This is a genomic window from Collinsella bouchesdurhonensis (assembly GCF_900155365.1).
In the GTDB taxonomy this organism is placed as follows: domain Bacteria; phylum Actinomycetota; class Coriobacteriia; order Coriobacteriales; family Coriobacteriaceae; genus Collinsella; species Collinsella bouchesdurhonensis.
The window spans coordinates 139,400-197,070 of record NZ_LT699742.1; the positions used below are offsets into that span (position 1 = coordinate 139,400).

The 57,671-nt window shown below is 57.0% G+C and carries 51 protein-coding genes, 1 tRNA gene and 1 other RNA gene (2 of these 53 running past the window's edge); 48 read left to right on the top strand and 5 right to left on the bottom strand.

Annotated features, from left to right (window positions below):
- The 5 genes from hpt to BQ9843_RS05600 all read left to right on the top strand — a co-directional run.
- Positions 1-73, top strand: partial view of a hypoxanthine phosphoribosyltransferase gene (gene hpt / locus BQ9843_RS05580; protein ID WP_022387203.1) — the final stretch only. It extends 476 nt beyond the left edge of the window; only the last 73 of its 549 coding nucleotides appear in the window; its start codon lies beyond the left edge, outside the window; it ends in the stop codon at positions 71-73.
- A 124-nt stretch (positions 74-197) separates the two neighbouring features.
- Positions 198-2,288 carry an ATP-dependent zinc metalloprotease FtsH gene (ftsH, locus tag BQ9843_RS05585; protein WP_075844333.1) on the top strand — a complete coding sequence of 697 codons (2,091 nt, stop codon included), beginning with the start codon at positions 198-200 and terminating at the stop codon, positions 2,286-2,288.
- Between the two features lie 153 nt (positions 2,289-2,441).
- Positions 2,442-3,635, top strand: coding sequence for a pyridoxal phosphate-dependent aminotransferase (locus tag BQ9843_RS05590; RefSeq protein WP_075844228.1), 1,194 nt, complete (start codon positions 2,442-2,444; stop codon positions 3,633-3,635).
- 93 nt (positions 3,636-3,728) lie between these two features.
- Positions 3,729-4,553 (top strand): phosphatase, encoded by an 825-nt coding sequence (locus BQ9843_RS05595; RefSeq protein ID WP_075844229.1) that lies wholly within the window; start codon positions 3,729-3,731, stop codon positions 4,551-4,553.
- Positions 4,554-4,793: 240 nt separating this feature from the next.
- Entirely contained in the window at positions 4,794-6,938 is a 2,145-nt protein-coding gene (locus tag BQ9843_RS05600) for a Spy0128 family protein (RefSeq protein ID WP_075844230.1), read from the top strand.
- Positions 6,939-7,031: 93 nt separating this feature from the next.
- Here the strand turns inward: BQ9843_RS05600 and rlmD are convergent, their stop codons facing one another.
- Positions 7,032-8,300 carry a 23S rRNA (uracil(1939)-C(5))-methyltransferase RlmD gene (gene rlmD, locus BQ9843_RS05605; RefSeq protein WP_083647943.1) on the bottom strand — a complete coding sequence of 423 codons (1,269 nt, stop codon included), beginning with the start codon at positions 8,298-8,300 and terminating at the stop codon, positions 7,032-7,034.
- Between the two features lie 267 nt (positions 8,301-8,567).
- Between rlmD and acpP the strand changes: the two genes are divergently transcribed.
- The 21 genes from acpP to BQ9843_RS05710 all read left to right on the top strand — a co-directional run bounded on the left by acpP (position 8,568) and on the right by BQ9843_RS05710 (position 27,302).
- Positions 8,568-8,798, top strand: a complete 231-nt coding sequence (gene acpP, locus BQ9843_RS05610) for an acyl carrier protein (RefSeq protein ID WP_022387208.1) — start codon at positions 8,568-8,570, stop codon at positions 8,796-8,798.
- Between the two features lie 34 nt (positions 8,799-8,832).
- On the top strand, positions 8,833-9,273 hold the full coding sequence (gene accB / locus BQ9843_RS05615; protein ID WP_075844335.1) for an acetyl-CoA carboxylase biotin carboxyl carrier protein: 441 nt from the start codon (positions 8,833-8,835) through the stop codon (positions 9,271-9,273).
- 12 nt (positions 9,274-9,285) lie between these two features.
- Positions 9,286-10,668 carry an acetyl-CoA carboxylase biotin carboxylase subunit gene (gene accC, locus BQ9843_RS05620; protein WP_075844231.1) on the top strand — a complete coding sequence of 461 codons (1,383 nt, stop codon included), beginning with the start codon at positions 9,286-9,288 and terminating at the stop codon, positions 10,666-10,668.
- Positions 10,665-11,540 (top strand): acetyl-CoA carboxylase, carboxyltransferase subunit beta, encoded by an 876-nt coding sequence (gene accD / locus BQ9843_RS05625; RefSeq protein WP_075844232.1) that lies wholly within the window; start codon positions 10,665-10,667, stop codon positions 11,538-11,540. Before accC ends, accD begins: the two co-directional genes overlap by 4 nt.
- Positions 11,524-12,354, top strand: a complete 831-nt coding sequence (locus BQ9843_RS05630) for an acetyl-CoA carboxylase carboxyltransferase subunit alpha (RefSeq protein WP_230205610.1) — start codon at positions 11,524-11,526, stop codon at positions 12,352-12,354. Before accD ends, BQ9843_RS05630 begins: the two co-directional genes overlap by 17 nt.
- Positions 12,351-13,310, top strand: coding sequence for a beta-ketoacyl-ACP synthase III (locus BQ9843_RS05635; RefSeq protein WP_230205611.1), 960 nt, complete (start codon positions 12,351-12,353; stop codon positions 13,308-13,310). Before BQ9843_RS05630 ends, BQ9843_RS05635 begins: the two co-directional genes overlap by 4 nt.
- A gap of 39 nt (positions 13,311-13,349) precedes the next feature.
- Positions 13,350-14,276: a nitronate monooxygenase gene (locus tag BQ9843_RS05640; RefSeq protein WP_075844234.1), complete on the top strand. Its 927-nt coding sequence runs from the start codon at positions 13,350-13,352 to the stop codon at positions 14,274-14,276.
- Positions 14,273-15,202, top strand: coding sequence for an ACP S-malonyltransferase (fabD, locus tag BQ9843_RS05645; protein WP_075844235.1), 930 nt, complete (start codon positions 14,273-14,275; stop codon positions 15,200-15,202). Before BQ9843_RS05640 ends, fabD begins: the two co-directional genes overlap by 4 nt.
- Entirely contained in the window at positions 15,202-15,957 is a 756-nt protein-coding gene (gene fabG, locus BQ9843_RS05650) for a 3-oxoacyl-[acyl-carrier-protein] reductase (protein WP_230205612.1), read from the top strand. The genes fabD and fabG overlap by 1 nt, the downstream gene beginning before the upstream one ends.
- A 9-nt stretch (positions 15,958-15,966) precedes the next feature.
- Positions 15,967-17,208, top strand: a complete 1,242-nt coding sequence (fabF, locus tag BQ9843_RS05655; RefSeq protein WP_075844236.1) for a beta-ketoacyl-ACP synthase II — start codon at positions 15,967-15,969, stop codon at positions 17,206-17,208.
- A 3-nt stretch (positions 17,209-17,211) separates the two neighbouring features.
- Positions 17,212-17,658, top strand: coding sequence for a 3-hydroxyacyl-ACP dehydratase FabZ (gene fabZ, locus BQ9843_RS05660; protein WP_022387218.1), 447 nt, complete (start codon positions 17,212-17,214; stop codon positions 17,656-17,658).
- Position 17,659: 1 nt separating this feature from the next.
- Positions 17,660-18,118 carry a MarR family winged helix-turn-helix transcriptional regulator gene (locus BQ9843_RS05665; protein ID WP_230205613.1) on the top strand — a complete coding sequence of 153 codons (459 nt, stop codon included), beginning with the start codon at positions 17,660-17,662 and terminating at the stop codon, positions 18,116-18,118.
- Between the two features lie 208 nt (positions 18,119-18,326).
- Positions 18,327-20,393, top strand: a complete 2,067-nt coding sequence (gene fusA, locus BQ9843_RS05670) for an elongation factor G (protein WP_075844237.1) — start codon at positions 18,327-18,329, stop codon at positions 20,391-20,393.
- A gap of 260 nt (positions 20,394-20,653) precedes the next feature.
- Entirely contained in the window at positions 20,654-21,037 is a 384-nt protein-coding gene (locus BQ9843_RS05675; RefSeq protein WP_022387221.1) for a helix-turn-helix domain-containing protein, read from the top strand.
- Between the two features lie 414 nt (positions 21,038-21,451).
- Positions 21,452-21,619 (top strand): 2-keto-3-deoxygluconate permease, encoded by a 168-nt coding sequence (locus BQ9843_RS05680; RefSeq protein WP_083647945.1) that lies wholly within the window; start codon positions 21,452-21,454, stop codon positions 21,617-21,619.
- 293 nt (positions 21,620-21,912) lie between these two features.
- Complete coding sequence (locus tag BQ9843_RS05685) at positions 21,913-22,317, top strand: PTS sugar transporter subunit IIA (protein WP_195906625.1); 405 nt, start codon at positions 21,913-21,915, stop codon at positions 22,315-22,317.
- A gap of 17 nt (positions 22,318-22,334) precedes the next feature.
- The gene (locus BQ9843_RS05690) at positions 22,335-22,826 is read left to right on the top strand and encodes a PTS sugar transporter subunit IIB (protein WP_075844239.1); all 492 of its coding nucleotides are present in this window, start codon (positions 22,335-22,337) and stop codon (positions 22,824-22,826) included.
- Between the two features lie 33 nt (positions 22,827-22,859).
- The gene (locus BQ9843_RS08870) at positions 22,860-24,458 is read left to right on the top strand and encodes a PTS system mannose/fructose/sorbose family transporter subunit IID (RefSeq protein ID WP_083647946.1); all 1,599 of its coding nucleotides are present in this window, start codon (positions 22,860-22,862) and stop codon (positions 24,456-24,458) included.
- 103 nt (positions 24,459-24,561) lie between these two features.
- Complete coding sequence (locus BQ9843_RS05700) at positions 24,562-25,671, top strand: DgaE family pyridoxal phosphate-dependent ammonia lyase (protein WP_075844240.1); 1,110 nt, start codon at positions 24,562-24,564, stop codon at positions 25,669-25,671.
- A 3-nt stretch (positions 25,672-25,674) separates the two neighbouring features.
- On the top strand, positions 25,675-26,409 hold the full coding sequence (dagF, locus tag BQ9843_RS05705) for a 2-dehydro-3-deoxy-phosphogluconate aldolase (RefSeq protein ID WP_075844241.1): 735 nt from the start codon (positions 25,675-25,677) through the stop codon (positions 26,407-26,409).
- Between the two features lie 170 nt (positions 26,410-26,579).
- Positions 26,580-27,302 carry a GntR family transcriptional regulator gene (locus tag BQ9843_RS05710; protein WP_075844242.1) on the top strand — a complete coding sequence of 241 codons (723 nt, stop codon included), beginning with the start codon at positions 26,580-26,582 and terminating at the stop codon, positions 27,300-27,302.
- Between the two features lie 92 nt (positions 27,303-27,394).
- Here the strand turns inward: BQ9843_RS05710 and BQ9843_RS05715 are convergent, their stop codons facing one another.
- Entirely contained in the window at positions 27,395-30,187 is a 2,793-nt protein-coding gene (locus BQ9843_RS05715) for an ABC transporter substrate-binding protein/permease (protein ID WP_230205615.1), read from the bottom strand.
- A 172-nt stretch (positions 30,188-30,359) separates the two neighbouring features.
- Here BQ9843_RS05715 and BQ9843_RS05720 point away from each other — a divergent pair, with 172 nt between their 5' ends.
- From BQ9843_RS05720 to BQ9843_RS05775, 12 genes are all read left to right on the top strand, one after another.
- On the top strand, positions 30,360-31,889 hold the full coding sequence (locus tag BQ9843_RS05720; protein WP_075844243.1) for a Mur ligase family protein: 1,530 nt from the start codon (positions 30,360-30,362) through the stop codon (positions 31,887-31,889).
- A 59-nt stretch (positions 31,890-31,948) separates the two neighbouring features.
- The gene (locus BQ9843_RS05725) at positions 31,949-33,142 is read left to right on the top strand and encodes a DUF362 domain-containing protein (protein ID WP_075844244.1); all 1,194 of its coding nucleotides are present in this window, start codon (positions 31,949-31,951) and stop codon (positions 33,140-33,142) included.
- 158 nt (positions 33,143-33,300) lie between these two features.
- Positions 33,301-33,984: a PAQR family membrane homeostasis protein TrhA gene (gene trhA, locus BQ9843_RS05730; protein ID WP_195906626.1), complete on the top strand. Its 684-nt coding sequence runs from the start codon at positions 33,301-33,303 to the stop codon at positions 33,982-33,984.
- A gap of 69 nt (positions 33,985-34,053) precedes the next feature.
- Positions 34,054-35,391 carry a hemolysin family protein gene (locus BQ9843_RS05735; protein WP_075844245.1) on the top strand — a complete coding sequence of 446 codons (1,338 nt, stop codon included), beginning with the start codon at positions 34,054-34,056 and terminating at the stop codon, positions 35,389-35,391.
- Positions 35,392-35,403: 12 nt separating this feature from the next.
- Positions 35,404-36,054: a cyanophycin synthetase family protein gene (locus BQ9843_RS05740; RefSeq protein WP_075844246.1), complete on the top strand. Its 651-nt coding sequence runs from the start codon at positions 35,404-35,406 to the stop codon at positions 36,052-36,054.
- A gap of 98 nt (positions 36,055-36,152) precedes the next feature.
- On the top strand, positions 36,153-36,542 hold the full coding sequence (locus BQ9843_RS05745; protein ID WP_075844247.1) for a YtxH domain-containing protein: 390 nt from the start codon (positions 36,153-36,155) through the stop codon (positions 36,540-36,542).
- Positions 36,543-37,304 carry a hypothetical protein gene (locus tag BQ9843_RS05750; protein ID WP_075844248.1) on the top strand — a complete coding sequence of 254 codons (762 nt, stop codon included), beginning with the start codon at positions 36,543-36,545 and terminating at the stop codon, positions 37,302-37,304.
- Positions 37,305-37,344: 40 nt separating this feature from the next.
- Positions 37,345-38,733, top strand: coding sequence for a polysaccharide deacetylase family protein (locus BQ9843_RS05755; protein WP_075844249.1), 1,389 nt, complete (start codon positions 37,345-37,347; stop codon positions 38,731-38,733).
- 363 nt (positions 38,734-39,096) lie between these two features.
- Positions 39,097-40,368 (top strand): polysaccharide deacetylase family protein, encoded by a 1,272-nt coding sequence (locus BQ9843_RS05760; RefSeq protein ID WP_230205616.1) that lies wholly within the window; start codon positions 39,097-39,099, stop codon positions 40,366-40,368.
- A gap of 392 nt (positions 40,369-40,760) precedes the next feature.
- On the top strand, positions 40,761-42,611 hold the full coding sequence (locus BQ9843_RS05765) for a magnesium transporter (RefSeq protein ID WP_075844251.1): 1,851 nt from the start codon (positions 40,761-40,763) through the stop codon (positions 42,609-42,611).
- Positions 42,611-43,852 (top strand): Nramp family divalent metal transporter, encoded by a 1,242-nt coding sequence (locus BQ9843_RS05770; RefSeq protein ID WP_022387235.1) that lies wholly within the window; start codon positions 42,611-42,613, stop codon positions 43,850-43,852. Before BQ9843_RS05765 ends, BQ9843_RS05770 begins: the two co-directional genes overlap by 1 nt.
- Positions 43,853-44,106: 254 nt before the next feature.
- Entirely contained in the window at positions 44,107-44,862 is a 756-nt protein-coding gene (locus BQ9843_RS05775) for a DeoR/GlpR family DNA-binding transcription regulator (protein WP_230205618.1), read from the top strand.
- A gap of 93 nt (positions 44,863-44,955) precedes the next feature.
- On the opposite strand, the gene BQ9843_RS05780 is transcribed toward BQ9843_RS05775, so the two are convergent.
- Positions 44,956-45,507, bottom strand: a complete 552-nt coding sequence (locus BQ9843_RS05780; protein ID WP_075844253.1) for a LemA family protein — start codon at positions 45,505-45,507, stop codon at positions 44,956-44,958.
- A 211-nt stretch (positions 45,508-45,718) separates the two neighbouring features.
- Here BQ9843_RS05780 and BQ9843_RS05785 point away from each other — a divergent pair, with 211 nt between their 5' ends.
- Complete coding sequence (locus tag BQ9843_RS05785) at positions 45,719-46,291, top strand: TetR/AcrR family transcriptional regulator (RefSeq protein ID WP_075844254.1); 573 nt, start codon at positions 45,719-45,721, stop codon at positions 46,289-46,291.
- Positions 46,292-46,615: 324 nt separating this feature from the next.
- Here BQ9843_RS05785 and BQ9843_RS05790 read toward each other — a convergent pair.
- Positions 46,616-46,706: transfer RNA gene (locus BQ9843_RS05790), tRNA-Ser, on the bottom strand.
- A 52-nt stretch (positions 46,707-46,758) separates the two neighbouring features.
- Here BQ9843_RS05790 and tadA point away from each other — a divergent pair.
- The 9 genes from tadA to BQ9843_RS05835 all read left to right on the top strand — a co-directional run bounded on the left by tadA (position 46,759) and on the right by BQ9843_RS05835 (position 56,439).
- On the top strand, positions 46,759-48,504 hold the full coding sequence (gene tadA / locus BQ9843_RS05795; protein ID WP_075844255.1) for a tRNA adenosine(34) deaminase TadA: 1,746 nt from the start codon (positions 46,759-46,761) through the stop codon (positions 48,502-48,504).
- An 86-nt stretch (positions 48,505-48,590) separates the two neighbouring features.
- The gene (locus BQ9843_RS05800) at positions 48,591-49,835 is read left to right on the top strand and encodes a MalY/PatB family protein (protein ID WP_075844256.1); all 1,245 of its coding nucleotides are present in this window, start codon (positions 48,591-48,593) and stop codon (positions 49,833-49,835) included.
- An 87-nt stretch (positions 49,836-49,922) separates the two neighbouring features.
- Positions 49,923-50,018, top strand: an RNA gene (ffs, locus tag BQ9843_RS05805) — signal recognition particle sRNA small type.
- A gap of 194 nt (positions 50,019-50,212) precedes the next feature.
- Positions 50,213-52,003: an ABC transporter ATP-binding protein gene (locus BQ9843_RS05810; RefSeq protein WP_075844257.1), complete on the top strand. Its 1,791-nt coding sequence runs from the start codon at positions 50,213-50,215 to the stop codon at positions 52,001-52,003.
- Positions 52,004-53,860: an ABC transporter ATP-binding protein gene (locus BQ9843_RS05815; protein WP_075844258.1), complete on the top strand. Its 1,857-nt coding sequence runs from the start codon at positions 52,004-52,006 to the stop codon at positions 53,858-53,860.
- Positions 53,861-53,932: 72 nt separating this feature from the next.
- On the top strand, positions 53,933-54,247 hold the full coding sequence (locus BQ9843_RS05820) for a hypothetical protein (RefSeq protein WP_075844259.1): 315 nt from the start codon (positions 53,933-53,935) through the stop codon (positions 54,245-54,247).
- Complete coding sequence (locus BQ9843_RS05825) at positions 54,231-54,731, top strand: type II toxin-antitoxin system VapC family toxin (RefSeq protein WP_075844260.1); 501 nt, start codon at positions 54,231-54,233, stop codon at positions 54,729-54,731. Before BQ9843_RS05820 ends, BQ9843_RS05825 begins: the two co-directional genes overlap by 17 nt.
- A gap of 98 nt (positions 54,732-54,829) precedes the next feature.
- On the top strand, positions 54,830-55,378 hold the full coding sequence (bilS, locus tag BQ9843_RS05830) for a flavodoxin family protein BilS (protein ID WP_075844261.1): 549 nt from the start codon (positions 54,830-54,832) through the stop codon (positions 55,376-55,378).
- A 191-nt stretch (positions 55,379-55,569) separates the two neighbouring features.
- Positions 55,570-56,439: a class II fructose-bisphosphate aldolase gene (locus BQ9843_RS05835; RefSeq protein ID WP_075844262.1), complete on the top strand. Its 870-nt coding sequence runs from the start codon at positions 55,570-55,572 to the stop codon at positions 56,437-56,439.
- Positions 56,440-56,745: 306 nt separating this feature from the next.
- Here BQ9843_RS05835 and BQ9843_RS05840 read toward each other — a convergent pair whose 3' ends face one another.
- Positions 56,746-57,671, bottom strand: the final stretch of a protein-coding gene (locus tag BQ9843_RS05840; protein ID WP_075844263.1) for an LTA synthase family protein. 1,312 nt of this gene lie beyond the right edge of the window; only the last 926 of its 2,238 coding nucleotides appear in the window; its start codon lies beyond the right edge, outside the window; it ends in the stop codon at positions 56,746-56,748.

Below are 57,671 nucleotides of genomic sequence, written 5' to 3' on the forward strand. Positions count from 1 at the left end.
CGGCCTGGACTATGCTCAGCGCTACCGCAACCTTCCTTATGTGGGTGTGCTCAAACCGGAGGTCTACTCGTAATATGAGCCTTTCTTATCCCGATACCGAGGCAGCTCCTACGCTGCTTCAAGACCAAGCACCTCAAGAGCCCAAGCGCCCGCAAGATGACGAGCGCCAGGCTCTGCGCGATGAATATAAGCGCTTGATGGGTCAGGGTGGCAACGGCGGCCCTGGCGGACGCAGGCCGTCCGGCCGTGTAAGCTGGCTGTACTTTCTGATCGTTTGTGCTTTGCTTGCCTATCTCTTTATGAATTTGGGCGGCGTTTTTGATGCTGGCAAGAAGTCTACCGAGCTTGCCACCAGCAGCTTTGTAACCGCAGTCAAGCAAGATCGCGTCAAGACGGTAACGTATACCGTGGCCGATGGTTCGGTTGAGGGACAGTACTGGAAAAAGAAGTCCGAGATTGGCAAAGCATCCAAACTCGTGACGTTTACCACGCATTATGTTGGTTCCGATTCGCTGGCCGAGCTCATGGCCAAGCATCCGAAAACCACGTATATCGTGAATACCAACAATCCCGACTTTTGGTCGGATATGTTGATCAACGCCCTGCCGAGCGTGATGCTCATCATCATCGTCATTTACTTTATGCGTCAGATGATGGGTGCCAACAACAAGAACATGCAGTTTGGCAAGACCAACGCAAAGACCAACGAGTCCACGCGTCCCAAGGTCAAGTTCTCCGATGTCGCCGGCATCGACGAGGCGGTTGAGGAGCTCGAGGAGATTCGCGACTTCCTGGTCGAGCCCGAGCGTTATCGCAAGCTTGGCGCAAAGATTCCGCGTGGTGTTTTGCTGGTTGGCCCTCCGGGCACCGGTAAGACGTTGCTCGCCAAGGCTGTTGCTGGCGAGGCTGGTGTGCCGTTCTTTAGCATTTCCGGCTCCGACTTTGTTGAGATGTTCGTCGGCGTGGGCGCATCGCGCGTGCGCGACCTCTTTAAAGAGGCCAAGGCGCAGGCTCCTTCCATCATTTTCATCGACGAGATTGACGCCGTGGGACGTCAGCGTGGCGCTGGTCTGGGCGGCGGCCATGACGAGCGTGAACAGACGCTCAATCAGCTGCTGGTCGAGATGGATGGCTTTGAAGAGAGCGAGAGCGTGATTCTTCTTGCTGCGACCAACCGCCCCGATATCTTGGACCCCGCCCTGTTGCGTCCCGGTCGTTTTGATCGCCAGATCACGGTTGACCGTCCGGATGTTAAGGGCCGCGAGCATATTCTGGGCGTTCATTCAAAGAACAAGCCTCTGGCTTCCGATGTGCGCCTTGATAAGCTTGCGCAGCTGACCGTTGGCTTTACCGGTGCAGACTTGGCAAACCTCCTTAACGAATCTGCCTTGCTTACTGCTCGCCGTCGCAAGACGCAGATTGGCATGGACGAAATCGAAGAGTCCATGGAGCGTGTCATTGCTGGTCCGCAGCGCAAGGGCCGTGTGATGACCGATGTTGAGCGCACCACGATTGCCTATCACGAGAGCGGACACGCGCTTGTCGGGCACATTTTGGAGCACTCTGACCCCGTGCACAAGATTTCAATCATCGCGCGAGGCCAGGCGCTTGGCTATACCATGCAGCTGCCCACCGAGGATCACTTCCTTAAGACCAAAAACGAGATGCTCGATGAGCTTGCCGTATTCTTGGGCGGCCGCGTTGCCGAGGAGCTCATGTGCGACGACATCACGTCGGGTGCATCGAACGACCTTGAGCGCGCAACGAAGATGGCCCGCGAGATGGTTACGCGTTTGGGCATGAGCAAGGAGCTGGGCACTCAGGTGTTTGGCGAGGCTCAGCATCAGGTGTTCTTGGGCCGTGACTATGCCGACCACCAGGATTATTCCGAGGAGACGGCTCGCCGCATTGACACCGAGGTTCAGCGCATCATGCGTGAGGCCCATGAGCGTGCAGAGCGCATCCTGGGTGAGCGCCGTGAGCAGCTTGATCTTATGGCCAAGGTGCTTCTTGAGTGCGAGACGGTCGAAGGTGATGCTGTCGATGCTCTGCTCGACAACAAGTGGGACGAGTACCTTGCCGGCAAAGAGCAAGAGGGGTCTTCTGCAGAGGCGACGTCTTCCCCGGCGACGCACCGTCGCGCTCCCCGCATGAGCGAGGAGGAGCTCGCTGCGGACGCTGCTGCATATGCTCGGGCAGCTGTGGAGGCAGAGGCGGCTGCCAACGATTCGCAAAACGATGGCGCGTCCGATGAAGAAGCGACACCAAAAGATTCGGCGGATTGCTAATAGCCCTATCCAGCATTTGATATGTGCCCACCGGCAGATTGGCGGTGGGCATTTTTATATCTTGATAAATAAGAGTGCTTTACCTTGTTAAAGCGCGTACAATTGCCGCATACAAAATGGCGATGCTTTGCGCATTGCTTGAAAGGGGATCATATGATTAACGAAACCATGTATGCGCGTGGAGCCGAGAGCTCAATTATCCGCGAGATTTTTTCCTATGGATTGGAACGCAAGGCGCAGATCGGTGCCGAGAACGTGTTTGATTTCTCGCTGGGTAATCCGAGCGTTCCTGCGCCCGCCGCAGTCAACGATTCGATTAAAAGGTCCCTTGAGCTGCCAAGTGAACAGGTCCATGGCTATACGCCCGCTCCTGGCTTGCCCGCCTGCCGCGCTGCGGTGGCAGAATCCTTGAATCGTCGCTTTGGCACGTCGTACGAGGGCAAGGACGTGTTCATGACGGTTGGTGCTGCAGCTTCGCTCACATGCACGCTCACTGCTATCACCAATCCCGGCGATGAGGTTATTGTCATCGCTCCGTATTTTCCCGAGTATCGCGTGTGGATCGAGAAGGCCGGTTGCACCTGTGTCGAAGCGCTTGCGGACGAGGAAACCTTCCAAATAAACGTCGACAACGTCCAGCGCGCCATTACCAATAAGACTGCCGCCATCATTATCGATTCTCCCAACAATCCCACCGGTGCGGTTTACACGCAAGATACGCTCGAACGCTTGGCGAATATCCTGCGCGAGGAGAACAAGAAGTGCGATCCCCAAAACCCGATCTATCTCATCTCGGACGAGCCGTATCGCGAGATTGTCTATGGTGCCGAGGTGCCCTGGGTGCCTGCGCTCTATGAGCACACGATCGTTTGCTATTCGTACTCCAAGTCGCTTTCGCTTCCTGGCGAGCGCGTGGGTTGGGTGCTTGTTCCCAACACTATGCCCCAGGCAGAGCGCGTGATGCCAGCCGTCGCGGGCGCGGCACGCACCCTTGGTTTTGTGTGTGCTCCCGCGCTTTTTCAGCGTGTCGTGATGGATTGCATCGACGAGCCGAGCGATGTGGACGCCTATGCGCGCAATCGCGAGGCTCTTGCCGGTGCTCTAGGCGAGTACGGCTACACCTATGTTGAGCCGGATGGCGCCTTTTACCTGTGGGTTAAGGCTCTCGAGCCGGATGCCGAGGCGTTTTGCGAGCGTGCAAAAAAGTATGAGCTTCTGGCCGTTCCCTCCAATAGCTTTGGCGTACCCGGCTGGTTCCGTTTGGGCTATTGCGTAAGCTACGAGACGATTCAAAACTCCCTGCCCGCTTGGCGCGCTCTTGCCGAGGAATACCTTGCGGTGAAGTGATCTCGCCGGCTCTATATTGTCTGATAAGAACGACGGAAGGGCGGGACGCGTCGTCTTACAATGGATGCGAAGTCGAGCGAATGGGAGCATTGCATGACATATTCCATCAAAGGAGATATCCACACCCACACGCTGTTTTCACGCCATGCGTATTCAACGATTACCGAGAACGTTGCGGCAGCGCGCGAGCGTGGCCTTGAGGCGCTGGGGTCTGCCGATCACTTTTCGAGCATGATTTCGCCCACGGTTCATATTCGCGACTACCAGTTCTTTATCAATCAGAGCGTCTGGCCGCGCATGTGGGACGGCGTGATGGTGTTGCGCGGTGCCGAGACCGATATCCTCACACTTGATGGCGGGCTTTTTGGCCAGGATATCGTCTGCCCGGAAAATATCGTAGGCCGCGCACTCAAGGACGATCAGACCCTTTTTGAGTTCACGACAAAAAACCTCGACTATTTGGTGGCGAGCATCCATTACGACGAGTTTGCGAAGGACGCAACGCTTGCGCAGGCTACTCAGATGTATCTGAACGTTTTGGATAACCCTAAGGTGTTCGTGCTGGGTCATACCGGCAGGTCTGGGGTTCCCTATGATATCGATGAAGTGGTTCTTGCTGCTAAGGAAAAGCATAAGCTTATCGAGATCAACGAGCATAGCTTTGCCGGAGGTCCTCACGGTTCGTGCGTCGACACGTGTCGCAAAATCGCCGAGCGTTGCGCGGAGCTGGGGTGCGGTATCACCGTTTCTACCGATGCCCATATTTCGCTCGATATCGGTGTGTTCCCTCGCACGATCTCGCTTCTTGAGGAAATCCATTTCCCCGAGGAACTCATCATGAATCGTGATCGTAAGACCCTCGTAGGCGAAATGGCCGCGGCTGGCGTCTGTGATTTGACAAGCTGTCTGAGCGAATAGATCGTGCACTACCTTTCCATACAAAGCAAAGGAGATAAGCCCGGCAGACATCGAGTCGTCGGGCTTACTTATGCAACAAACGTTTCAAAATAGTCCAGTACTGTGCGCAAAGAGCACATATGGGATTTTGGCGAGGGATAGTATAATGCTGGGTGGATTAATCTGCCTAGTTTTGGTTTCTCGCCCAGGTGATAGAACGGTTTGCATGCTTGATATGGGTGCATTGGAAAGAGGGAAGATATGAGATCGAACAATATGTGGCGCCGCTTTTTTGCCATGGCGGCTGCAGTTGTGTTTGCGGTAGCCGCTATGGTGCCGGCTGCGGCGATGGCCGACGTTGTTGACGATCTTGCCTCCACGTCGCCGGTGCATGAAAAAACGCTTGAAGACAATGGTGATGGCACGTATGATCTCACCTTATCGGTCTCGGGCGATGCTGAGCAGACCGATAAGGTCAAGCCTGTTGATATCGTGCTGGTTGTCGATGTCTCGACGAGCATGAATCAGAAGATTGACGGCATCGGCTCGAAGACCCGTATGCAGGCTGCACATGACGCCGCTGCCGCACTCGCCAAGGAGCTTCTCACCGCTGAGAATGCCAACCTGTCTCCAGACCAGCAGACCCGGATATCCGTAGTGACCTTTGGCAACAAGGCCTATCTGGAACAGGGATATTCGACGAATGCGGAGGATATCTCCAACGCTGTTCCTACGAAAGCGAAGTATTTTAAGGGGACGAACTGGGAGGCTGCCCTCATTCTCGCAAACGAGCAGCTTGGCCGTGCGAACGCCGAGAAGCATGTCATTTTCCTTTCCGATGGTGACCCGACTCTTCGCATGAGCGCGGAGGGATATGGCGCGGGCATCGAGTTGCACCCCGCCGACGGTAAAAATCCGGATGGTACGTACGGCACGTATGTCAATGATCCTAAAGGCCGCAACCTCTCTGCTGCTACGAAGGTGGCGACGAAACGTCCCGCTTCGAGCATGTATGTGGTGAATACCTCGAAGAGTGCTGAGAAGATGGGTATCTTCGCAGAGAAGACGGGGGGCTCGCTCCTCGATGGCACTACTGAAAATAACCTTGCTGCTGCTTTCTCTCAGATTGGTCAGGTTATTAGGAAGTCTGTTAGCTATCAGGACGTTGCGCTTACCGATCAGCTCTCCTCGTGGGTCGAGTTTGTTTCGGCCGACAATGGCTCTGTCGGAAACATCCGCTATACCAAAAACGGTAACGACTGGATCGGTGCTCCTCCCGCAAAGATCGACGAAGACACGCTCACGTGGAATCTTGGCACGCTCGATAAGGGCACAACCTATTCTGTGACCTTTACCATTCGTCCCAACGCTCAGGCTAAAGCCGATGTTGCCTCTAAGGGTGTCGACACCGGCTACGTGACGAATAATGCCGATACAAGTGGTGTTGCGTACAAGACCGTGGTGAAAACCCTCGAGGAGGGCGATAAAGTCTCCGGTCTTCAAAAAAGCCCCTTTGAGGAGAAGCCCATCATCACTTTGACCGCTCCTGCCGCTGCTACCGCTACGCTTTCCGGTACCAAAACGCTCGAGGGCCGCACCCTCGAGGACGGCGAGTTTAAGTTTAGGATTTCTGTCGCCGAAGGCTCAGATGAGAACACCCCGCTTCCTGATGAGACGTCTGTAACCAATGCCGCCGACGGCTCCATTACCTTTGGCACTATCACCTTTTCTAAAACGGGCACTTATCTCTATGACGTCGTTGAGGATACCTCGGTGCTTCCCGAGGGTGTTTCTGCGGTGACAAGGGATCCCCAGCGTGTTGAGGTCAAGGTGACGCTCGGAGATGACGGCGCCCTTGAGGCGGAGACCGTGGGCGAATTAAAATTCGTGAATACGTATAGTGCAAAGCCTGCCTCGGTGAGTCTCAAGGCCACAAAGGTGTTGAAGGGTGCTCAGCTCACTGACGATGCGTTTACTTTCGAGCTTCTGAACAACGATGAAGTTATGGACAGCGTTACCAATGACGCTGAGGGCAATATTGCATTTAAGGAGCTTACTCTGGACAAGGCCGGAACCTACACGTTCAAAATCGTGGAGGTCGCTGGTGACAAGAAGGGCATGACCTACGATGCGACCGAACATACGGTCACGGTGCGGGTTGACGACAATGGCCGGGGCCAGCTGGTCGTCGCTGCGATCGAGGGCGATAACCCGACCTTCACGAACACGTATGTGGAACCTACGGCTAAACCGGAGTCTACCGACAAGTCGGGCGCTTCCGGTGCCCCTTCCAATGCACAGATTCCCAAGATGGGCGATGCCAATATGGCTTTGCCGACGGTGCTTTGCCTTATCGCCGTTGCTTGCATTGGCGTTGGCGTGATAGTGCGCCGCAAGAATAAGTAGATGCGTCTTTTGCGTTTATCGTTTGACTAAAACACCCGGCAGCTCAATTTGAACTGCCGGGTGTTTTGCATGGTGCTGAGTTTTGTAGGCAAGCTATCGGGTAAGGACCGCTACCATTTCAACATGGCTGGTGTGGGGGAACATATCGACCGGCGTCATGCGGATCATGCGATAACCGCCTTGGGCAAAAAGGCGCAGGTCGCGCTCCTGCGTATAGGGGTTGCAGCTGATGTAGACGATACGGCGCGGCGCCATGGCGCAGGCTGCCTCGATAAAGGCGGGTGTGGATCCGGCGCGCGGCGGGTCAAGCGCGAGGACGTCAACGTGTTCACCGCGACGTGCCGCGTGCTGCAGGTATTCCGTGGCATCGGCTTCAATAAAGCGAGAGCGGTCGCATAGGTCGTTGACCTCTGCATTGCGCACAGCATCGCGCACGCCAAAATGGTTGCGCTCGATGCCGAGGAGCGTGATATCGACACCGGCCGCTTTGGCTTCTGCGGCAGCGCACATACCGATAGTGCCGCTTCCGCAATAGGCGTCGAGCAAGACGTCGCCGGGCTTGAGGTCCATGCCGTCGATAGCAAGCTGGTACAGCACTTCCGTTTGTTCCGGATTTGTTTGATAAAACGCCGTGGGCGAAATCTCAAACGTGCACGACAACAGGCGGTCGCGCATGCGGGCACGGCCGGCGAGGATGTGCGATTCTCCGCCCAAAATGGCGTTGGTCATCTTGGGATTGATGTTCTGAGCCACGGTGGTGATGCGTTCGTCGATATTTTGGAGCGCGGTGATGAACTGCCGATAATGCGGCATGCGGCGCTCGCGGGTGACGATGGTGAGCATCACCTCGTCGGTGTGGTATCCCATGCGGATGATGGCATAGCGTAAAAGGCCGCGACACTGGTCTTCCTCATAAGCGGGAATATGGCAAGCTTCTGCGGCGCGTGCAACGCTATTGAGGATGGCGCGAGCGCCGGGGGCTTCGACGCAGCAATCGGGAACGCCAACGATGCGATGGGTGCCGCGGGCAAAGAAGCCCGAAGCAATATGATTTTTACCGGCGGGCGCAAAGGGAGATGCCGCCTTGTGGCGAAAACCGCGTGGCGAAGCAATCTTTCCGGTGTCCCCTGCATTGGCTCCCATGCCGCGCACGGGTTCGACCGAACAATCTAGATCGAGTTCGGCGATAAGGGGACCAAAGAGCTCTTCCATAGCGTGCTGCTTGCGGGTGAGCTGCTTGCGGTAGGGGAGATTGAGCCATTCACAGCCTCCACAGGCTCGCATGACGGGGCAGGGGCCCTCACAAGAAATTTTGGAAATCGCGTGGTCATGCGTATCGGTGTGCGGCAGGCGTCGGTTCATGCGGGTCTTTCGTTAGGCGTTGCGGACACGCCTATTGTAAGGGTGTAGCTGGGATAAATACGTCTCATGCCCAGGTCTTACCCGTAAACCTATATTTGCTGAAATTGCTTGAACCGTAGGTGCTCAAAGCAAGATAAGAGACACATATTGGAGTTGTGTCGTTGATATGAATGAATGTTGACCTATTAACAACTCAAATTACTTAACTAAAATACTTGAACTACTTACCAACGCCAACGCGCCGTATGGCGCCGAAGGGACAAAACCATGCTGTTTGATGATGTGCGCGACGTGATTGTAGAGACCGTGGGCTGCGAGGCCGCTGCCGTTACCCCCGAGGCTCGTCTTAATGAGGACCTTGGTGCCGATTCCCTTGCTGCTATGGAGCTCATCATGGCGCTTGAGGAGAAGCTTGATATCGAGATTGACGACGCCGAGCTCGACCAGTTCAAGACCGTGAACGACCTTGTTTCCTACCTGGAGACCAAGGTGCAGTAACGCTGCCACTTTCAGGGAGATGATGCGCGTGGGAATGAAGAACCAAGACGTCTACGATCTGATGGATCGCTTTGAGAAAAGCGGAATCGCTCGCATGAAGTTCGAGAGCGGCGACACCTCGCTTGAGCTCGAAAAGACGATTGCGGTATCCGGTGCGCCTGCGGTGGCAGCTGCCCCTATGGCTCAGCCAGCGGTTTCTGGCGCGGAAGCCGCTTCTGCCCAAGAGCCCGAAGCGGGCCTTTTTATCAAGGCCCCGATGGTTGGGACCTTCTACGTTGCCTCTTCGCCAGATGCGCAGCCATATGTGAACCCTGGCGATGCTGTGCACGCCGGGGATACGGTGTGCATGCTCGAAGCCATGAAGATGATGAGCGAGGTGTCGGCGCCTTGCGATTGCATTATCGAAGAGCTGCTCGTTGCGGATGGCGAGCTTGTCTCGTTCGATCAGCCTTTGATTCGCTATCGAGAGAGCTAGGCTAGGCATCCTATGTTCAAACGATTGTTAATTGCCAACCGCGGCGAGATCGCCCTGCGCGTGGCTCGTGCCTGCCGCGAGCTCGATATCGATCCGGTGATGGTGTATTCCGAAGCCGATCGAGATGCGTTGCACGTGCAACTTGCCGCGCACGCCTACTGCATCGGTCCCGCGCCTGCCCAGCAGAGCTATCTTAACGGCGATGCGATTTTGACGGTCGCGAAGGCCGCGGGCTGCGATGCGATTCATCCGGGTTACGGCTTTTTATCAGAGAACGCAGCGTTTGCCCAGGAGTGCGTGGACGAGGGCTTTGCCTACGTGGGACCTGCGGCACATGTAATCGCGGCCATGGGAAACAAGGCGGCGGCGCGCGAGATGATGAAACGCGCGGGAGTGCCGGTGGTCCCCGGATCGGATGGCTCCGTTGCCAACGCATATGAGGGCGCTCGTATTGCGAAGGAGATTGGCTATCCGGTGCTCATCAAGGCGGCTGCGGGAGGCGGCGGACGCGGCATGCGTCGCGTATACGATCCCGATCGCTTTGAAGAGCTGTTCGAGGAGGCTCGTGCCGAATCGCGCGCATGCTTTAACGATGACGAGATGTATCTTGAGAAGCTCATCGTCAATCCGCACCATATCGAGTTTCAGATACTTGCAGATTCTCAGGGGACTATCGTCCATTTGGGGGATCGCGATTGTTCGATCCAGCGTCGCGGTCAGAAGATGATTGAGGAGACGCCCTCGCGCGTGCTCTCGGATGAGCTACGTGAGCGTATGGGTGCGGCCGCAGTTGCCGCCGCACGTGCCGCCGGCTATCAAAACGCTGGAACGGTGGAGTTTGTGCTCGACCATACAGGGGAGTTCTACTTCATCGAGATGAACACGCGCATTCAGGTTGAGCACCCCATTACCGAGATGGTGAGTGACGTGGATCTTGTGCGCGAACAGATTCGCGTGGCCGCCGGTCTTCCGCTCGGCTTTACCCAGGAGGATATCCATATCAAGGGGCATGCCATCGAGTGCCGCGTGAATGCCGAGGACCCCACGCGCGATTTTGCGCCGTCGCCCGCGCGCATCGATTTTTTGCATGTGCCAGGCGGTATGGGTGTGCGCGTTGATACGGGCATTTACCAGGGATATACCGTTCCTGCGCAGTATGACTCGCTCATTGCCAAGCTCGATGTGTGGGCGCCCACGCGCCTGGAGGCGTTGCGCCGCTGTCGTCGCGCGCTCGAAGAGCTCATCGTCGAGGGGCCAGCAACCAATATCGACCTGTTGCATCAGGTGATGTATCACCCTCAGTTCATCCACGGCACCTATACGACGTCCTTTATGGATGAGCACCTGCAGGAGATTCTTGGGTGGGACGCAGAGCAAAAGAAGGTGAGCGCATGATAGCTCCATTTGGGAAGCGACGTGAGCGTTTGCTCCAACTGCGTGAGCTTCGCCGAGCAGGCGAGGGGCCGGCGTCGTTGCCACAGCAGACGTGTCCCGCATGCGAGCACGAACTTGCGCAGGATGAGCTAGTTCACAACCTGCATGTTTGTCCTCATTGTGGCCATCATTTGCGTATCGGCGCCCATGATCGCCTGGCATCGGTGCTTGACGCTGGGAGCTTTAGGGAGTTTGAGGCAAAGATGGCTTCAAGCGACCCCCTGGGTTTTCCCGATTACGCAGAAAAGGTCCGTACGCTTCGCAAAAATACGGGCCTGTCCGATGCCTTGGTGTGCGGCTGGGGCTCCATCGACGGTACCCGCGTAGCGGTGGCCGTGCTCGATACCTCATTTTTAATGGGCAGCATGGGTGCGGTCGTGGGAGAAAAGCTCACGCGTCTTATCGAGCGCGCAGGAAAGAAGAAGTGCCCGCTTATCGTGTTTTCCGCAAGCGGCGGCGCGCGTATGCAAGAAGGCATTATCTCTTTGATGCAGATGGCAAAGACCTCCGCCGCAATCGAGCGTTTTTCGGGCGCGGGCGGGCTCTTTATTTCGGTGATGACAAATCCAGCCATGGGCGGGGTGACGGCAAGCTTTGCCTCGCTGGGCGACATCATGCTTGCCGAGCCGGGGGCGTTGATTGGCTTCGCGGGTCCGCGCGTTATCGAGCAGACCATCGGCGAGTCGCTGCCTAAGGGTTTTCAGCGAGCGGAATTCCAACTCAGCCATGGGTTCATCGATGCGGTGGTGCCGCGCGGCAGAATGCGCGCTCAACTGTCGCGCTTGCTTATGCTGCACGGTTTTGGAGGTGTTGCGCGTGGCTCTCAAAAATAACGCGCGACTCACCGCTGCGGAGCGCGTGGCCCTTGCTCGCATGCCGCATCGTCCGGGTGTCGAGGAGTACGTGGATGCGCTGTTCGAAAACGTATTCGAGCAGCGAGGCGACCGAACAGCCTCCGACGACCAGGCAATCATGTGCGCCATCGCCACGTTCCACGGATGCCCGGTGACGGTTGTGGGACATCGTAAAGGCTCGACGATCGAGCAGCGTATGGCCTTTAACTTTGGCATGCCATCGCCAGAGGGGTATCGAAAGGCGCAGCGATCCATGCGCGCGGCAGAGAAGTTTGGCCGTCCCATCATCACATTTGTTGACACACCCGGAGCCTATCCGGGCCTGGAAGCAGAGGAGCACGGCCAGGGCGAGGCAATCGCTCGCAGTATCGAGCTCATGAGCGCCTTGAAAGTCCCCGTGATTTGCGTGATCTGTGGCGAAGGAGGGTCGGGCGGCGCGCTGGCGCTTGCCGTGGGAAACCGGGTGCTCATGCTTGAGAACTCGGTTTATTCGGTGCTTTCGCCAGAAGGTTTCGCCTCGATTCTGTGGAAGGACGCGTCTCGTTCGGAAGAGGCTTGCGAGGTCATGAAACTCACGGCGCAGGACCTGCTTGACCTGCAGGTTATCGATGCGATTGTTCCCGAGCCCGCAGGTGGTGCCCATGAGGATCCGCAGACCGTATTTCAAACGGTCGATTCGTATCTAAGGCGCGCTCTCGATGAGATGCAGGGCATGACGGGCACAGCGCTTGCGCGCGAGCGCTACACGAAGTTCAGGTCCATGGGAATGCATGCACAAAGGAGGTGCAGATGATGGATGGCGTCAAGCTTGTTGGCACGGGTTCGGCTTTGCCCTCGCGCACGGTGACCAATGACGACCTGGCACAGATCGTGGACACCTCGGACGAGTGGATTCGAACAAGGACGGGTATCGGCGAGCGCCATTATTGCACCCCCGACGAGACTCATGGGCAGCTTGCGCTCTGCGCTGCCCAGCGTGCTTTAGGCGACGCCGGTATTCTGGCGCAGGATGTCGGAATTTGTCTGGTTGCCACGTTTACGTCGACAAACGCAACGCCTTCTACCGCATGCTTGCTGCAGCGCGACTTAGGCCTTAACGAAGACACGTTGTGCCTGGATTTAAATGCGGCCTGCGCGGGATTTGTCTACGCCCTGCATGTTGCCGAACAGCTTTTGCTCGACAGCCCTCGACCCTATGCATTGGTAGTTGGCGTCGATGCGGTGAGCCGCGTGCTCGACTTTACCGACCGTTCGACCTGCGTGTTGTTTGGCGATGGCGCGGGTGCAGCGGTCCTCAGGGCGCAAGCCGATGCCTCGCCGCTATACGCCGCGTGGGGGTCGCGTGGAGACGACATGTCGCTTTGCGCCCCGAATGAGGTGGATGGCACTGCGGTGATCCCGCGCCTGCGAATGGACGGGCGCGCGGTGTTTCGCTTTGCGACTGAAATTTTGCCTGCGTGTGCAAAAAAGGTGCTCGAGCGTGCGGGTATCGAAGCCTCGCAAATCGATCGCTTTGTGTTTCATCAGGCAAACCAGCGCATCGTCGACCTGGCGGTGAAAAAGCTCGGGGTGGATCCCGCGCGCTGTGCTGGCAACATTGCGCACACCGGCAATACCTCGGCGGCAAGCGTGGCGATTCTTCTGGATGAGCTTTGTCGCACGGGCGCGCTCGCTTCTGGCGAGAGGGCACTGTGCGTTGGATTTGGCGCGGGCCTTACCTGGGCCGGCGCGTTGTTGGAGCGTGCGTAGGGGGAACTTGGTCCCGCACGCGGTATGGAAAGGACAGACATGAAGCTCAACGAGCTTTTGGGAACCGAGTTTCCCCTTATACAGGGAGGTATGGCCAATATCGCTACGGGTGCGTTTGCTGCAGCATGCTCTAACGCCGGCGCATTGGGCATTGTGGCATCGGGCGGTATGGACGCTCCGGCGTTACGCGAGCAGATTCGCGCGGCACGCGCTTTGACGGACAAGCCGTTTGGCGTGAATCTCATGCTCATGAACCCGCATGTCGACGAGCTGGCGCAGGTCGTTGTCGAAGAGCATGTGAGCGTTCTTACCACCGGAGCAGGTAATCCCGGCAAGTATATGGATCAGTGGAAATCCGCTGGAATCAAGGTGTTCCCCGTGGTGGCGGCCCCCGTTTTGGCCCGCCGCCTGGCGCGTTATGACATTGACGGCGTGATTGCCGAGGGTACGGAGAGCGGTGGCCATGTGGGCGAGACCACGACCATGGCGCTCGTCCCGCAGGTGGTCGATGCGGTTGACGTTCCCGTTATCGCGGCGGGAGGCATTGCAGACGGGCGTCAGCTTGCCGCTGCGCTTGCTCTGGGCGCGGTGGGCGCTCAGGTGGGAACGTGCCTGCTGGCGAGCGAGGAGTGCCCCATCCACGAGAACTATAAGCAAGCCGTGATCAAGGCGGGCTCCAACGATACGGTGGTGACCGGCCGCTCAAAGGGCGCGCCTGTGCGCGTGCTCAAAAATAAGATGGCGCGCGAGTATCTCAAGCTCGAACAGGGCAATCCCTCGCGAGATGAGCTGGAGGCATTGACGCTTGGCTCTCTGCGTCGCGCGGTTGTCGATGGCGATCTTGACAGGGGCAGCTTCATGTCCGGCCAGGTTGCCGCCATGGTGAGGGAAATTCGCCCCGCTCGCGCGATCTTCGAGGACCTTATGGCGAGCGCAGAGCGTGCTATCGCGGAGGTGCGCTTGTGAGCAAGACGGCTTTCCTGTTTGCTGGCCAGGGGTCGCAGCACGTGGGGATGGGGCGTGACCTCTATGAGACCTATCCCGTTTTTCGCGAGGTTATCGATGGCACGCATCTCGATTTCGACCTGCGCTCTCTTATGTTCGAGGGACCGGACGAGCAGCTTTCCCAGACGCGCTATACCCAACCGTGTATGGTTGCGTTTGCGGCGGGCATGACGGCGGTTCTCGATGAGCTGGAAATCAAACCCGATTACGTTGCGGGCTTGAGCCTGGGCGAGTATTCCGCCTTGGCTGCTGCCGGCGTATTTGAGCCGCAGCAGGCGATACAGCTTGCGGCGTTTCGTGGGAGTGCTATGGCGCGCGCTTCCGAGGGCCGAGCCTGTGCGATGGTCTCGATTTTGGGCTTAGCGCGTGAGGCGGTTGAATCGGCAGTTGAGCTTGCCGCGGCTGCAGGCCAGGGGACGGTTGAGGTCTCCAACTACAACTGCCCTGGGCAGACCGTTATCGCCGGAGACGCCTCCGCGGTGGAGCTTGCCGCGGCTGCTGCGCGTGACGCCGGCGCTCGTAGGTGCATTCCGCTGCATGTGAGCGGGCCGTTCCATACCTCGTTGCTGCACTCTGCGGGCGACGCCCTGCATGAGCGCTTTAAAGAAGAACCCTTTGGCGAGATGCGCGTTCCGGTGCTGTTTAACTGCTTGGGCCACGAGATGGGTGCGGGCGATAGCATTTCTGCGCTTCTTGAGCGACAGGTTCAGTCTGCCGTGCGCATGGAAGACACCATCATGCGCCTGGTGGAATTGGGCGTGGACCGTGTAATCGAGGTTGGCCCCGGCAGGGTTCTCTCTGGTTTGGTTCGCCGTTGCACCAAAGCTATTCACTGCGTATCGATAGAAACACGCGAGGACGTGGAATCGCTTAAGGAGGAGCTGTAATGATGGAGGGCCTTTCTTTGGCGGACATGTGCGCCGTCGTGACGGGCGGTTCGCGCGGCATCGGTCGCGCTGTTTGTTTGGAGCTTGCGCGCCTGGGAGCGCGGGTGGTGTTCACCTATGCCGGAAACGCCGAGGCTGCTCAAAAGACGCTCGAGATGATTGAGGAACAGGGCGGGGTGGCACGTGCAATATGTGCCGACGTGCGCAGTGCAGAAGACGCGACGCGCGTGATCGATGAGGCGCGTACCGCTTTTGGCAGCGTGGATATCCTTGTCAACAACGCCGGTATCACATGCGACAAGCTTGCTGCGCGTATGAAGCCCGAGGATTTCGATGCCGTGGTGGATACGAACCTTAAGGGAGCCTTCCTCTACACCAAGGCGGTGCTACGCCCCATGATGCGCGCTCGCTCGGGCGCGATCGTCAACATGGCTTCGGTGGTGGGGCTGCGCGGTAACGCGGGCCAGGCCAATTACGCGGCAAGCAAAGCGGGTCTCATCGGTATGACCAAGTCCATTGCTCGCGAGGTTGCCGCTTTGGGCATTCGTGTGAACGCCGTGGCCCCCGGTTTCATTGCGACGGATATGACCGACGCGATGCCCGAGGCCGCTCGTGCAGCAACGCTTGCTTCGATTCCGGCCGGCCGATTGGGCGAGGCATTTGAGGTCGCTCGCGTTGTGGCCTTTTTGGCGAGCGACGCCGCTTCATACGTAACGGGACAAGTTCTTGCCGTCGACGGCGGCATGGCGATGTAGGGGGTCATCATGGCAAAACGCAGGGTTGTCATAACGGGGATGGGCGCTGTTACCCCACTGGGGCACAGCGTTTCGAAGAGCTGGGAGGCCGTCCGCGCCGGCGAGTGCGGCATCGCCCCCATCTCTCTGTTCGATGCTTCGGATATGAAGGTTTCGCTGGCTGCCGAGGTCAAGGAGTGGGACCCGGCAGCTACCCTTGGGGCGCGCGAGTCCAAACATCTGGCACGCTTCACGCAGTTTGCCCTGGCGGCCGCTCGCGAGGCGATGGATGATTCCGGGCTGGCGCTCGATGCCGATAAAGCCGATCGCGCGGGGGTCATTATCGGAAGCGGTATCGGCGGCGTTGCCGAGACGGAGTCGCAGCAAATGCGCTGCAGTGCCCGTGGATATGATCGCTGCTCCCCCTACTACATCCCCTCGGGAATTTCCAACATGGCGGCGGGTCAGGTTGCCATTGCCTTTGGCTTCAAAGGCATGTGCACGTGTCCGGTTACCGCTTGTGCAAGCGGTACGAACGCCGTGGGCGATGCCTTTCGTCAGATTCGCGATGGCTATGCCGATGTCATGCTTGCGGGCGGAACCGAGGCGGCGATAACGCCTCTTTCCATCGGTGGCTTTACAACCATGCGTGCGCTTCATACAGGGGACGATCCCACGTGCGCATCCATCCCCTTCGATGCGCGTCGCAGCGGTTTTGTGATGGGCGAGGGCGCAGGCGTGTGTTTGCTCGAGGAGCTGGAGCACGCGCAGGCACGCGGTGCGCATGTCTATGCCGAGCTTGTGGGCTATGGCGTTACCTGCGATGCGTTCCACATCACGGCTCCCTCAGAAAACGGCGAGGGTGCTGCGCGCGCTATGCAGCTCACACTCGAGGATGCCGGGGTCGATCCCTCTCGGGTTGGTTACATCAATGCCCACGGTACCTCGACCAAGCTCAACGACGAGCGTGAGACGCAGGCTATTAAAACCGTGTTCGGCGAGCACGCGCAAGAGCTTGCGGTGAGCTCGACAAAGTCGATGACCGGTCATATGCTGGGCGCCGCAGGCGCCGTCGAGGCCATTTTTACGACGCTCGCCCTGCGGGATTCCTATCTTCCGGCGACTATCGGCTGCGAAGAGCCCGATTCCGCTTGTGACCTCGACTACGTAACGGGCGAGGGACGCTCGGCATCGCTTTCCTACGCCATGTCCAATTCGCTTGGCTTTGGCGGCCATAACGCCTGTATTCTCATGAAAGCCTGGGAGGGTTAGACCATGCAGCTCGATTCCAATCAGATTTCGCAGATTTTGCCCCATCGTTATCCGTTTGCGCTTGTCGATCGCATTACCGATGGCGAGGAGGGTTCGTGGGCGCGCGGCATTAAGTGCGTGAGCGTGCAGGAGCCGGTATTCCAAGGACATTTTCCCACGTATCACGTGCTGCCTGGTGTGATGATTATAGAGGCCCTGGCTCAAGTTGCCGCCGTGGCGATGCTTGCCAATCCGGAGCAGCGCGGCAAGATCGGGTTTTTGGGCGCGGTGAAAAACGCACGCTTTAAGCGTCAGGTACGTCCCGGCGACGTGATGGAGATGGAGAGTCGCATCGTACGTACGCGCGGCAACTTTGCTTTTGTCGAGGGTCGCGCTTCGGTTGACGGCCAGCTTGCCGCAACGGTTGAACTCACGCTGGCGTTCGGTTCTAATGAAACGAGCGACAAGTAGGGTGACGTTCGGGGGTTTTGGCGTGCTCGAGAAAAAGTTCATTCGGGTATATACCAAATTCAAACTGCATTTTTATCGGGAGACCTTTGCGCGCTTCCAAAATCGCGAGGCGAGCCTTACTACGGTGGAGAGCTTTGCGATGGAGGCGATCTATGCGCTGGGAAACCCCACGGTGCGACAGTTTGCCGAGTTCATGGGCATTTCCTCGTCGAATGCGGCGTACAAGACGGCAAGTTTGGTGCGCAAAGGATATCTAATCAAGGAGCGTTCAAAGACCGACGCTCGCGAGTACCATCTGGTCCCCACCCAAAAGTACCTGGACTACTACAATGTGAGCGCCGACTACGTACATATCGTTATGGAGCGCATCAAGAAGCGTTTTTCTGCAGAGGACGTGACAAAGATCGAAGAGGTTCTGAGTGTGATGAGCGAGGAGCTTATGTCCGAGGTTCCGCTGTAGCAGTTTGGTTTCATTGAGTATTCCGTTAAGCGGCGAGCGCGTTTGTTGTTCTGCTCGCCGCTTTTCCCTCTAGGGGAGAAAAACCCGCGTATGCCGAAATGGGCGCATGATTACGTATAGGCACGGGTAGGCTTGAGCCAACGGTTAATTAACCTCGGCGCGCATCCCGCCGGGATGCCTCGCCGGGTTTTGGCTCAGGGAGGTTACCATGGGTGCGCCTAAAACCGATAATGTGAGGAATGTGGTTCTCGTAGGCCAAGGCGGGGTGGGCAAGACCTCGCTCGCGGAGGCCATGCTCCACCTATCTGGGAAAACAGCCCGTCTGGGCGGCCACGACGGCACCAAGCCAACGCTTGATTACGATGCCGAAGAGGTTAAACGCGAGTTTTCCATCTCCACGTCTATCGCCCCCATCGACTGGAAGGGCTCACGCATCAACGTATTGGATGCACCCTGCTATCCCGATTTTATTGGCGATGCCTACGCCGCGATGAGCGTATGCGAATCTGCGCTGTTTGTTGTCGATGCTGCGGCGGGCCCGCAACCTACGACCGTCAAGCTGTGGTATGCGGCAGAGGATCTGCGCCTGGCGCGCGCCGTTTTTGTCAATCGAATCGATAAGGAAAATGCCAATTTCGAGACCTGCTTGGGCCTGTTGCGTGAGCGCTTTGGTACGCGCTTGGGCGCTGTGACCCTTCCCTGGGGCCAGGGTGAGGACTTTGGCGGCGTGATCGACCTGGTGCGCATGAAGGCACGCCATTGCAACGGAACCGAGCAGACGGAGTGCGAGATTCCCGAGGAGTATCGTGCTCAGGCCGAGGCCGCGCACGAGACGTTGTGCGAGCTCGTTGCCGAGGCCGACGATGACCTGATGGAAAAGTATCTCGAGGGCGAGACCCTTACGCAGGAAGAGATCGAGGGCCTGCTTTCGCGTGCCATCGCAAAGCGTCTTTTCGTCCCCGTTTTTGTGGGAAGCTGTATCAAAGAGCAGGGCGTCAATTCCCTGATGGACGATATCGCCACGTACTTCCCTGCGCCTACCGATTACGGCGAGATGCCGCTTATCGATGGCGACTCCCTTAAGATTTCTTCCGAGGACGATCGCCCCGTGGTTTTTGTCTTCAAGACCTTGAACGATCCTTCCCAGGGTCGCATCTCGTTTATCAAGGTGCTCACGGGCACAATCGAGCCGGGCATGGAGCTGGTCAACGCGCGCACGCGTAAGAGCGAGCGCATGGCGCATCTCTATGTGATGTGCGGCCGCGAGATGACCGAGGTCGGTCATGCCTATGCCGGCGATATCGTGGTGGTTCCCAAACTCGCGGCAGAGACGGGCGATACGCTTTCGGTATCCGGCAAGATCGAGGCTGCGGCGTTCAAATTCCCCAACTCCCAGTATCGCATTGCCATCGAGGCTGAGAATCGCGGCGACGAGGAGAAACTCTTTACCTTTATCGACCGCGCCTGTGAGGCAGACCCCACCATGCGCATCGAGCGTGACGAGGAGACGGGTCAGACCATCATCTCCGCTGTGGGCGAGGCCCAAGTATCCGTGCTCCTCAATCGTCTGGAGGAACGCACGAAGGTCGAGGCTCGCACGGTGCCCATTCGCATCCCGTATCGCGAGACCATTCGTCGCGTCGCAAGCGCTCAAGGTCGTCATAAGAAGCAGACCGGCGGTGCTGGCCAGTTTGGCGATTGCTATCTGCGCGTGGAGCCTTTGCTTGATGGTACCGATTACGAGTTTGTTGACGAGGTTGTAGGCGGTCACATTCCGCGTGCGCTGATTCCTGCGGTCGATAAGGGCGTTCAGGAGACCATGAAGGACGGCGTTATTGCTGGTTATCCGCTGACCGGTATACGTGTTGCCTGCTACGACGGTTCGTATCATCCCGTCGATTCCAACGAGATGGCATTCCGTACCGCCGCTCGCATTGCTCTTAAGAAGGCTTGCGAGGATGCCGACCCGGTGGTGCTCGAGCCGATGGAGAACATTACCGTCACGATCCCGGAGAGCTACGCCGGCGCCGTGATGGGCGATGTATCCGGTTCGCGCGGCCGCGTGACTGGCATGGATACAAACAATCGCGGCGAGACCGTAGTTACGGCAACCGTCCCGTATGCGGAGCTTGTCGACTACGCAACGCGTCTGCGCTCTCTTACGCGTGGAACCGGTGACTTTACCATGGAGCCTGCGGGCTATGAACAGGTGCCTTACGATGTCCAGAAGCATCTGGTTGAGTTCTACGAGGAGTCTCGCGCTCAGGGTAGATAGCAAATGCCTTGCTGATAATCAAAACGATTTGCCCGCTTTGGAACGACCCCGTTATTGCAACGGGGTCGTTTTTCTTCTCTTTTAACTGTCGGTTCTAGAAGATGTCCGAGCCGAAGATGTTCGTGGCGTGGGGATTATTAAATAGAGAGAGGGGTCGTTAATTATATGCTACCCAGATATACCCAATACGGTGGTATTATTTGAACCCACAAAGTGACGCGTGGCATCAATCCGCATCAAAGGAGACCTGATCGATTTACATGACAGACTTTATGCATGGAGCTAAGTACGATACAAAAACTCGTCACCGTGCCGCAAAGATATTGGCGACCGGCGTGGGGCACCGTGCACTTGCGACTCAGCTAGGAATTCCCGAAGCGACGGCTCGTCAATGGTCTCGTGCCTATGCAGTGGGGGGTCAATCTGCCGTGATGAACGCTGGTGCAAAACACCGCATTTATCCGTTTGAGCTTAAGCTTTCCGTGGTCAAAGACCGTTTGGAAAAGGGTCTATCTGTGCGCGATGTCATGGTTAAACACGGTGTGCCCAGCGAATCTTCAGTCAAGACGTGGTGCCGTCAATTTCGTGAGGGTGGCGAAGCCGCCCTGGTTGATAAGCCACGCGGACGCAAACCTAAACAATAGACTCTATTAAATTGGCGCTGGCATAGGGTTTGATTTTCTATGCAAAGAGGCATGGGCACGAACTCGCTGGGGCGACTATGTGGTTTCGCATCCCTCTCGCTGTCGGAGACGTTTGTCTAACAAACGCCCTGATTGGGGTGATTGTTCCCGTTTGTGCCAAATAGCCGCGTTGGGGAGTTTGAGCGCGCATGCTGGCATTAAACGAGAATTAGCAGTGCTGGGACCGAGATAGGGGCCTTGCAAGAATAGGGCCCAAAGGGAATCTGCCTAGGATTGGCTGTAGATCGAGGCTCGGCGTTGTTTTAGCACGACGGCACCGCAGCTGCGGTTTAGCGCGTCGCCCAGAGCGGTGCCGCCACTGCAGAGTGTCCCATCGAAAAAGGACTGCCTGCGGGCCCCCTTATTCTCAAGTATATGCAGAAGGTACTGGGCGGCTTGATGATCATGCCGGCGGTTATCGCTGCCAGCGTCAATACTATCTGGCCGGAAGCTCTTCGGATTGGCGGTCCCACTACGGGCTCGTTCTCCACCGGCGCTATGACCACCATCGGCATCGAGCGCTTCGATTTAATGGCTCCTTAGAAGAGATGAACTGTATCGATAAGGCGGAATGCATACCGGTACAATATCCGCTCACGGATAAAAATACACCGTTCATGCGCTTTAGTTTGCTACGAAATAGCACCTCTATTTCAAATCAATTACGAAGAAAAATAGCAATCTACCAGCAGGAGTAATGCTGAAGAAACAGTTTGGTAAGCATTTAGAATTAAACCGGAACAATTTGACAATAAGTACCGCTGAGAATAGATTCTCACTTGTAATCAGCCTGGGCAAACAGGTTCGGGCACGGCGATTGTCGAAGGAGAATCAGCGTGGACAAAGAGACCAAAATCGTGCTTCTCACGCATGGCGGATGGGGTTCGAATCTTGTTTCGAGCATCGAGATGATTGCGGGCAAGATCGAGTGCGTGCATGAAATCGCCCTCAAGCCGGCCTACACGCTTCCGGAGTACATGACGATGGTTCGCGAGTACACCGATACCATCTCTTCGGATTCGATTATCATGGTCGATCTGTTTGGCGGTACGCCCTCCAACGTGGCGGCGGCGATTGGCAATCAGACCGGCATGCACGTGTTTGCCGGACTCAATGCTCCCATGTTGCTCGAGGCATGCCTGGAGCTGCAAAACACGGGTTCGCTTGATTACGACGCGATCCTTAACGCAGGTAGCGCTGCCTGCATGGATGTTGTGGCAACCGTAAAGAAAAACATGTAAGGAAAGGGGGAAAGAGCATGGGTAATCTCGTTCTTACGCGTATCGACTCGCGCCTTATTCACGGTCAGGTCATGACTAAATGGGTTAATCAGGTGCAGGCGAACAAGATCATCGTTGTGAGCGACGAGCTCGCGAACGATGAGTTCATGAGGAGCATCTACCTCATGTCGGCGCCGGCGGGCATCGAGGTCGTCTGTCTCACCGAGGCACAGGCTGTCGAGGAGTACCAGAAGGACGTTTTTGGCAACGGCAACGTATTGTTGCTGCTTCCGAGCCTTGCTGCACTGAAGAACATCTACGACGCTGGCGTCAAGGTAACGTCTGCGCAGGTGGGCGGCCTTGGCGGCGGTCCTGAGCGCAAGGTCGTGTTCCAAAACATCACGCTTGATGATGCTGATGCCGAGATTTTGGAGCACCTGGCTGGCGATGGCATGGACATCATCTTCCAGACCATCCCCGAGGACGCACCGCAGAAGGTCGACTCGATTCTTAAGAAATATCGCGCTTAGCAACGTTATGAATCACTGTTTTAGGAGGTCAGCATGAGTACTCTCGGTATTGCCATTTGCATGGGCATCTATTACTGGATTGCCCGCCTGCGTTTTGGCTACACCATTTCTAGTGCCCTGCTCCAGCCCGCGACGATCGGCGTGTTCGTCGGTCTGATTACCGGCCAGATGGTCACCGCTATGGAGATCGGCGCTGCTTTGCAGCTCGTCTACCTGGGTGTTACGTCCACCCCTGGCGGCAATGTTCCTAACGATCCCGCTCTTGCCGGCTGCATCGCCATCCCCCTGGGCGTCATGTCCGGCATGTCCCCCGAGCTCGCCGTTGCCCTGGCTGTGCCCTTCGGCATCATTGGCGTGTTCGTTGACCAGCTGCGTCGTACCACCAACGCCTTCTGGGTTCACCTGGCAGACAAGTATGCCGAGGACGCCAACACCGCTGGCATCTATCGCTGCGCTTACCTGTATCCGGCGCTCATGGGCTTCGTGATCCGCTTCCCGTTCGTCTTCGCTATCGACTTTTTGGGTGCCGATTGGGCACAGGGCCTCATCAACGCCCTTCCCGCTGTCCTCACCCATTCCTTCGAGGTCATGGGCGGCATCCTTCCCGCCCTCGGCTTTGCCCTGACCATCATGGTTATCGGCAAGAAGGAGCTCATCCCCTTCTTCTTCCTGGGCTACTTTGCCGTTGCTTACCTGGGCATCCCTGTCATGGGTATGGCTATCTTCGGCCTGATCATCGCTCTCGTGCTCCGCATGATCATGTTCCCCGAGGCTGCTAACGCAAAGGTGACCGCTACCTCCGAGGAAGACGTGAAGGAAAAGAGCGGCCTTCTCAACAAGCAGGATGTTACCAAGTCGTTCTGGCTGTACTACTTTGGCTGCGAGGAGTCCAACTCCTACGAGCGTCTGCAGAGCCTTGTGTACTGCGCTTCCATGATTCCCTGCCTGAAGAAGCTCTATCCCAAGAAGGAGGACCTGTCCGAGGCTCTCAAGCGTCACCTGGCCTTCTTTAACACCGAGGGTACGCTTGGCGGCGTGATCCAGGGCATCTCCATCGCCATGGAGGAAGAGGCTGCAACCGAGGGCACCGTTCCTGGCTCCGCCATCACCTCCATCAAGACCGGCCTCATGGGCCCCATTGCAGGCATGGGCGACGGTATCGTTTGGGCTGTTGTTATGCCCATCATCTACGGCGTCTTCATCCCGTATGCTTCCCAGGGCAGCGCTCTTGGCGGCATCATGCCCCTGATTCTGTGGCCTGGCATTACGATCTTCATCCAGTACTTCATGACGCATCGTGGCTACAAGCTTGGCCGCCAGTCCATCACCGGCATCCTTCAGTCCGGCATGATGCAGTCCATCATCTTTGCTGCTAACGTGCTTGGTCTGATCATGATGGGCGCCCTTTCCAGCTCCTACATCGCGATCAGCACTCCGTTCCAGATCACCATGGGCGCTGGCAACACCCTCGTGTTCCAGGAAATCCTGGACGCTGTCGTCCCCGGTATCCTGCCGCTCGTGGCTGTGTTCGGCATCTACTTCTACATGCAGAAGAAGGGCCCGCGCTACAACGTCATCCTGCTGTCGATTATCGTCATCAGTGTTGTGTGCGCTCTCCTTGGCATCCTCTAATAGCCAATCTGGCGCCAACGCCGCTGGCAGCGCAAGGCTCCTCTTGGCGCTGCCAGCGGCTTTACTGTATCTATGGATTCATTGATATATGAGAGGATTGACCTTGAGCATCTATCAAAACATCGGTTTGAAGCGTGTAGTCAACGCATCTGGTCGCGTGACCAAGCTTGGCGTTTCGACCATTAGCGACAAGGTTGCTGCAGCTGCGGTTGAGGGTGCAAGCTCCTATGTTGTGATCGACGACCTTATTGATCGCGCGGGCGAGCTGATCGCGGAGCATACCGGAGCCGAGGGCGCTTGCGTGACGTCTTGCGCTTCGGCGGCGCTGGCTCTGTCCATCGCCGGCTTGGTGACGCGCGGTCAGTGGACCGCAGTCTACAAGCTTCCCGATCCCTGCGGGGCGCCAAACGAGGTGGTTCTTCAGAAGGGCCATTCGATCGACTTTGGCGCGCCCATCCAGACCATGATTCGTCTTGGCGGCGGTTGCCCTGTCGAGTGTGGCCAGGCAAACGAGGTACACCCCGAGGATATCGAGGAGGCCATCACCGATAAAACCGTATGCCTGCTCTACGTGAAGAGCCACCATTGCGTGCAAAAGGGCATGGTTGATATCGAGACGATGCGTGACATCGCTCACGTCCATAACCTCCCCTTTGTGATGGACTGCGCCGCCGAGGAGGATTTCCGCAAGTACATCGCCCTGGGCGCCGATATCGTTTGCTACTCGGGCGCAAAGGCGCTTGAGGCTACGACCTCGGGATTTATGTGCGGCAAGCGCGAGTATGCCGAATGGGCAAAGCGCCAATATCACGGTGTGGGACGCGCCATGAAAGTGGGCAAGGAGCAGATCATGGGTCTTCTTGCCGCGCTCGATCAGTACGAGGCGCGCGATCATGCCGCCGAAGTTGAGGTCAACGTGGCGAAGATCGATTGGCTTGTCAACGAGATTAATCAGATTCGCGGTTTGCATGCTGAGAAGATTCAGGACGAGGCGGGACGTGCGATTTTCCGCTGTCGCATCACGTTCGATTCCGAGGCCCCTGCGGGGCTCACCATGGAGCAGGTCAACGAGAAACTTGTTTCGGGCGATCCGATTGTGTGGGCTCGTACGGAGTTTTTGAACCTTGGGAAGATCGATTTCGACCCGCGTCCGATGCTCGAGGGCGATAAGGAACTTATTGTCGAAGTGCTCAAACAGATTATGGAGGGCTAAATTATGCCGATTAACTACTACAACGACCGTGTTTGCCTGAATGTTCTGGGCGGATCGCTGCAGAATGCCGCCGATATCTACAAGGCTGCCGAGAGCCATGTTGAAGTTGGCGTTCTTACCGCCGATTACGAGACTGTCGAGGCTGCTATCGAGGACATGAGCAAGTACATGGATGTCCTTGAGGGCAATCTTTCGGTTGGTCTGGGTGGCGGCAATCCCAATCAGTGGCGCGCCGTGGCCGAGGTCGCAAAGGAGATCAAGGCCAATCACTTCAACCAGGCCTTCTGCGCTGTCTCTGCCACCCGTGCAAACGTGGGTAACGATGAGTGCCACATTAACGCCATGGTTGGCCCTTCCGGAACTCCCGGTCTGGTTAAGATCTCGACGGGTCCGCTTTCCCGCGAGTGTGCCGAGCCCGCGCTGGTTCCCGCCGATACTCTGATCGCCATCGTGAAGGAGATGGGCGGCAACTCGCTCAAGTTCTTCCCCATGGGCGGCCTCAAGGTCAAAGAGGAGCTCAAGGCGGTTTCCGAGGCTTGTGCACGCCAGGACTTCATCTTGGAGCCGACGGGCGGCATCGACCTGGAGAACTTCGAGGAGATTATGCATATCATCCTGGACGCCGGTGTGCCTAAGGTGATCCCGCATGTCTATAGCTCGATTATCGATAAGGCTACGGGCAATACGCGCATCGAGGATGTTGAGCGTCTCCTTGCTATGGTCAAGGCTATGGTGTAGGCATCGTTAGTGCAGTAATACGGTGTAGATGTTCCCATGGCGGGGTCTTATCGTAAAAATTGGCCCTTGCCTGTGGGAATATAATTCTAGAATGCATTGAGTCGGGTTCCGATACGCTTGGGATCCGATTCGACTTACTTGACATGTCTAGCATGGTGGTTTGAGGGTTAGTGGCAAAATACAAGGACATCGTTAAAGATATCGAGGGCTGTATTCGAAGAGGTGATCTGCAGCCTTACGATCAGCTGCCTACGGTTGTAGAGATGACCAAGGCGTATCACGTGAGCCGCACGACAATCGAGCAGGTTATGGATGAACTCGAGAAGCGCGGTCTCGTTTCGCGCAAGCGCGGATCGGGCGTATACGTGAAGAAAGTTGCGACGCAGTCCTTCGACAAGCCGCTCAACACCATTTCCCTCACCGACGATATCGATGTCAATCTTGCCAAGCACCCGAGCTGCACGGTCCACGAGTTCACCGTGGTCAAACCCGATGAGCACGTGCGCCACGAGCTTGGCTTGCATGAGTTTAGCTTTACGTTCTATATCGAACGCTCGCATCTGCATAACGGGCAGGCAATTGATGTGCAGTACCTCTATTATCCGGTCGAGATTTTTAGGGATATTCGCCTGACGTCTGCCGAGACATCTATTCGTCAATGGATTGATGAGAATTACGATGTCACGCCCGATAGCTTCCATAAGACGCTACGAGCGGTGACGGCGTCGGAGCACGAGTGCGAGATCTTGGATATTCCCGAGGGTTCGCCCCTGCTTGAGGTCGAGCAGATCGGCTATCTGGATGATGGCCGTCCTTTCGAGAGCCTGGTAGCCCGATTCCCCGGAGACCGCTCTGAGTATCAGACCATCGACTCCGATTCATTGCCCGTTTAATTTGCTCGTTTTCAACGTGCCCAGCACAACGAAGGCCTCCCTGTTCATGCGAACGGGGAGGCCTTCAAGCGTTACTGCGTTTTCGATGCAGGTTATCGCGCGTCGCTGCCGCCTGCGGCGAGTTTCTTTTCGATCTTGCCCACAAAGTGGATCAGCGGGATGGTGACGACCAAGTAATAAAGCGCGGCGCAGATGTAGGGTGTGATGTTGCCCGTGGTTGCCGTGAGGTTCTTGGAGAACATCATCAGCTCCATGACGCCCACGCTCGAAAGGAGCGAGGTGTCCTTATAGAGCATGACAAACTCGCTGGTCATGGTGGGTATCACGCGGCGGATGGACTGCGGGATGATAATGAGTCCCATGGTTTGGAACCAGTTCATGCCCAGCGCGGTTGCAGCCTCGTGCTGGCCCTTGCTGATAGATTCGATGCCCGCGCGGAAGATTTCGGCAAGATAGGCCGAGCAGTTGATGGCGAGCACGGCCACGCCGAGCGGCAGGTTGGGCAAGTTGAGGCCAATCATCGGCAGGCCAAAGAAAGCGATGTAAATCTGTAAGAAGAGCGGCGTTCCGCGCAGGAAGTTGATGTAGCAGATGGCAATGCCACGCAGGTAGCGACGGCGGCTCATCTTCATAAAGGCAAAGAGCAAACCGACGGGGATGGCAAGCGGGAAGCCGATGGCGGTGACGAGCAGTGCGATGCCCCAGCCTTGGAAAAGCGAAGCAATCGACGTCACCACATACTGCGGCTTGAAGAACATGCCCAGGAAGGGGTTGGCATTCCATGCGTCGACCCAGGCTTGGTCATCGAGCCAGCGGACGATATTTTGCACAACCGTGCTCTCGGTTACGGCGATGGTGGGGCTGGTGGGAAGATCTCGCTTGCCTCCATCGGCAAGCTCATAGGTGCCGTCAACGGCATAGGCGCCAGCAGAGCTGGGGAACACGACGCCCTCGACTTCGATGCGCACGTTGCTGCCGGCGGCTAGGGGCGCGGCGAAAGAAATTACCAGGTTCGATTTCTCAACTTTGGCCGTCGCCTCGACATCGGTGCGGTCAAGACCGTTGAGCACGGTTACCGTAGCGCTGGAGTCTTCGAATGAGCCTCCTTCGGGCAAGGCGAGCGTGACCTTGCTGACGCTCTCCTCGGTGCCGGTTGTCGCTTCCCAGGTCAGGCGCGTGGCAATGCCGCCAAGCACATTGGTGCCACCATCTTCGTTGGAGCGTGCGGTGGCTTTTGTAACCTGCAACGTGGATGAGGAACCCCCGCTCGCACCGGCATTGCCGTCGGCGTCGGTAGCGGAAGTCCCATCGCTGCTGCTGGGCGTAGAGCCAAAGAACTTTTCGTACAGCTCATCGTATTCGCCGGATTCCTTGAGCTCGGCCAACGCCTGGTTGATGGCAGCGGTGAGCTTGGGGTTGTCCTTAGACACCGCGATGCCAAACTGCTCTCCGGTGGGAATCTCTTTGATGATGGTCATGTTGGTAAAGGAGCTCTTGACCATCCATTGCTCGACGGGAAGGTCGCAGATGACCGCCTGGCACTGGTCACTCATCACGGCGGTGAACGCGGCGGTCCAGTCGTCGAAGGTCACGACTGTTGCACGGGGCAGATTTTCGGTCGCCCATTCCTCGGATGTGGTGCCGGACTGCGCGGCGATTTTCACACCCTCGACATTGAGGCTGTCGAGCGAGTCGTACTGGGAACCCGTGACCGTGGCGATGCCCTGGTTCGAATCCATATAGGGATCGGTGAAGTCGATTTCTTTTTTACGCGCGTCGTTGATCGTGATGTTGCAGGCGCCTACATCGGTCTTCACGCCCTGTTTGACCATCGGGATGATGTTGTCGAACTTCTGGGCGGGAAGGTAGTTGAGCTCGAGGCCCAGCTTGTTGGCGATCTTACCCATCAGCTCGAAGGTGAATCCCTGGTCGTTGCCCGAGTCGTCCACGTACTCGAACGGCGGGGTGGCGAGGTCGCTCGCGACGGTGAGCTTGCCGTCCTCGACAAGGCTATAGCCTTCCGTGTCCGTGGCCGAACTGGAGCTGCTGCTCGGCTTGGTGCCAAAGTATTTCTCGTAGAGTTCGTCGTAGCGGCCGTCGGCGCGAATCTGCTTAAGGGCAGCGTTGATAGCGGCGGTGAGCTCGGGGTTGTCCTTGGAAACCGCGATGCCAAACTGCTCGCCGGTGGGAACTTCCTCGATGATTTCCATATCTGTGAACGAACTGTTGACCATCCACTGCTCGACGGGAAGGTCGCACACAACCGCCTGGCACTGGCCGCTCATCACGGCGGTGAAGGCGGCGGTCCAGTCATCGAAGTTGACGGTGGTTGCGCGGGGCAGATTTTCTTGCGCCCATTCCTCGGAGGTGGTGCCCGACTGGACAGCGATTTTTACGCCAGCGGCATTGAGCGAATCGGTATCGGCGTAGCCCGAGTTCTTAGCGACGGCGACGCCCTGGTTGGAATCCATGTAGGGGTCGGTGAAGTCGACCTCTTTCTTGCGCGCGTCGTTGATGGTGATGTTGCATGCCGAGACGTCGGTCTTCACGGCTTGCTTGGCCATCGGGATGATGTTGTCGAACTTCTGGGCGGGCAGGTAGTTGAGCTCGAGCCCCATCTCCTGGGCAATCATATCCATGAGCTCCACAGTAAAGCCCTGGTCGTTGCCCGAGTCGTCCACGTACTCGAACGGCGGGGTGGCGAGGTCGCTCGCGACGGTGAGCTTGCCGTTCTCGACAAGTTTGTAGCTGCCTCCTTGCGCAGATCCGCTTGATGACGCGGCACCGCAGCCGGTAAGAGCGAGCGCTACGGCGATAAGCGATGCCAAGCATAAAGCAAGAGACGTGCGGCGGGCAGATTGGGCAAAACGGTAAAGTGTGCGCATATGGTTCTTTCTGCCGATTGAGTGGATGAGGTGCGTTTGTGCAGGCAAAAAGCATAACACTTGGATGTCTTGACCCCGATTCCTCCATGCGTCTTTATATAACAATTTATAATGCAGGTGCGTTTGATTTATACGGGGCGCTTTTGCCCGCCGGGATAAGGAGAGCCAATCTATGCAAGAAACCACGCAGACCGCGCATGCCCTGGGTGCGCTTGTCGAAGCGCTCAGAGTTGCCAATGTCTTTGTTCGCGCCGACGATTATGATGCCGATGCACGTATCGAATTCGCTACCGACAACTCCCAGCTGAGCCGCGCGGCTACGCTTTTTGTTTGCAAGGGCGCAAGCTTTAAGCGCGAGTATCTACTGCAGGCGATTGAGACGGGAGCCGTTGCCTACGTTTCCGAAATCGATTACGGGGTCGATATTCCCTGCATCATCGTCAGCGATATCCGCCGTACGCTGGGCTGCCTGGCAGACATGGCCTACGGCCACCCCAGCGGAAAGGTTGGGGTGTGTGCCTTCACGGGTACCAAGGGCAAGACCACAAGCGCTTACTATCTCAAGGGCGTGCTCGACGCGCATGCGCGCCTTGCGGGTTGCCATACATCGGCTCTGTTTTCGAGCGTCGAGTTTGACGATGGCGTCGAATCGGGCATTTCCAAGCTCACGACGCCCGAGTCCTTTGAGCTCGAGCGTCGGCTTTCGAATGCGGTTGTAAGTGGCTGCGAGCACGTGATCATGGAGGCCTCGAGCCAGGCACTCAAGTATGAGCGCACCTATGGCGTCGACTTTGCAGTGGGGGCGTTTACCAATATCGGCGAGGACCATATTTCGCCCATCGAGCATCCAACATTTGAGGACTACTTTGCCTCTAAGCTCAAGATCTTCAAGCAGAGCCGTGCGGCTGTGGTCAATTTGGATATGGACCACGTGGACAAGGTGCTCGAGGCGGCTCACGTTTGCGAGCGCGTAGTGACGTACTCGCTTTCCAATACCGATGCCGACGTCTATACCACGAACCTCGTCCATGGCCCTCGCGGTATCGTTGCTTCGGTGGTGACCCCGCGCTTTTCGCGCGACGTGCTGGTGCCTACGCCCGTTAAGTTCAATATCTCCAATGTGCTTGGTGCTATCGCCTGCGCCGAGGCCTTGGGCATTGAGGAAGAGGCTATCGTTCGCGGTTTCGAGCAGGTTCGCGTTCCCGGCCGTATGGAGATGTATCCCACCGAGTCTGGAACCATTGTGGGCGTAGTCGACTTTGCGCACAACGGTATGAGTCTCGAAACCATGCTTCGCGACCTGCGCGAGAACTACCCCGATCGCGAGCTTGCCGTGGCGTTTGGCGCTACGGGCGGCAAAGGTGTCGACCGTCGCGAGACCATGGGCATAGCTGCGGGTAAGTACGCCGATCGCATCGTGATTACCGAGGACGATCCGGGTCCCGAGGACGCGCAGGATATCTGCCAGGCCATCGCTCATTTTGTGGAAGAGCAGGGCAACCATAATTGGCAGATCGTAGTCGATCGCGAGCAGGCTATTCGCACGCTGGTGCGCGAGACCACGCGCCCGGCAGTGGTAATCGTGACGGGCAAGGGTTGCGAGACGCGCATGCTGCGCAAGAATGGCCCGGAACCCTGCCGCGCCGATGGCCCCACGTTGCAGGAGGCGCTCGAAGCATTTGAGGCGGGTAATCCTTTGTAAGAGCTTGAGTGCCGGGGGATTTACTCAACCATACGTACACCAAGAAAAGAGGGGCAGCCATGACAACCGATTCTGCCAAGGTCTATTTCACCAACTTGCGCACCTATGGCCGCGAAAGCCAGCTCGATAAACTCAAGCGCCTGATGTATCGCGCGGGAATCGACCAGATTGATTTTGAGAATAAGTTTGTTGCCATCAAGATTCACTTTGGCGAGCTGGGAAACCTCAGCTTCTTGCGTCCCAACTACGCGCGCGCCGTTGCCGACGTCGTCAAGGAGTTGGGTGGCAAGCCCTTCCTCACCGACTGCAATACGCTGTACGTGGGCAGTCGCAAAAACGCCCTTGAGCATATCGACACCGCATATCAAAACGGCTTCACGCCGTATGCAACCGGCTGCCAGGTGATCATTGCAGATGGTATCAAAGGTACCGACGAGACGCTTGTGCCGGTCAAGAACGGTGAATACGTAAAAGAGGCCAAGATCGGCCATGCGCTCATGGATGCCGATATCGTGATTAGCCTTACGCATTTTAAGGGTCATGAGCAGGCTGGCTTCGGTGGGGCTATGAAGAACATCGGCATGGGAGGGGGCTCTCGTGCGGGCAAGATGGAGCAGCACGCTGCCGGCAAGCCCAGTGTCAATGTCGAGCGCTGCATCGGCTGCCACGCGTGTGAAAAGATCTGCGCGCACGGCGCCTTTAGTTTCGACGAAGTGCGCGAACATACCACGGCAAGCGGAAAGACCCGCGAGGTTCACGTGGCAACCATCGACCATGATCGCTGCGTGGGCTGCGGCCGCTGCATCGGCGTGTGCAATCAGGATGCGATTTGTCCCGATTGCAGTGCAGCCGCCGATGTGCTCAACTGCAAGATTGCCGAGTATACGCAGGCCATTGTGCAGGACCGTCCGAGCTTCCATATTTCGCTTGCAATGGATATTAGCCCCAACTGCGACTGCCATCCTGAAAACGATACGCCGATCATTAACGACATCGGCATGTTTGCGAGCTTCGACCCCGTGGCCATAGACCAGGCTTGTGCCGACGCGGCAATGGCTCAGACCCCGCTTCCTAACACCGTGCTTACTGAGAGCGCGGAGAAGATGGGGCATAAACACGAGCACCTGCACGGTGATCAAGCTTGTGATCCCTTCTGCATCGCGCACCCCGATACCGATTGGCGTACCTGCATCGCTCACGCCGAAAAGATCGGTCTCGGTACCAGCAAATATGAGCTCATCGAGGTCAAATAGTAAAACTGGCCCGGCATCAGATGGGGGATGGGCGCAAATGCGTCTATCCCCCATCTTGCGCTATGTGGCAAAACAGCAGGATATGCGTGTAGAACTCGCGCGTTTACCTGCCGTTTGCTATAGTATTGAGAACTATTTCCTTGGAGGACGCATCTACTATGTCTGATACAAGCGGCAGTCCTAAGCCGCGGCCCGATACCGCGGCGATTCCGCACTACACCCTGGGCGAGGAGATCATGAACTCCGTCACCCATGGTGTTGGATGCCTGCTGGGCATTGCCGGCTTGGTGCTTTTGATCGTCAAGGCCGCTTTGGGCGGTGCGCACCCGGCCTCGTTGGTTGCTGCCATCGTTTACGGCGTCTCCATCATCCTCGAGTATCTTGCATCGACGCTGTACCACGCTATTCAGCCGCGAGCTGCCAAGCGCGTGTTCCGCATTATCGATCACAGCTGCATCTACCTGCTCATCGCGGGCAGCTATACGCCGTTTTGCCTCATTACACTCGAGAACGATGGCGGTATCGTGCTCTTCGTTATCGTGTGGGTCTTGGCATTTGCGGGAATTGCGTTTGAGGCCATCATGCGCGAGCGTCAGCCTCGCTGGCTCACGGGCGTGATCTACCTGGTCATGGGATGGCTCGTGGCGTTTCGTCTGCCGCAGTTGGTTGGCTTGCTCGAGCCGCTCGCGCTGGCTCTGCTCGCCATTGGCGGCGTTTGCTACACCATCGGCGTTCCGTTTTACATTGCCAAGAAGATTCGTTATATGCACAGCGTATTTCACCTGTGGGTCCTTGCCGGCAGCATTTTCCAGTTTATGGCGGTGATCCTCTTCGTGATCTGATAGCGCCTGCGGCTCACTGCCGTTTGCTGTTTACCGTTCCCACCCCCTTGGAGGTTTGAAACCGTCCCTATGGACATAACCATCAGCATTATCACCACGCTGCTTCTTACAATCGTGAACGGCTTCTTCTCGATGTCCGAGATGGCGCTGACCACGGCAAAACGTACGGTGCTCGAGCACGAGGCGGAGCAGGGCGACCGTCGTGCTGCCAAGGCCGCAGAGCTCGCCGCTGATTCCGATGAATTCTTGGCGACCATTCAGGTTGCTATCACGCTCGTGGGTTTTGCGTCTTCGGCTGTTGCCTCGACGAGTCTTTCCGACCCTTTGGCACACTGGCTCAGCGGGTTTGGCATCGCTCCGCTCACCGCTATCGCGCGGGGTCTTGCGCCGGTGCTCATCACTATCGTTGTATCTTTTATCTCGGTTGTTGTCGGCGAGCTTGTGCCCAAGCGCATTGGCCTTGCTAACGCCGAGGGCGTGTCCAAGCAGGTTGTGGGACCGCTCTCTGTTTTCCAAAAGATCGCCCGTCCTGCCGTGTGGCTCACCGGAGCCTGCGCCGACGGCCTCGCACGCCTGCTGCGCATCAAGAGCGCCGACGATCGCCAAAACGTCTCCGAAGAGGAAATCAAATACATGATCAACGAGCAGGACACGCTGCTCGATGAGGAAAAGCGCATCATCCACGAGGTTTTTGACCTGGGCGACTCGGTTGCCCGCGAGGTTATGGTCCCGCGTGTCGATATCACCATGTGCGAGGATACCGACAAGGTGGAAGAGGTCATGGCGGTTATGCGCCGTACGGGATTCTCCCGCCTTCCGATTTTCCACGAGGATCAGGATAACGTGGTGGGTATCGCCCATATTAAGGACCTTCTTGCGCCCATGACGTCAGGCGATGAGGACGATCGCGTTAAAAAATACATGCGCGATGCGACATTTGTTCCCGATACCAAAGATATCTTGCCGCTGCTTTCCGAGATGCAAAACGCGCACGAGCAGATTGTTGTGGTGGTGGACGAATACGGCGGTACCGCCGGCATCATCACTATCGAGGATATCGTCGAGGAGATTGTGGGCGAGATCGAGGACGAGTTCGATCCGGACAATAAGTACCTCACGCGCCTTTCGCGTCGCGAGTGGCTGGTGGATGGCCGTTTTCCGTGCGATGACGCGGTTGACCTGGGCTGGCCTATCGAGGAGAGCGACGACTACGAGACGGTTGCCGGATGGATTTTGGATCTGTGCGATTCTGTTCCGGATATCGGCGAGGTCTTTGAAGTTAGCGGGTACAAGTTTAAAGTTCAATCAATGCGCGGTCAGCGCATCTCGCTGATTCGCGTGACAGCACCTGCGCCTGACGAGCCTGCTCCTCAAAATGAGGAAGCACAAGTTACCGAGCACGAGTAGGAGGAGCGGCATATGTCTGAGCTGTTCAATATAGAGAAGATCATGGTGGGCGCCGAGAAGCTTACGGCGCGCATTGCCGTGAACGAGGGCTTGCCGACCATGACTTCGGAAGATATCGAGGCGACTGCGCGCGTCTACTATCTTGCTCCCGAGATTGCCCATCACTTGTGCCTGGGTGATGCAGGCCGTGAGTTTCAGGATTGCATGCATGAGACCGAGGTTGCCCACCTGCTGGAGCACCTGAGTGTCGAGATCATGCGCGAGACCGGTCTTGCCGGTGACATCTCCTGCGGCCGTACGCGTCGCGTTTCGGGTGAGGACCGCACGTTTGAGGTTGAGCTTTCCTGCCCCGACGACACTTTGACGATCGGCGCTCTTTCGTCTGCCACATTCATGATGGACTGGGCGTTTTTGCATGGCAATGCCCCCGCCCCCGATTTCCCGGGCACCGTTGCGGCGCTTCGCAATTTGGTTCTTACTGTGCGTGGCGAGCAGCCGGATGCATCTGAGGCGAAGGACGAAAGCGAGGTCCCTGCGGTTATCGACACCGAGGGAGTTGCGCCGGACGCCTCCTCTGCACATGTGGACGCCGTGTTTGGTGGGGCTGCTGCCGAGGGATCTTGCGCCTCGCATGAGGACGTGGACCCAACGCCTCTCGGCTAGGCGTCGCTAATAGCCGATCGGTCACATTGTCGCGCCCAAGCGACAGGTGGGTATAATGGAACAACATTCGATGGAGTCTCTCCTTGGGAGGAAACGACATGGGTAAAGCATTTAACTTCGCAGCGGGCGCTTTCTTCGGTGCTGCCGCAGGCACGATTGCCGGCATCATGCTCGCTCCGCGCTCTGGCGCCGAGACGCGCGCGATGGCAGCCGATATTGCCAACGACGCGTGGGATAACGCCCGCGACGCCTACGAGCAGGGCGTTGACCAGGCTCGTACTGCCGCAACCGATTTCGGCCCCATGGTTGACGCCAAGACCGATGAGCTTCGCGCCAAGGTCGATCTTGCTCGTGAGCGCATGGACCAGCTGCGCGAGCAGCTCAACGATGCTATTGCCGGCGGTACGGTGACCCCTGCTGCCGACGTGGTTGTCGAGACGGTTGAGGATGAACCCGCCGTCGATACCGAGGCAGCTTCCGAGGCATAAATGCTGGTAGCTGATATCCAGGGAAAGCGTATCTATCGCATTCCCGCACCTGATAAACGGCTGGATAAAAACGGTGCACCCAAAGAGCCCAAAAAGCTCGGAAGGGTGCACTTTCCCGTGTTTACGCCCAATGGGACACGCGTTGTTGGCTTTATGATCAAGTTGCCCGATATCGTGGGCATGGTCAAACAACCCGATAAGTTTGTTCCCCTCGATGCCCTCGAGATGTATGAAGGCGTGCCGTGCGTGGTCGACACAAAAGAGAATTTCGATGCGCCGGCTGCAAAGCGACTGGGTATCGACCTCGATCGTTGCCTTATTTGGACAGGCATGGACGTGCGTACCAAATCGGGCAAGTCCGTTGGGTATTGCGCAGAGGCCGCCTTTGATTCAAAGACCGGTGAGGTTGACCATTTCCAGCTTACGGGCGGTATGGCTTCGAGTGCGCTTCTGGGTGATATCCAGATGCCGGCGTCTTACCTCAAGGGGTATCGTGACGGCGCGATGATTGTGGCCGACGAGGTTCTCGACCTTAGCTTCTCCGGCGGCGCTGCGGCGCATGCCGCCGAGGCGAGCGTGGCTGTGTCTACCAAGGTCAAGGCGGGGGCAAAGGTTCTGGACGACAAGGGCTCGGTTGCCCTCGATCGGGGCTCGAAGGCATTGGGCAAACAGTTGGGCCGCACCAAGGGCATGTTTAAATCGTTCGCAGCCGAATATAAGAAGGCAGCGGGCACACCGGCAAAAAAGAAGCGCGCAAAGTAACGTCGATCGCGGATCGCGAAAGAAGGGGAGGGGATACGCATTGCCTCAATACACCACGTCCTACTCCACGCATAAAAAACGACCCACCTATCGGCATGCGCCCGTAGGTCAGCAGCTTCCGTCTTCGGCACGTCGCCGTGCTAAGAAGCCGGGGGCTACGTATCTGCACCATACACAGGGATTTGGACGCAGCAATCGACGCCGCAACATGCGTCCCAACAAGCGCAACCCATACGCATTTATTGCAGTGGGCTGTGCGTTCCTGCTGTTTGTTGCCGCTGTTATCGGCTACACCAATCGCACGGTCGACGTGGAGCTCAATGGTTCGACGGTTCAAGTGCGTATCAATTCGACGATCGAGCAGCTCATCGATAGCCAGAACATCGAGGTTCGCGCTGGCAATTTGCTGGCGGTGGACGATTCTGTGCTCACCAAGCGCGGCGGCGAGAAGATTTCGGTCAAACTGGGCAAGAAACAGATCGAGAACAGCAAGCTTTCTTCGATTAAGCTTACTGGCGGCGAGAAACTTACCATCGCAAATGGTCGCGACACGTACGAGGAGCACGATATCAAGGCGACCACCATCCAACCGACCATTTCCTTTGAGGGGTCGGGAGCCATCCAGTACGTGAAAACTTGGGGCGAGGCTGGTCGTAGTGAGGTTTGGACCGGTAAGACTTCTGGCAAGACGCAAGACCGTGGCGCGGTGAAAAAGCCGGTAAATGCCGTGGTGGCTTGCGCATCGGTTAAACCAAAGTCCGGAAAGTACGTGGCCCTTACCTTTAACAGTGCGCCGAGCAAATATACCGATCAGATTCTCGAGGTTCTTAAAGAGAAAGGCGTTACCGCAACCTTTTTCTTGAGTTCGGATAACGCTTCTACCTATGCGGGCAAGGCGCGCGCTATCGCGGATGCTGGTTGTGAAGTGGGCCTGTATGCCTCATTGGGCGACAAGACGGGCGATTCGCTTCGCAATGCCTTGGCAAAGGGGCTCGACGCAGTGAGTTCTGCAACGGGTACCAAGACGGCTCTTGTTCGTTCGGCCGATGGCCGCATGAGCGAAGAGCAGTGGGCGACGACTATGGATCTGATGGGCGCTGCCGTGTCTTGGAGCTTTGACTCGGGCGATTGGCTGCGTCCGGGTGTCGACAGCGTTGTCGAGACCGTTACCGGCTCGGTTTCGAATGGCAACATCGTGTCCATGACGGATAACGATGAGACGTCGGCCCAGACTGTCGAGGCGCTGCCGCAGATTATCGATAAGCTTTTGGCAGATGGTTATACGTTCGTGACGCTTGACGACCTGATTGCCACCGACAAAGACCTCAAGGGTGCAATCGACCTGTCGCAGGCATCGATGCCCGAGGGCGCCACCCTTCCCGCGCTGCCTGCGCAGTCCGATGATGATGCGGATGCGACGACCGAATAGACCATCCGCATCGTGTGGTGCCTTTCCGTACTGTTAGATGACGAATTTGTAACTGTCGTGCCAACCTATGCGCTGCTACACTCATGCCAAAAAAGCATGATGGGGCGTTTGACATGGTAAGGGCGAGGCAACATGACCCAGGATATTCGGGGACAAAAGCATACCGATAAGAGCGGGGCGCCTCAGGCGAAGCCGCAGATGCATCATGGACCCGCGGCTCCGTCTTGGCCGCATGCGTCGGGCCATGAACCCCGGCGCTATAAAGCGGCGGGCACCGCTCGCGTATACGGCGTTCCCGGCAAATCTACGCAAACGCATCGGAAAGATGCGGGCGCCTCTAGGCCGGCGAAGCTTCATGTGCCCTTGCCCGTTGGTAGCTCGAAAGCAAGCGCCGTTGCCTCTCTCAAGAAATCGAAGTTTACGGTTTCCTCGGGCGGTCACACCGACCGCAGCCGTATTCCCCTCGTCGTGCTTTGCGTCCTTGTGGTCTTGATTGGCGCCGGAGTGGGCTGGATGTGGTTTCTTCGTCCCGTGCACATTACAGTAAATGACCAGGCAAAACAGGTCCGCATCGGAACGTCGCTCGACAAGTACCTAGCCGACAACAACTACTTTGATGCGCAGCCGGGCAAACTGCTTTCGGTGGGTGGAAACGTGATTGACGAGCGCGGGGGCGATCGCTGCGCGGTGAGCTTGAACGGCCGGGAGGTCAAACTCTCCGATGCCTCTTCGCTCAAACTTGAGGATGGAAATACCGTCACGGTGGGCAATGGCGCGGATGCGACAGAAGAGCACTCCGAGGAGACGGTGACGATGGCTCCCGGCATCCAGATGGAGAAGGGCGGGGCTATTCAGTTTGTCTCCCAATGGGGAAAAGCCGGGAAAAAGAAGGTGTGGCACGGTAAGACTTCCGGCGAGACGGTGGATAAGGAAGTGGTGCAGGAGGCAACCGATATGAAGATCGCTTCGCTCACGCCCAAGCCTTCTGATGGCGGTAAATACATCGCCTTGACTTTTGACGATGGTCCTTCGTCCTATACTCAGCAAATTCTCGACATCCTGGCGCAAAAGGGTGTGCATGCCACTTTCTACAACCTTGGTAATCAGGCGGGCAAAAGCCCTTCTCTCACAAAAGCCGTGCTTGACGGGGGTCATGAGCTGGCAAGCCATACTAATCAACATCAAAATCTTCCAACGCTGGGCAAAGATGATCTTCGTTCCGAGATCACGAGCGCATTTGATGTTCTCGAGAAGGCTTCGGGCAAACGCCAGCAGATGATTCGCGCACCTTATGGAGCATTCACGGATACGGAATGGGCGCGCTCGGCAGATCTGATTAGCTGCAACGTGCTGTGGAACATCGATACGCTGGACTGGAAGCGCCCAGGCGCCGCTGCCATTACCGATATGGTCCTTTCCCATGCGTTCAATGGGTCTATCGTGCTCATGCACGACGGCGGGGGTGACCGTTCCCAGGATATCGAGGCGCTGCCCCATATCATCGATAAACTCAAGGCGCAAGGCTATACGTTCCTTACGGTCTCGGAGCTCATGGCAAAAGACGGCCGTTTCCCTAAGGACGTGGTGAAGGGGACGGTTTCGATGCCCAAAGATGCTGTCTTGCCCGAAAAATAACAAGCTGGGTTTTGTTATGCGCGCGTTATCGTTTGGTATAGCGCACGTCTGTATGAAAGAATGTTGCTTCCCGGTGCATTTTGGATGCTATAGTTAGAGCGCTCATGGCCTTTTGCCGGTGCGAAATGTCCTTCTTGGCGAAGGTCCTTTTGTGCCTGGCGGCATGCCATGAATTTGATCGTAGGGTTAGAAGAAAGGCAACAGGTGAAATCTAAACCCCGACCACACAGTAGCTAACCCCTGCGAGTGCTCTTTGGTAGCTGGGCTGCACAGAAGACGCGCGCATGGGGTGACTTGCGCCGCACTTTAGCGTATGGCCGACAGCTGCATATATGCATCATCCGTTCCCTGGGCGTTTTGCGCCGTAAGGACCGAACAAGCATAGGAGCACTATGAACTATCTCTCCGAAATGCTCAAACTGCCCGTTATCGACTCGACGGGTGAAAAAATGGGTGTCGTCAACGACCTGGGCATCGCCACGGGCGAGGTCTTCCCACGCGTTACGTCGTTGGCCTTCCAGGGCCCGTCCAAGACGCCCTTCATGATCTCTTGGCGTAAATACGTCGACCATTTTGACGATGACGGCGTGTATCTCAAATATCCCTCGACCGACATTCGCTTCTCCTACTTGCAGCCCGATGAGGTGCTGTTGGCGCGCGACATCATGAACAAACAGATCGTGGACACGCAGGGCATGAAGGTCGTGCGCGTAAACGATATCAAGCTTTCCGCTTCGGGCGAAAACCAGCTGCGTTTGCTGGGCGCCGAAGTGGGGGCTCGCGGACTGCTGCGAGCATTGCATCCCGCCATCGAGCGCGCGGTTTCTGCTGTGGCAAAGGCCTTGGGCAAGCCGCTGCCCGAGGATATCATTGCCTGGTCGTATATGGATCTGCTGGAGCGCAGTACACAGCAGATAAAGCTCTCCGTTTCGCATAAGACTCTTGGCGAGCTGCACCCGGCAGATATCGCCGACATTATCGAGCAGCTCGACCCGCGCCTGCGCAGCCAGGTTTTTGCACAGCTCGATACGTCTCAGGCTGCCGAGGCCATTACAGAGCTTGATGACGACGAGCTGGTTGCCGAGATGCTCGAGGGTCTTTCCGATCGCGATGCATCCTCGATGCTCGCCATGATGGACCCGGACGACGCTGCCGCCTTGATTGACGAGCTGGATTACGAGAAGGCCGAAAAGCTTCTGCGCTTGATGGGCGTCAAGGAGGAGAAGGCCATTCGAACCCTTTTGGGTTACGAGGACGATACCGCCGGCCGTATCATGACCTCCGAGTTCGTGGCGCTTCCCGGAACGGCCACCGTGGCCGATGCCGTCAATGCCCTTAAGCGCTTGGATGAAGACTTCGAGAGCGTCTACTACCTGTACACTACCGATGCCGACGGTGTTCTTTCCGGCGTTCTTTCCATGCGCGCCTTGGTGATTGCCGAGTCGGATGAGCTTTTGCGCGACCTTGCCTATCGCGACGTGGTTTATGTCGAGCCCGATCGCGACCAGGAGGAAGTAGCCGAGGAGATGTCAAAGTACAACCTTGCTGCCATTCCTGTTTGCGATGAGAATCGTCACATCTTGGGCATCGTCACCGTTGACGATGCAATGGACGTCATGACCGAGGAGCACCAGGAAGACCTGCAGATCGCCGGTGTTTCTGCCAGTGGTGAAAACACGACGGGCGAGACCTCGCATGCCATAGCGTGGTTTGTGCAGCGCCAGTACTGGATTGTGGTGTGGGCTGTGTGCTCCGTCATCATGGCCTCGGTGCTCAATACCCTTTGCGATAACTCGATGCTGTTTATTTTCCCCATGTGCGCGATGCCGGTGGTGCTTCTCGCTGCGACGCGTATGGTTGCGTTTGTGAAGAACTTCTTCCTCGAAAACGACGACGGCGATGACGAGAAACGCCCCTACCTGTGGTTCTGGCTGCAAAACACGGTGACTGGCTTAATCCTTGCCCTGGTCGTGTATCTGTGCGGCCAGCTTGTTGCCACCGCGGCGTTCACCGATATCACGGTCTGGAAGGCACAGCTGTTCATTTCGTGCTTTAACGTTGCCGCACTCGTGACGCTGCTTTCGTCCATGAGCTCTGTTATCTATCTCAAGGTGCTGTATTGGTGCGATGAGCACGATAAGGCCGTTTCGGGCACGGCGATGCAGCTTACTTCGGTGCTTATCTCAGCAGTTCTTTTCTCTGCGCTTGCCGTACTGGCGATAGTTAGCATCATGGGGGCGTAATGCGCGAAGAGACCAAGAAAAAACTAACGCTGGCGGCCATCCTGGGCGCTATGGGCCCAGGCCTGCTCGCGGCGCTTTCTGGCAATGATGCTGGCGGTATCGCTACCTATTCCAGCGCGGGCGCATCGTATGGCTACCAGATGCTTTGGATGCTTCCTGTGATGACGATTCTGTTGATCGTAACGCAAGAGACGGCCGCGCGTTGCGGATGCGTGACCGGCAAGGGTTTGGCATCCCTTATTCGCGAACGCTTTGGCGTGCGCAAGAGCGTGCTCGCAATGGCCGCCCTGCTGATTGCAAACACCGCTGTCACCATTTCTGAGTTCGCGGGTATCGCGAGCGGTCTTGCTCTATTTGGTATTCCTGCGAGTATCTCGGTGCCGCTGGTCGCCCTTCTTATCTGGCTGCTTACCATGTCGGGCAGTTTTCAGCGCATCGAGAAGATTTTGCTGTTGGTGAGCTGCGTCTTCATTGCCTATGTGGTGGCCGCCTTTATGGCTGGCCCCAACTGGGGCGAGGTTGCCTATGCGACGGTCGTGCCTTCTGTTTCGAGTGATCCCTCGTATGTCTCGCTCGTGGTGGCAACGATCGGTACCACTATCGCCCCGTGGATGATCTTTCTGGCGCAGAGCAATGTTGTTGACAAGCACGCTACTGAGGAAGATTTGACTCTTCAACGCATCGATGCCGTGAGCGGTTCTGTCACAGCAGACATCATTGCTTGGTTCATCATCATCACGACGGGAACCGTGCTGTTCCCGGCGGGCATCAAGATCGCCGACGCGGCGGACGCGGCGCTCGCCCTCGAGCCTATTGCCGGCGAGTTTTCGACGGTACTGTTTGCTTCGGGCCTCGTTGCTGCGAGCTTCCTTGCAGCATGCGTGCTGCCGGGCGTCACCTCAAGCGCCATTTGCGAGGCATTTGGCTGGGAGCGCGGTGCCGACCGCACCTGGGAGGAGGCGCCGGTCTATCGAGGTCTTATTACCGGTATCGTCGCGGTATCTGCGGTGCTCGTTCTGCTGCCGGGCGTCGACCTGTTCCAGATTATGATGATCTCGCAGGTGATCAACGGCGTGCTGCTTCCTGTCGTGCTGGTATTTTTGGTATTTATCGCACAGGACAAGCACATCATGGGGCGTTATCGCAACGGTCGTGCATGGAACGCTCTTACCTGGGCGGCTATTGGCATTATTACGGTGCTCACGGTGGTTATGTTTGTGCTCCAGGCACTTGGATATTGACGCGCGAGCTTTCGAATTCATAAGTTTGATGCAACGCGGCAGGGGATACCCTGCCGCGTTTTGCTATTTTCGTATGCTTACGGAGACTTTCGCAACGTTTATCGATAATAAGGTTGTTATCTGCACTTCTCTCTTATACTAGACAAGATGCAAAAAATACCCAGTTGAGAAACGTTGCATCGATCGGAGGCATGCGTATGTGGGAGACTGCGCCAAGAGAAAATCGAAAGATATCGATTGACGAACGTCGTGCAATGATCGTTGAAGAGGTCAATAGGCGCTCTTCGATTCAGGTTTCGGATATCTGCGAGCAATTTGGCGTTTCGGAGGTTACCGCGCGCAATGACCTGGCAACGCTGGAGAGCGGTGGTGCGCTTCGCCGCACGCACGGCGGCGCTGTTTCCATCAAGCGCACCATTACGGTCACCTATCCTGATCAGCGTCTAAATAAGAATGTCGAGGCTAAGCGCGGTGTCGCCGAGCAAGCGGCGCTGTTTGTTAAGGACGGCGATTCGATTCTGGTCGATACCGGCACTACCACGTTTGAGTTTGTGTGCTGTCTGACCGAGTTCCACAACATCACGATCGTGACGCACGATTTGTCGATTGCCACCTTTGCCGGCGCGAATCTTCCTAATGCAGAAGTGCTGCTTTTGGGCGGTGTGCTTCGTCGTGATCGTCAGTATGCGACGGGATTCATCACCAACGACATTCTGGATAAGGTTTATGTCGATAAAGCGTTCCTTGCTACCGATTCCTTCCACCCCGATTACGGCTTCACGGCCGACAACTCGGGCAATGCCGAGGTTAAAACGCTGATGCTTGAGCATTCGCGCGAGCACTATATGCTTATGGACGCCAGTAAGGTCCGTCGTCCCGATTTTATTCGTTATGCCGGTGTAAACGACTTCGACGCGATTCTTACCGATTACGATCCGGGCACGGCTCTTGCCAGCAGCATCCGCGACATGGATGCAAAGACCAAGCTCATCACCACTGACGACGACTAATTCGTAGCCGTGCTTGTGGGGCAACGGGTAGATAAAACGCCCGCCTCTCTTGTCGAGGGGCGGGCGTCGTGCATGTTACATGTGAAACAATGGCTAGAACTGAACCTTCGGAGCCTGACGGGACTCGTTGCTGGCTTCAAAGCCCGTGCGGGGCTTGAACTGGAAGATGCCGGCAAAGATGACGCCGGGGAACGTTTGGATGGCGTTGTTGTAGTTGAGAACGCAGTCGTTGTAGCCCTGGCGCGCGTAGCTCACCTTGTTCTCGGTGTCCTCAAGCGTGGCCTGCAGGTGTGCGAAGTTGGCGTTTGCCTTGAGGTCGGGATAGGACTCGGCCACGGCGAAGAGCTGACGCAGGGCGCCGGAAAGAGCGTTATTGGCTTCCATCTTTTTGTCGGGAGAGTCTGCGGAGACGGTGGCATTGCGGGCGGAGATAACGGCCTCGAGGGTCTCTTTCTCGTGCTTGGCGTAGCCCTTGACCGTCTCGACCAGATTTGCAATCAGATCGCAGCGGCGCTGGAGTTGCGTGTCGATGTTTTGCCAAGCGTTATCGATGCGATTGCGCAGCGTAACGAGGTTATTGTAGACGCCAACTATCGCGCAAACGATAGCGATGACGATGATGATGCCAATGACGACCGGAATCATGAGTGCTCCGTTTCTGTAATGCGGCACGGCGAGAAGCATACGATATTGCCGCGCATGACACCCACAGTATACCCGTCGTACAAGTTGAAGCATGCGGCGTTGGCACGTGGCTTTTGTTCGAAAAAGAGGGGACGCTTGCAAAATCAACGACATGCGCAATTTATCTTACGTGCATAATGGGACCGTAAGCGTTTTTGAAAGGCTGGATCTTATGGATCTTCGTGTGCAAAAAACCTATCGGGCACTGTTCGCCGCTTTCACCGAATTGCTCGAAGAGCATCGGTTTGAAGACGTTACCGTTGCGATGCTGTGCGATCGGGCTATGATTCGCCGCACGACGTTCTATAAGCACTTTGCGGATAAAACGGCCTATTTCTCATTTTATGTCGATAGCCTGTGCTCGAATTTTGTGGAGCGCGTAACACGGGAGCAGGCCGCAAAGGCGGCGTCGGTGGACGAACGCCAGGCAATCTTCCAGATGCTGATTGACTTTTTCTTGGAGCACGAGAAGCTTATGGATAACGTGCTCACGAGTTCGGTGAGCGCGATGCTCACCTTCAAGATCTGCGAGACGGTTTCGGGCTTGATACGCAGCCGCTATGCTTCTGAGCTCTCTGCCGGCGAGGATCAACTTGATCTTTTGGACCCCGCCTCCGATTTCATTGCGGGCGGCATCATGCGTCTGATTCGCATGTGGTGGGCAAGTGACGACCGCCGCGAAAACGAGGACCATTTCGTGCGCGTCTCTAACGTGCTGGTCACGAGGGTGCTCGAGAATAAATAGGGGGCGTGTTGGCGAGTGTTTGCTGTGGGGCGAGGTGGCTGTTGGCGAAGGCCGGCGGCCGCTCGGACTGCGTTGTCTGTTGAGTCAAGAATCAAGATGGAAGGCATGCTTGGGGGACGGGGGATGTCTAAATTTTGAGCTGCGCTCAAAATTTACCCGGTCGGCGGCAAGCGCCGACTGCGCTTCGCTAAAAACGCGCCACCGGCGCGTTTTCTTAACGCTGCGCGCCCTGTCGGGTTCGAATCCCCCTCTCCCCGCCAGCACGTGGTGGTGAGGGGCTTCGTTGGGCAATTATTCTGTTGTTGGAGATTAAAAATAAATGAATGGCGGAGAGAGGGGGATTCGAACCCCCGGAGCGCTCATCACGCTCAACGGTTTTCAAGACCGCCGCATTAAACCGCTCTGCCATCTCTCCGTAAGGCTTAATGATAGCATCGAATTGGGTGGATATCGGCGAAGGGTTCATAATGGCACAGCGACATGAAGATGAGCGTTTTATGCGCGTGGCGCTTGATGAGGCTGCACTTGCTGCCCAGGCGGGCGAAGTGCCCATTGGGGCGGCGGTGGTCTTTGAGGGGCGCGTAATCGCTAGGGCGCATAATCGGCGCGAACTCGACAAAGACCCTTCCGCCCATGCGGAGTTCCTCGCGTTGCTTGAGGCGGCGCGCGTCCTTGGGCGATGGCGCCTTACGGGTTGTACCGTCTACGTGACACTTGAGCCGTGCCTTATGTGCGCAGGGCTTATGGTCAATTCTCGCATCGATCGTTGCGTCTTTAGCGCGCCCGATCCCAAGGGCGGCGCCGTGGGGAGCTTGTATGACCTAAGTCGCGACAATCGTCTCAATCATGGCTTTGAAGTGACATCGGGCGTGCTTCAGGATGAGTGTTCCAAGCTGCTGCAGGGCTTTTTTTCTCAGCTGCGTGACGGCACGCGTGCCAGCGCATTGAGTCGCGAGGAGGCTCCGCTGCCGTGCTGCTGCTCGAATGCCGATGAGGCACAGCTGGGACCGCGCGTGCTCCTTGCAATCGATTCCTTTAAAGGCTGCGCCACAAGCGCGCAGATTGAAGACTGGGTTGAGGAGGGCGTTCTCCATGCCGCTCCGGGTGCGCAGGTAGAGAAGATTGCCATAGCCGACGGCGGCGAGGGAACGTGCGAGGCTGCCCATCGTTCTTTTGGCGGTGAATTGGTAGAGACTAAGGTCGAGGGCCCCCTGGGTTCTTTGTGCCAGGCTCGCTACCTCTTTGTCGATGATGGGGGCACGACAGGACCGTTTGCTGTGATTGAGCTGGCCCAGGCAGATGGCATTACGCAATCTTCTTGCACATACGATGCTGCCCTCGACGCCTCTACTTTTGGCGTGGGGCAGTTGATTGTCCACGCTCTGGACCGTGGCGCAACGTCTCTCTACATCGGTTTAGGGGGGAGCGCCTCTACCGATGGCGGTGCGGGCCTGCTCATGGCTCTTGGAGCGCGCCTGTTCGACGAAGCCGGCGGGCAAATTGGCCGCGGGCTTCATGGCCTTGAGAACTTGGCTTCAATCGATCTTTCGCCGGCACTTGAGCGCCTGAGGAATGTCTCGGTATCGATATTGAATGACGTGACGAACCCGCTGGTGGGGGCTCGTGGCGCGGCGCGAATCTTTGGGCCGCAGAAAGGCTTATGCGCGCAGGGCGCTCCTGCCGATGCCCTCGATCTGGCAGATGCCAATCTGGTCCGCTACGGCAGGCTTCTCACGCAGGCGCGTGATGCGCACGATGGTGGCGCCCTGCAGGTGGGCGAGCCGGGCGCTCGTCCTCGCTCGCTCATGGCGGTTCCCGGTGCGGGTGCTGCCGGTGGCACAGGCGCCGCGCTTCTCGCGCTGGGCGCGCGCATGTCCTCGGGTATCGAGACGATGCTCGACCTTGTTGGGTTTGATGAAGCGGCGGCTCATGCCAATTTGATCATCACCGGAGAGGGCAACCTGGACAACCAGACGGCTGCCGGGAAGGCTCCTGTCGGCGTGGCCAAGCGAGCTAAAGCGGCAGGAAAGCCTGTAGTCGCGATTGTTGGAGGTAGGGCCAACGACATCGATGAGGTATATCGCGCCGGTATCGACCTCGTAGTTCCTCTTGTGCCCCGTCCGCTTGCGCTGGAGTGTGCCCTCGACCCTGCTGTTGCTCGCGAGAATGCGCGCATCGCAGGCGACGCCGCTATTCGCGCTTATCTGTTGTAGCCTGCCTGTCGTCTGCATTTGCGACGGCGCAGCGCGTCCGAGGTGCTACGATGCATGTCATTTGATGAGCAGAAGAAAGGTTCAGCATGTCTTCTCAGCATGTTACATATGATTTCGATCGCCCGATTGACCGTCGCCACGACGCTTGTAGCTATTCGCAAAAGTGGAGCTGTGCCGAAGCTCTTGCTCAGCGTCTGGGCGTCAAAGAGATTACCGACAATCATATCGCCCTCTTTACGGCAGATATGGACCTGCGCTGTGCGCAGCCCATCCTCGATGCCCTGCACGCTACCGTAGACCATGGCATTTTTGGCTACTCCACCCTTGACGGCTGCAGCGCATACACGGATGCCATTCACGGCTGGTTTGAGCGCCATGACAGGTGGGACGTTGACTGTGATCTTATGTCGCTCAGCGCGGGCACCGTTAAGGCGCTCGACGTTTGCGTCCAGGCGTTCACAAAGCCTGGCGATGGGATTATCATTCAGCGTCCGGTCTACCCGCCGTTCATGCATGTTGTCGAGGACAACGACCGCATGATTTTGAACAACCAGCTCATTCGCCATACCGCCAAGGATCCTGAGGGCGACCTTTACTACTCTATCGATTTCGACAATCTGGAGGAGCTCGCCGCGCGTCCCGAAGCAAAGATGTTTATCCTTTGCAACCCGCATAATCCGGTCGGCCGCGTGTGGTCTGTCGAAGAACTCGAGCGTATGGCCCAGATCTGCATGAAGCACGATGTGCTGATTGTTGCCGACGAAATTCATGGCGACCTAGTGTGCGAGGGCATAACGATGCATCACATGGCGCAGGTGGCGCCTGAGGCTCGCGTGATAACCTGCACGGCGGTGAACAAGACATTCAACCTTGCCGGCCTTGCCGCAACCAATGTGTTTTTTAGCAATGCACAGGACAAGGCATGTTTTGAGGAGACTCGCGGCTTTGTTGAGCCGAACCCCTTTGCCATTAGTGCGGTAATCGCGGCGTACAACGAGGGCGACGACTGGTATGAGCAGGTAAAAGCCTATATCGAGGCCAACTTTGATACCGTGATCGCATACTTTGCCGACCATCTTCCCGACGTTGGCGTGCGTCGTCCCGAGGGCACCTATATCCTTTGGTTCGATTTTGAGGCCCGCTGCCGCAAGCTTGGTATCGATGGCACCGAGCTACACCGTCGCATCTACGACGAAGCCCAAGTGCTACTGCAGGATGGAGGCAATTTTGATCCCGACGGTGGCGAGTTCTTCCAGCGCATGTGCGTTCCCACGCCACGCACCATGTTGCTCGATGCCTGCGAGCGCATTGCGCGCGTGCTTGCGGAGTAACTTTTTCTTCCGTCTCGCGTGCCTCTCGTGAAGATATGGACGCGAGGCGGGGGAGCGGCTACTATATAACAACAGCGCCGTGCGCGCTCGATGGGTTCGGATGACGATATGTTCCGAATCTGGTCAGGTCCGGGAGGAAGCAGCCATAAGGAGCCTCTGACGGGCATCCGGATCCATCGAGCGCATACGGCTTTTTTCATGCCGAGAGGCCCTTTTTCGCAAGCGGCATAAGGCACATCTTTCTTTACCGCCGGTTTACCTAATTGTTCTATCATGACCTCGTGAGCCATCGCGCAAGTCCGCAGCGCTGTTGGTGTTCGCTGCTTGCCGCATGTCGGCGGGCCATGTTGTCGTGAAACGAAAGGGAAGCGCTGCGCATGCTTGAGCTGCTTAGACGTTATTCCGGGCCGTATCGAAAGTACTTTGTCGTTGGCCCTGCCTGCAAGTTGATCGAAGTCTTGTTCGATCTGTTAACGCCTCTTGTCATCGCCCGCATGATCGATCGCGGCGTGGGCGCGCGCGACGTTCACGTTGTGGTCATGTACGGTTTGCTGCTGGTTGCAATGGCTGCCTTGGGTATTCTGTTCACACTTGTATGCCAGAAGATGGCCGCGCTCGCGTCGCAGGGTATGGGAACGGCGATTCGCGGAGAGCTTTACGAGCATATCAACGAACTCTCCTACGCCGAGCTCGATCGCTTTGGCACGCCCTCGCTCATCACGCGTATTACCAACGACGTTAACCAAGTGCAGCTTGCCGTGGCCTTGGGCGTGCGCCAGCTGATTCGCTGGCCGTTTTTGGCAATTGGCTCCATGGTCGCAGCGCTGCTTATCGACGTGAAGCTCGGGGCTATCTTCCTTGTTTCCACGCCGCTCATTGGTATTGTCTTTTGGGTTGTGATGGCGCGTTGCGTGCCGTATTTCAAGCAGATGCAGCAAAAACTCGACCGCATTGCGCTTATCTGTCGTGAAGGGCTTTCGGGCGCGCGCGTGGTACGAGCTTTTGTACGCGAGGAGCACGAACGCAAGCGCTTTCATGAGGCTGCTGCCGATCAGGCGCACACGGCGATTGCTGTGGGGCGCCTGTCCTCGACGCTTAACCCCGTGACGTTTTTGGTGATGAACCTGGCTGTTTGCGCCATCCTGTGGGCTGGCGGTGTCCAGGTGAACGTGGGAAATCTCTCACAGGGCCAAGTCATCGCCTTCGTAAACTACATGACGCAGACGCTGCTCTCCATCGTATATGTGGCAAATCTCGTGGTGGTCTTCACCAAAGCGAGCGCTTCGGCTTCCCGCGTCAATGAGGTGCTCCATGCGTGCCCGAGCATTACCGATGCGGGCAATGAGTTGGTGGAGCTGCCCTGCGCATCCGAGGCGGCGGGCATGCCGGCTCTAGAATTCGATCAGGCGTCATTTGCTTTTGGTGAGGGCGCTGCTGCCGCCGTGGACGGCGTGACACTTGGCCTGCCGATCGGCGGGACGCTTGGCATTATCGGCGGTACGGGTTCGGGCAAATCGACCATGGTCTCGCTTGTGCCGCGTCTGTACGACACGACTACGGGCGCTGTGCGCGTAATGGGCAAGGATGTACGCGCATGGCCGCTTGAGCAATTGCGCCATGTGGTGGGCGTTGTTCCGCAGCGCGCTTCGCTTGTTACGGGAACCATTCGTTCCAATTTGCAGTGGCGCGATGCCAAGGCTTCGGATGAGGGTCTATGGCAGGCGCTCGAGGTAGCGCAGGCAGCCGAGTTTGTGCGCAAACTGCCCCAAGGGCTCGATAGTCCGGTGGAGGCGGGTGGCAAGAACTTCTCGGGCGGTCAGCGCCAGCGTTTGACCATTGCTCGCGCCCTTGTGGGCAACCCGCTCATTCTCATCATGGACGATTCCGCTTCGGCGCTTGATTTTAAGACCGATGCTGCCTTGCGCCGTGCGGTGAAGCGTCGCAGCGAGGAGGGGCGTGCGAGCGGAGGGTTGCCACTCACGACGGTTATCGTTTCGCAGCGCGTTTCCACGGTGCGTGGCGCCGACATGATCTGCGTGCTGAGTCACGGTGCCGTGGCGGGCTTGGGTACGCACGACGAGCTGTTCGAAACCTGTGAACTCTATCGCGAGATCTGCCTTTCGCAGTTCAAGCACGACGAATCCGCATCCGTAAAGGGGGTGTGTTAGATGAATCCTTATGCATCTACCGGTTCGGTCGCGACGGTGACCGCGAGCGTTTCGGGCAACGACAATCTCAATAATCTGGGAGGGCCCAAGCGCAACGTCCCTCTCATGCCGGCGGGCAAGGTTACGCGTCGCTTGCTTTCCTATGTGCGCCCTCACATGGCGTCGTTTATCATCTCGTTTGTATCGGCGGCCATCTCCGTGACGCTGCAGCTCTATACACCTATCCTGATCGGCCAGGGTATCGACTGTATCGTAGGCGCGGGCAAGGTGGACTTTGCCGCGCTCGCCCCAATCATCGTTAAGCTTGCCATCGTGGTGGTGCTCGCTGCTGTTTTCCAGTGGATCCAAGGTTATTGCGTAAATCGCCTTTCCTACGAAACGGTGCGCGACATGCGTATGGAGGCGTCCGATAAGCTTTCGCACATGCCTCTTTCGTTCATCGATTCGCATGCACATGGTGACCTTATCAGCCGTGTGGTAAACGACGTTGACCAGGTGGGCGACGGTCTGCTCCAAGGTTTTACCCAGCTGTTTACCGGCGTGGTGACTATTGTGGGCACCCTGGTGTTTATGCTATCCATCTCGGTTCCCATGGCCATCGTGGTAGTGCTCGTGACACCGTTGTCCATTTTTGCGGCGGGGCTTATCGCCAAACTTTCCAACAAGAGCTTTGCAGCTCAGCAGAGCATCCAGGGCCAGCTTGGCGGACATATCGAGGAGTATGTGGGCGAGCAAAAGCTGGTAGACGCATTTGCCTATGGCTCGCATGCAAAACAGCGCTTTGATGAGCTTAACGCGCGGCTGTATACGGCGGGCGAGCACGCACAGTTTATGAGTTCGCTTTCGAACCCTGGGACGCGTTTCATCAACAACATCATCTATGCGGTGGTGGCGGTAATTGGTTGCGCGGGCGTTATCACCGGCGTGCCGGCGCGGCTGACGGTGGGCCAGGTTCAGACATTTTTGAGCTATGCGAACCAGTACACGAAGCCGTTCAACGAAGTGACGAGTGTCATTACGCAGATCCAGACGGCATATGCCTCCGCGCGTCGTGTGTTTTCGCTGCTTGATGCTGGCGAGGAGATACCGGATGCTGCCGGTGTCGCAGAGCTTGTGGAGCCGCGCGGTGAAGTCCAATTCAAGCATGTCGACTTTTCCTACGTACCCGACCGCAAGCTCTTGCAGGACATTTGCATCGATGCCCAGCCCGGACGTCGCTTTGCTTTGGTCGGTCCCACGGGATGCGGCAAGACGACGCTTATCAACTTGTTGCTGCGCTTTTACGATATCGACGCTGGCGAGATTGCTGTGGACGGGCGTTCTTCGCGCGAGTATACACGCGCGAGCCTGCGTCGCAGCTTTGGCATGGTCTTGCAGGATAGCTGGCTATTTGAGGGGACGGTACACGAGAACATCGCGTACGGTCGTGCAGATGCCACACGCGAGCAGGTGATCGAGGCGGCACGTCGAGCGCATGCCGACAAGTTTATCCGACAGCTGCCGCAAGGGTATGACACCATGATCGGTGAGGATGGCGGCACGTTTAGCCAAGGCCAAAAGCAGCTTTTGTGCATCGCGCGCGTGATGCTCACCAATCCGGCGATTCTCTTGTTGGACGAGGCGACCTCGAGTATCGATACCCGTACCGAGCTGCAGGTTCAGGAGGCGTTTGATGAGCTTATGGCCGGGCGCACCAGCTTTGTGGTTGCGCATCGTTTGAGTACCATCCGTAACGCGGACTGCATTCTTGTTATGCGCGATGGCCAGATTATCGAGCGCGGCACGCACGAGGAGCTGCTTGCCGCCGATGGATTCTATGCCGGCCTGTATAACAGTCAGTGGGCCGTGGAGGAGTAAGGGAAGGGCTACGGGGCAACATCTAAGTTTGCTATACTTGTATTACGTAATACATGTTGACGGGAGACTGCGATGATGGCAACGGTGACTGCCCGTGTTCCGGCCGAGATACGCCGCCAAGGGAATGCGGTTCTTGAACAGCTGAACGCAACGCCAACGGAGCTCATTCGAGCTGCATATGAATATGTTTTAGCGACAGGGCAGATACCCGTCGCTCAAGACAGCGCAGGGCGGGATGCGTCTGAACTTCCTGTTGAAAAGCAACGGAAGCTTGCAGAAATGATTGCAGAGATGACGTTCGATGTCTCTCCTTCTTTGCTTGATTTCGATTCCTATAAACAGATTCGCGCTCAAGGGTTGGCTGAGAAATATGAAGCTCTTGGTTGATGCGAATTTCTTAATTGACTACTATGCTCGCCGCGATGAGTTCTTTGATTCGTGCACAACTCTGCTCGTTGCTGAGTCGTTTCACGACGTTGAGCTATGGGCGCCAGCAAAATCGTTTACCGACGTGTTTTATGTGTTGAATCAACGCCTCAAAGTGGCGAGCCCACTCGTACAGAGAGCATTTCTCAAGAGCTTTGATTTCATCAAATTGGTTTCCCTTGAACCTGTCGACGTTAAGGAGGCCGCGCGCCGCGCTTGGGATGATTTCGAAGATTGCCTGGTTGCGGTAGCGGCGGAGAAAATCGGTGCAGATTTTATTATCACGCGCGATGCAAAGGGGTTTTCTCAATCAAAAATCAAGGCTTTGGATGCCGATGCATTTTTGGGATGGATGAGACAAAAGCGAGGACGGTCTTATGCGGAGATGAGAGTAACGCGAGAGATGATTGAGGAGGCTTGTCGACGGGCTTCTTTTGACGCCTGATTTCAGTGTCGCCCCGTAAATATCTCCTTGCTTTCGCTCGAATGTTGGGTACAACCTAGCAGGTCAAACAAAACCGGCATCGACGTTTGGGGAAGAGTATGAACATCGCTGTGATTACCAATAGCAAGAGCGGCAACACGGTGCAGCTGGCGCGGGCGTTGCGCGAGGGGTTTGCTGTGTCGGGGTCTGCGCCTATTTGCGATATCGAGCTGCCCGACGCCCCTGATGTCTCCCAGCTTGAAGATGCTGTCAGTCGAGTCCTTGCGGCGGACGCCGTGTGCGTTGGTTTTTGGTGCGATAAGGGCTCTTGTACCGGGGGCGTGGCCAAGCTGCTTGAGCGCATGGACGGAAAGCGTGTCTTCCTTTTTGGTACCTGTGGTTTTGGCGGAAGCCAAGAATACTTTGATCAGATTATTGAGCGTGTAAAGGAGCATCTGCCGCAGACGGCCGAGCTTGTGGGTGCGTTTATGTGCCAGGGCAAGATGGGCCCTGGCGTTCGCGCACGCTACGAGGCCATGCTTGCCAAGAATCCGGATGACGCTCGCATGCAGGCGCTCATCGACAACTTTGATTCGGCTTTGGCGCATCCCAACGTTGACGATCTAGATGCCGTAGTGTCCTCGGCTGCTCGGGCTTTAGGCCTCTAGGCAGTAAACATCATCGTTTTTTAGAAAGCTCTCCTTTGAATCGAATCAAAAGGGGAGCTTTCTATTGTGGCGAAAACTTGTTCAAATAATCATGTACAAGTAGACGCCCATCTCGGCTACTATAGAGCTAGTTCGTATGGTTAGTTTGACGCTGGGACACTCTGGCGCCGCACTTGAAAGGAATGTGCACCATGCTCGTTAACCTTCGTGACATCACCGCTATTGCAGAGCAGAACAACATGGCAATCGGCGCCTTCAACTCGCCGAGCCTCGAGTCTGCCCGTGCCGCAATTGATACGGCCGAGAAGCTGGGTTACCCCGTTATCATCGATCACGCTCAGGGTCACGAGGAGATCACCCCGCTCGACGTCATGGGCCCGGTGCTGATTGCTCTTGCCGAGCGCTCCACTGCTCCTGTCTGCGTGCACCTCGATCACTGCGAGGACCTGTCCTATATGCGTCGCGCACTGGAGATGGGCTTTAACGGCGCCATGTTCGACGGCTCGTTCCTGCCGTACGAGCGCAACTGCGAGCTCGGTCACCGCGCTGCCGAGATGTGCCACAGCTTCGACTGCGGTCTTGAGTGCGAGCTTGGCTCCATGGGTAGCCGCGAGGCCGGTGCAAAGGTCGAGGGCGGCACTGCCGAGGAGGCTGGCGCTATCTACACCGATCCCGATCAGGCCAACGAGTTCATTGCGGCAACCGGTTGCGACATCCTGGCTGCTTCCTTCGGCACGGTTCACGGCCTGTACAAGGGCGAGCCGCACCTCTCCTTTGATGTGCTTAATCAGATTCGCGAGCGCACCCTCACCCCGCTTGTCATGCACGGCGGTTCGGGCGTTTCCGATGAGGATTACGCTAAGGCCATCGATGCCGGCATCCGCAAGATCAATTACTTCACCTACGGTTCCAAGGCCGCAGGCGAGGCAGTGGCTGCCGATCTCAAGAACGAGGAGGTCCCGTACTATCACAAGATGACGATGACCGCCTACGATGCGTTCTGCAAGGATTACGAGCACGTCATGAAGGTCTTCGCCAACGGCGCCAAGCCCATCGCGTAATCATCTGCTCTAAAGATTAAATCCGAGAGACGACAGCCCCCTTCCTTCCCGTCGCCTCCCCTCTACCAAAAGTGCCCGGCACGGTTTAGACCGCGCCGGGCACACTTTTTTAATCCCCGCATCCGGAACCGCCGAAACAGACGCCGGGCATAGCGGCTAGTGGCTTCTGGTGGGATGAGGCCGGGGCCCTTTCGCTCGAGACAAGTTCCGCACAAATGAGAAAAGCGCCAGCGGCGCTTTTCTCATTTGGAGGACTGTTTGCAGGCTCGAGCGAAAGGGCCCCGGCCGATCATTCGGGATAGAACTCTACTTGATCTTAGTGGTGCCCGGCGCCAGGTTCGGGTCCGTCTCGTTTGCGGCGTCCTGATAGTGCTTGGTGTAGATGTCCTTGCCGTCGCCAAACATCATGTAGTACTGCATTGCATGGTAATCGGAGCGTGCTTTCTCGCAGGCCGCAGCGATGGTGTCGTTATATGCCTCATCGCTCTTTGAGCTGGAGAGCAGCCAGCGATCCTGAGAATCCTCGTAGCCTACGGAGTTCAAAGCGGGCAGCGACTGGCGCAGCGTGAGGTGGGCCTTCTGGTAGTCGGTGAGGGGCGCGCCGATAAGCTTCATGAGCTCAGAGCTTAAGTAGTTGGAAGAAAGGTCTTCCTCGTGGCTCGTCTGGGAATTGCCTGCTACGTCGTAGTTGGCCCAGATGATGTAGCTGGTCTGCCATAGGCGTTCCTGGTGCGTGGCGTCGTCCTCGTTAGTGAACCAGCGGTCGTTATACGTATCGGGGAAGAACGGCTGATGGTCGCCCCAGAACACTACGACAACCTTGCGATCGAGCTTGCTCAGCTTATTGAGGAAGTACTTAAGTGCCTCGTCGGACTGCTGAATGAGCGAGACATACTCGTTGACGTTGGAGTTGAACTCGCCGTCGATATTCAGACTCATCTGCTTGTCGTAGGGGATGAGGCCGGTGTCATAACCGGAGTGGTTTTGCATGGTTACGTCAAAGATGAACTGCGGGTTGCTGTTGGTGTCCAGCAGCTCAAGAATCTTGTCGTACGTAGCCCTATCGGTCACCATGCCGCGCAGCGTCTCGGCATTCTGGAAGTCGTTGATGGTGAGGAATTGGTCAAAGCCAAAGTCCTTATAGACGTTCTCGCGGTTCCAGTTGGTGCCATGGTTGGGGTGCATGGCGGTGGTGTAGTAACCAAGCGACTTGAACTGCGCGGCGAGGTTCT

What these genes read in the sequence shown, in the direction of transcription:
- BQ9843_RS05635 (WP_230205611.1), top strand. Translation starts at nt 12,351, where the DNA reads ATGATGGATGGCGTCAAGCTTGTTGGCACGGGTTCGGCTTTGCCCTCG.
- fabG (WP_230205612.1), top strand. Translation starts at nt 15,202, where the DNA reads ATGATGGAGGGCCTTTCTTTGGCGGACATGTGCGCCGTCGTGACGGGC.
- fabZ (WP_022387218.1), top strand. Translation starts at nt 17,212, where the DNA reads ATGCAGCTCGATTCCAATCAGATTTCGCAGATTTTGCCCCATCGTTAT.
- fabF (WP_075844236.1), top strand. Translation starts at nt 15,967, where the DNA reads ATGGCAAAACGCAGGGTTGTCATAACGGGGATGGGCGCTGTTACCCCA.
- BQ9843_RS05715 (WP_230205615.1), bottom strand. Translation starts at nt 30,187, where the DNA reads ATGCGCACACTTTACCGTTTTGCCCAATCTGCCCGCCGCACGTCTCTT.
- BQ9843_RS05720 (WP_075844243.1), top strand. Translation starts at nt 30,360, where the DNA reads ATGCAAGAAACCACGCAGACCGCGCATGCCCTGGGTGCGCTTGTCGAA.
- tadA (WP_075844255.1), top strand. Translation starts at nt 46,759, where the DNA reads ATGGCACAGCGACATGAAGATGAGCGTTTTATGCGCGTGGCGCTTGAT.
- BQ9843_RS05780 (WP_075844253.1), bottom strand. Translation starts at nt 45,507, where the DNA reads ATGATTCCGGTCGTCATTGGCATCATCATCGTCATCGCTATCGTTTGC.
- acpP (WP_022387208.1), top strand. Translation starts at nt 8,568, where the DNA reads ATGCTGTTTGATGATGTGCGCGACGTGATTGTAGAGACCGTGGGCTGC.
- BQ9843_RS05825 (WP_075844260.1), top strand. Translation starts at nt 54,231, where the DNA reads ATGAAGCTCTTGGTTGATGCGAATTTCTTAATTGACTACTATGCTCGC.
- BQ9843_RS05725 (WP_075844244.1), top strand. Translation starts at nt 31,949, where the DNA reads ATGACAACCGATTCTGCCAAGGTCTATTTCACCAACTTGCGCACCTAT.
- accC (WP_075844231.1), top strand. Translation starts at nt 9,286, where the DNA reads ATGTTCAAACGATTGTTAATTGCCAACCGCGGCGAGATCGCCCTGCGC.
- BQ9843_RS05785 (WP_075844254.1), top strand. Translation starts at nt 45,719, where the DNA reads ATGGATCTTCGTGTGCAAAAAACCTATCGGGCACTGTTCGCCGCTTTC.
- BQ9843_RS05735 (WP_075844245.1), top strand. Translation starts at nt 34,054, where the DNA reads ATGGACATAACCATCAGCATTATCACCACGCTGCTTCTTACAATCGTG.
- ftsH (WP_075844333.1), top strand. Translation starts at nt 198, where the DNA reads ATGGGTCAGGGTGGCAACGGCGGCCCTGGCGGACGCAGGCCGTCCGGC.
- BQ9843_RS05810 (WP_075844257.1), top strand. Translation starts at nt 50,213, where the DNA reads ATGCTTGAGCTGCTTAGACGTTATTCCGGGCCGTATCGAAAGTACTTT.
- trhA (WP_195906626.1), top strand. Translation starts at nt 33,301, where the DNA reads ATGTCTGATACAAGCGGCAGTCCTAAGCCGCGGCCCGATACCGCGGCG.
- BQ9843_RS05745 (WP_075844247.1), top strand. Translation starts at nt 36,153, where the DNA reads ATGGGTAAAGCATTTAACTTCGCAGCGGGCGCTTTCTTCGGTGCTGCC.
- BQ9843_RS05800 (WP_075844256.1), top strand. Translation starts at nt 48,591, where the DNA reads ATGTCTTCTCAGCATGTTACATATGATTTCGATCGCCCGATTGACCGT.
- BQ9843_RS05595 (WP_075844229.1), top strand. Translation starts at nt 3,729, where the DNA reads ATGACATATTCCATCAAAGGAGATATCCACACCCACACGCTGTTTTCA.
- bilS (WP_075844261.1), top strand. Translation starts at nt 54,830, where the DNA reads ATGAACATCGCTGTGATTACCAATAGCAAGAGCGGCAACACGGTGCAG.
- accB (WP_075844335.1), top strand. Translation starts at nt 8,833, where the DNA reads ATGAAGAACCAAGACGTCTACGATCTGATGGATCGCTTTGAGAAAAGC.
- BQ9843_RS05740 (WP_075844246.1), top strand. Translation starts at nt 35,404, where the DNA reads ATGTCTGAGCTGTTCAATATAGAGAAGATCATGGTGGGCGCCGAGAAG.
- BQ9843_RS05820 (WP_075844259.1), top strand. Translation starts at nt 53,933, where the DNA reads ATGATGGCAACGGTGACTGCCCGTGTTCCGGCCGAGATACGCCGCCAA.
- rlmD (WP_083647943.1), bottom strand. Translation starts at nt 8,300, where the DNA reads ATGAACCGACGCCTGCCGCACACCGATACGCATGACCACGCGATTTCC.
- BQ9843_RS05680 (WP_083647945.1), top strand. Translation starts at nt 21,452, where the DNA reads ATGCAGAAGGTACTGGGCGGCTTGATGATCATGCCGGCGGTTATCGCT.
- BQ9843_RS05765 (WP_075844251.1), top strand. Translation starts at nt 40,761, where the DNA reads ATGAACTATCTCTCCGAAATGCTCAAACTGCCCGTTATCGACTCGACG.
- BQ9843_RS05690 (WP_075844239.1), top strand. Translation starts at nt 22,335, where the DNA reads ATGGGTAATCTCGTTCTTACGCGTATCGACTCGCGCCTTATTCACGGT.
- BQ9843_RS05835 (WP_075844262.1), top strand. Translation starts at nt 55,570, where the DNA reads ATGCTCGTTAACCTTCGTGACATCACCGCTATTGCAGAGCAGAACAAC.
- BQ9843_RS08870 (WP_083647946.1), top strand. Translation starts at nt 22,860, where the DNA reads ATGAGTACTCTCGGTATTGCCATTTGCATGGGCATCTATTACTGGATT.
- BQ9843_RS05815 (WP_075844258.1), top strand. Translation starts at nt 52,004, where the DNA reads ATGAATCCTTATGCATCTACCGGTTCGGTCGCGACGGTGACCGCGAGC.
- BQ9843_RS05590 (WP_075844228.1), top strand. Translation starts at nt 2,442, where the DNA reads ATGATTAACGAAACCATGTATGCGCGTGGAGCCGAGAGCTCAATTATC.
- BQ9843_RS05750 (WP_075844248.1), top strand. Translation starts at nt 36,543, where the DNA reads ATGCTGGTAGCTGATATCCAGGGAAAGCGTATCTATCGCATTCCCGCA.
- BQ9843_RS05640 (WP_075844234.1), top strand. Translation starts at nt 13,350, where the DNA reads ATGAAGCTCAACGAGCTTTTGGGAACCGAGTTTCCCCTTATACAGGGA.
- BQ9843_RS05675 (WP_022387221.1), top strand. Translation starts at nt 20,654, where the DNA reads ATGACAGACTTTATGCATGGAGCTAAGTACGATACAAAAACTCGTCAC.
- BQ9843_RS05600 (WP_075844230.1), top strand. Translation starts at nt 4,794, where the DNA reads ATGAGATCGAACAATATGTGGCGCCGCTTTTTTGCCATGGCGGCTGCA.
- accD (WP_075844232.1), top strand. Translation starts at nt 10,665, where the DNA reads ATGATAGCTCCATTTGGGAAGCGACGTGAGCGTTTGCTCCAACTGCGT.
- BQ9843_RS05770 (WP_022387235.1), top strand. Translation starts at nt 42,611, where the DNA reads ATGCGCGAAGAGACCAAGAAAAAACTAACGCTGGCGGCCATCCTGGGC.
- fusA (WP_075844237.1), top strand. Translation starts at nt 18,327, where the DNA reads ATGGGTGCGCCTAAAACCGATAATGTGAGGAATGTGGTTCTCGTAGGC.
- dagF (WP_075844241.1), top strand. Translation starts at nt 25,675, where the DNA reads ATGCCGATTAACTACTACAACGACCGTGTTTGCCTGAATGTTCTGGGC.
- BQ9843_RS05775 (WP_230205618.1), top strand. Translation starts at nt 44,107, where the DNA reads ATGATCGTTGAAGAGGTCAATAGGCGCTCTTCGATTCAGGTTTCGGAT.